Origin of the sequence: Halobacillus sp. HZG1 (genome assembly GCF_035818575.1) — a bacterium.
Lineage (GTDB): Bacteria > Bacillota > Bacilli > Bacillales > Halobacillaceae > Halobacillus > Halobacillus litoralis.
The window spans coordinates 56,657-106,812 of sequence record NZ_JAYLVQ010000058.1; the positions used below are offsets into that span (position 1 = coordinate 56,657).

Annotated in this window: 49 protein-coding genes; 38 read left to right on the forward strand and 11 right to left on the reverse strand. The window is 43.7% G+C overall.

The window, feature by feature from the left end:
- Window positions 1-290: 290 nt before the first annotated feature.
- On the reverse strand, window positions 291-842 hold the full coding sequence (locus VKA52_RS08515) for a DUF3267 domain-containing protein (RefSeq protein ID WP_160916950.1): 552 nt from the start codon (window positions 840-842) through the stop codon (window positions 291-293).
- 228 nt (window positions 843-1,070) lie between these two features.
- Here VKA52_RS08515 and VKA52_RS08520 point away from each other — a divergent pair, with 228 nt between their 5' ends.
- Window positions 1,071-1,403 carry a DUF1878 family protein gene (locus VKA52_RS08520; RefSeq protein ID WP_160916952.1) on the forward strand — a complete coding sequence of 111 codons (333 nt, stop codon included), beginning with the start codon at window positions 1,071-1,073 and terminating at the stop codon, window positions 1,401-1,403.
- A 57-nt stretch (window positions 1,404-1,460) separates the two neighbouring features.
- Here the strand turns inward: VKA52_RS08520 and VKA52_RS08525 are convergent, their stop codons facing one another.
- Both VKA52_RS08525 and VKA52_RS08530 read right to left on the reverse strand, forming a co-directional pair.
- A complete protein-coding gene (locus VKA52_RS08525; RefSeq protein WP_160916954.1) occupies window positions 1,461-2,033 on the reverse strand; it encodes an HTH-type transcriptional regulator Hpr in 573 nt (190 codons plus the stop codon).
- 181 nt (window positions 2,034-2,214) lie between these two features.
- Window positions 2,215-2,736, reverse strand: coding sequence for a GbsR/MarR family transcriptional regulator (locus VKA52_RS08530; protein ID WP_326315125.1), 522 nt, complete (start codon window positions 2,734-2,736; stop codon window positions 2,215-2,217).
- A 287-nt stretch (window positions 2,737-3,023) separates the two neighbouring features.
- On the opposite strand from VKA52_RS08530, the gene proV reads away from it, so the two are divergent.
- From proV to VKA52_RS08545, 3 genes are all read left to right on the forward strand, one after another.
- Window positions 3,024-4,226, forward strand: coding sequence for a glycine betaine/L-proline ABC transporter ATP-binding protein ProV (gene proV / locus VKA52_RS08535; protein WP_160916957.1), 1,203 nt, complete (start codon window positions 3,024-3,026; stop codon window positions 4,224-4,226).
- On the forward strand, window positions 4,210-5,055 hold the full coding sequence (locus VKA52_RS08540; RefSeq protein ID WP_160916959.1) for an ABC transporter permease: 846 nt from the start codon (window positions 4,210-4,212) through the stop codon (window positions 5,053-5,055). Before proV ends, VKA52_RS08540 begins: the two co-directional genes overlap by 17 nt.
- A 66-nt stretch (window positions 5,056-5,121) precedes the next feature.
- Window positions 5,122-6,057 (forward strand): glycine betaine ABC transporter substrate-binding protein, encoded by a 936-nt coding sequence (locus tag VKA52_RS08545; RefSeq protein ID WP_326315128.1) that lies wholly within the window; start codon window positions 5,122-5,124, stop codon window positions 6,055-6,057.
- 691 nt (window positions 6,058-6,748) lie between these two features.
- On the opposite strand, the gene VKA52_RS08550 is transcribed toward VKA52_RS08545, so the two are convergent.
- The 3 genes from VKA52_RS08550 to VKA52_RS08560 form a co-directional block, all read right to left on the reverse strand.
- Window positions 6,749-7,156 (reverse strand): YtxH domain-containing protein, encoded by a 408-nt coding sequence (locus VKA52_RS08550; protein WP_160916963.1) that lies wholly within the window; start codon window positions 7,154-7,156, stop codon window positions 6,749-6,751.
- Between the two features lie 169 nt (window positions 7,157-7,325).
- Window positions 7,326-7,859, reverse strand: a complete 534-nt coding sequence (locus VKA52_RS08555) for a tryptophan transporter (protein WP_326315130.1) — start codon at window positions 7,857-7,859, stop codon at window positions 7,326-7,328.
- A 121-nt stretch (window positions 7,860-7,980) separates the two neighbouring features.
- Entirely contained in the window at window positions 7,981-8,439 is a 459-nt protein-coding gene (locus VKA52_RS08560) for an HIT family protein (protein WP_326315132.1), read from the reverse strand.
- Between the two features lie 109 nt (window positions 8,440-8,548).
- Between VKA52_RS08560 and VKA52_RS08565 the strand changes: the two genes are divergently transcribed.
- The 3 genes from VKA52_RS08565 (at window position 8,549) to VKA52_RS08575 (ending at window position 11,289) form a co-directional block, all read left to right on the forward strand.
- The gene (locus tag VKA52_RS08565; RefSeq protein WP_206947990.1) at window positions 8,549-9,292 is read left to right on the forward strand and encodes an ABC transporter ATP-binding protein; all 744 of its coding nucleotides are present in this window, start codon (window positions 8,549-8,551) and stop codon (window positions 9,290-9,292) included.
- Window positions 9,285-10,499: an ABC transporter permease gene (locus VKA52_RS08570; RefSeq protein WP_160916970.1), complete on the forward strand. Its 1,215-nt coding sequence runs from the start codon at window positions 9,285-9,287 to the stop codon at window positions 10,497-10,499. Before VKA52_RS08565 ends, VKA52_RS08570 begins: the two co-directional genes overlap by 8 nt.
- A gap of 79 nt (window positions 10,500-10,578) precedes the next feature.
- On the forward strand, window positions 10,579-11,289 hold the full coding sequence (locus VKA52_RS08575; RefSeq protein ID WP_326315135.1) for an EcsC family protein: 711 nt from the start codon (window positions 10,579-10,581) through the stop codon (window positions 11,287-11,289).
- Here VKA52_RS08575 and VKA52_RS08580 read toward each other — a convergent pair.
- Together VKA52_RS08580 and VKA52_RS08585 are read right to left on the reverse strand one after the other, a co-directional pair.
- A complete protein-coding gene (locus VKA52_RS08580; protein ID WP_326315137.1) occupies window positions 11,286-12,455 on the reverse strand; it encodes a M20 metallopeptidase family protein in 1,170 nt (389 codons plus the stop codon). The genes VKA52_RS08575 and VKA52_RS08580 overlap by 4 nt on opposite strands.
- Before the next feature lie 136 nt (window positions 12,456-12,591).
- The gene (locus tag VKA52_RS08585; RefSeq protein ID WP_160916976.1) at window positions 12,592-13,029 is read right to left on the reverse strand and encodes a ferritin-like domain-containing protein; all 438 of its coding nucleotides are present in this window, start codon (window positions 13,027-13,029) and stop codon (window positions 12,592-12,594) included.
- Window positions 13,030-13,281: 252 nt separating this feature from the next.
- Between VKA52_RS08585 and liaF the strand changes: the two genes are divergently transcribed.
- From liaF to VKA52_RS08610, 5 genes are all read left to right on the forward strand, one after another.
- Complete coding sequence (gene liaF / locus VKA52_RS08590) at window positions 13,282-14,037, forward strand: cell wall-active antibiotics response protein LiaF (RefSeq protein WP_160916978.1); 756 nt, start codon at window positions 13,282-13,284, stop codon at window positions 14,035-14,037.
- Window positions 14,038-14,080: 43 nt separating this feature from the next.
- Entirely contained in the window at window positions 14,081-15,115 is a 1,035-nt protein-coding gene (locus VKA52_RS08595) for a sensor histidine kinase (protein WP_326315140.1), read from the forward strand.
- Window positions 15,112-15,738, forward strand: a complete 627-nt coding sequence (locus VKA52_RS08600; RefSeq protein ID WP_326315142.1) for a response regulator transcription factor — start codon at window positions 15,112-15,114, stop codon at window positions 15,736-15,738. The genes VKA52_RS08595 and VKA52_RS08600 overlap by 4 nt, the downstream gene beginning before the upstream one ends.
- 151 nt (window positions 15,739-15,889) lie before the next feature.
- Window positions 15,890-16,315: a disulfide oxidoreductase gene (locus tag VKA52_RS08605; RefSeq protein WP_206947984.1), complete on the forward strand. Its 426-nt coding sequence runs from the start codon at window positions 15,890-15,892 to the stop codon at window positions 16,313-16,315.
- Window positions 16,312-16,806, forward strand: coding sequence for a thioredoxin family protein (locus tag VKA52_RS08610; protein ID WP_326315144.1), 495 nt, complete (start codon window positions 16,312-16,314; stop codon window positions 16,804-16,806). The genes VKA52_RS08605 and VKA52_RS08610 overlap by 4 nt, the downstream gene beginning before the upstream one ends.
- 38 nt (window positions 16,807-16,844) lie before the next feature.
- Here the strand turns inward: VKA52_RS08610 and VKA52_RS08615 are convergent, their stop codons facing one another.
- Window positions 16,845-17,351, reverse strand: a complete 507-nt coding sequence (locus tag VKA52_RS08615) for an antibiotic biosynthesis monooxygenase family protein (RefSeq protein WP_326315145.1) — start codon at window positions 17,349-17,351, stop codon at window positions 16,845-16,847.
- Window positions 17,352-17,445: 94 nt separating this feature from the next.
- On the opposite strand from VKA52_RS08615, the gene VKA52_RS08620 reads away from it, so the two are divergent.
- The 4 genes from VKA52_RS08620 to hemY all read left to right on the forward strand — a co-directional run bounded on the left by VKA52_RS08620 (window position 17,446) and on the right by hemY (window position 23,119).
- Window positions 17,446-19,596 (forward strand): transglycosylase domain-containing protein, encoded by a 2,151-nt coding sequence (locus tag VKA52_RS08620; protein WP_326315147.1) that lies wholly within the window; start codon window positions 17,446-17,448, stop codon window positions 19,594-19,596.
- Between the two features lie 107 nt (window positions 19,597-19,703).
- Window positions 19,704-20,741 carry a uroporphyrinogen decarboxylase gene (hemE, locus tag VKA52_RS08625; RefSeq protein ID WP_160916990.1) on the forward strand — a complete coding sequence of 346 codons (1,038 nt, stop codon included), beginning with the start codon at window positions 19,704-19,706 and terminating at the stop codon, window positions 20,739-20,741.
- Window positions 20,742-20,775: 34 nt separating this feature from the next.
- On the forward strand, window positions 20,776-21,705 hold the full coding sequence (hemH, locus tag VKA52_RS08630) for a ferrochelatase (protein WP_326315149.1): 930 nt from the start codon (window positions 20,776-20,778) through the stop codon (window positions 21,703-21,705).
- A 7-nt stretch (window positions 21,706-21,712) separates the two neighbouring features.
- Complete coding sequence (hemY, locus tag VKA52_RS08635) at window positions 21,713-23,119, forward strand: protoporphyrinogen oxidase (RefSeq protein ID WP_326315151.1); 1,407 nt, start codon at window positions 21,713-21,715, stop codon at window positions 23,117-23,119.
- Window positions 23,120-23,197: 78 nt separating this feature from the next.
- Here hemY and VKA52_RS08640 read toward each other — a convergent pair whose 3' ends face one another.
- Window positions 23,198-24,166, reverse strand: coding sequence for a nucleoside hydrolase (locus VKA52_RS08640; RefSeq protein ID WP_326315153.1), 969 nt, complete (start codon window positions 24,164-24,166; stop codon window positions 23,198-23,200).
- 164 nt (window positions 24,167-24,330) lie between these two features.
- On the opposite strand from VKA52_RS08640, the gene VKA52_RS08645 reads away from it, so the two are divergent.
- The 3 genes from VKA52_RS08645 (at window position 24,331) to VKA52_RS08655 (ending at window position 27,272) form a co-directional block, all read left to right on the forward strand.
- On the forward strand, window positions 24,331-25,347 hold the full coding sequence (locus VKA52_RS08645; RefSeq protein ID WP_160916998.1) for a LacI family DNA-binding transcriptional regulator: 1,017 nt from the start codon (window positions 24,331-24,333) through the stop codon (window positions 25,345-25,347).
- 622 nt (window positions 25,348-25,969) lie between these two features.
- Window positions 25,970-26,725 (forward strand): enoyl-CoA hydratase/isomerase family protein, encoded by a 756-nt coding sequence (locus tag VKA52_RS08650; RefSeq protein WP_160913020.1) that lies wholly within the window; start codon window positions 25,970-25,972, stop codon window positions 26,723-26,725.
- Window positions 26,726-26,789: 64 nt separating this feature from the next.
- Window positions 26,790-27,272 carry an RsfA family transcriptional regulator gene (locus tag VKA52_RS08655; RefSeq protein WP_146818688.1) on the forward strand — a complete coding sequence of 161 codons (483 nt, stop codon included), beginning with the start codon at window positions 26,790-26,792 and terminating at the stop codon, window positions 27,270-27,272.
- A 91-nt stretch (window positions 27,273-27,363) separates the two neighbouring features.
- Here VKA52_RS08655 and VKA52_RS08660 read toward each other — a convergent pair whose 3' ends face one another.
- Complete coding sequence (locus VKA52_RS08660) at window positions 27,364-27,840, reverse strand: N-acetyltransferase (protein WP_442788832.1); 477 nt, start codon at window positions 27,838-27,840, stop codon at window positions 27,364-27,366.
- Between the two features lie 159 nt (window positions 27,841-27,999).
- Here VKA52_RS08660 and VKA52_RS08665 point away from each other — a divergent pair, with 159 nt between their 5' ends.
- The 19 genes from VKA52_RS08665 to ftsZ all read left to right on the forward strand — a co-directional run bounded on the left by VKA52_RS08665 (window position 28,000) and on the right by ftsZ (window position 49,916).
- Window positions 28,000-28,881, forward strand: coding sequence for a ketopantoate reductase family protein (locus tag VKA52_RS08665; protein WP_326315157.1), 882 nt, complete (start codon window positions 28,000-28,002; stop codon window positions 28,879-28,881).
- Window positions 28,878-29,261, forward strand: a complete 384-nt coding sequence (locus VKA52_RS08670; RefSeq protein WP_160913026.1) for a DUF3397 domain-containing protein — start codon at window positions 28,878-28,880, stop codon at window positions 29,259-29,261. Before VKA52_RS08665 ends, VKA52_RS08670 begins: the two co-directional genes overlap by 4 nt.
- A 793-nt stretch (window positions 29,262-30,054) precedes the next feature.
- The gene (gene bshC / locus VKA52_RS08675) at window positions 30,055-31,680 is read left to right on the forward strand and encodes a bacillithiol biosynthesis cysteine-adding enzyme BshC (RefSeq protein ID WP_326315160.1); all 1,626 of its coding nucleotides are present in this window, start codon (window positions 30,055-30,057) and stop codon (window positions 31,678-31,680) included.
- Between the two features lie 162 nt (window positions 31,681-31,842).
- Window positions 31,843-32,274 carry a division/cell wall cluster transcriptional repressor MraZ gene (gene mraZ / locus VKA52_RS08680; protein WP_089652804.1) on the forward strand — a complete coding sequence of 144 codons (432 nt, stop codon included), beginning with the start codon at window positions 31,843-31,845 and terminating at the stop codon, window positions 32,272-32,274.
- A 21-nt stretch (window positions 32,275-32,295) separates the two neighbouring features.
- Entirely contained in the window at window positions 32,296-33,276 is a 981-nt protein-coding gene (gene rsmH, locus VKA52_RS08685) for a 16S rRNA (cytosine(1402)-N(4))-methyltransferase RsmH (RefSeq protein ID WP_160913030.1), read from the forward strand.
- Complete coding sequence (ftsL, locus tag VKA52_RS08690) at window positions 33,273-33,644, forward strand: cell division protein FtsL (protein WP_146818696.1); 372 nt, start codon at window positions 33,273-33,275, stop codon at window positions 33,642-33,644. Before rsmH ends, ftsL begins: the two co-directional genes overlap by 4 nt.
- A 17-nt stretch (window positions 33,645-33,661) precedes the next feature.
- Window positions 33,662-35,800, forward strand: coding sequence for a penicillin-binding protein (locus VKA52_RS08695; RefSeq protein ID WP_160913032.1), 2,139 nt, complete (start codon window positions 33,662-33,664; stop codon window positions 35,798-35,800).
- An 87-nt stretch (window positions 35,801-35,887) separates the two neighbouring features.
- Window positions 35,888-37,810, forward strand: coding sequence for a stage V sporulation protein D (locus VKA52_RS08700; protein ID WP_160913034.1), 1,923 nt, complete (start codon window positions 35,888-35,890; stop codon window positions 37,808-37,810).
- Window positions 37,811-37,858: 48 nt separating this feature from the next.
- A complete protein-coding gene (locus VKA52_RS08705; protein WP_160913036.1) occupies window positions 37,859-39,334 on the forward strand; it encodes a UDP-N-acetylmuramoyl-L-alanyl-D-glutamate--2,6-diaminopimelate ligase in 1,476 nt (491 codons plus the stop codon).
- Window positions 39,331-40,689, forward strand: coding sequence for a UDP-N-acetylmuramoyl-tripeptide--D-alanyl-D-alanine ligase (locus tag VKA52_RS08710; protein ID WP_160913037.1), 1,359 nt, complete (start codon window positions 39,331-39,333; stop codon window positions 40,687-40,689). The genes VKA52_RS08705 and VKA52_RS08710 overlap by 4 nt, the downstream gene beginning before the upstream one ends.
- A gap of 39 nt (window positions 40,690-40,728) precedes the next feature.
- Window positions 40,729-41,715 (forward strand): phospho-N-acetylmuramoyl-pentapeptide-transferase, encoded by a 987-nt coding sequence (mraY, locus tag VKA52_RS08715; protein WP_160913039.1) that lies wholly within the window; start codon window positions 40,729-40,731, stop codon window positions 41,713-41,715.
- A complete protein-coding gene (gene murD / locus VKA52_RS08720) occupies window positions 41,712-43,055 on the forward strand; it encodes a UDP-N-acetylmuramoyl-L-alanine--D-glutamate ligase (protein ID WP_326315167.1) in 1,344 nt (447 codons plus the stop codon). The genes mraY and murD overlap by 4 nt, the downstream gene beginning before the upstream one ends.
- 64 nt (window positions 43,056-43,119) lie before the next feature.
- On the forward strand, window positions 43,120-44,214 hold the full coding sequence (gene spoVE, locus VKA52_RS08725; protein ID WP_326315169.1) for a stage V sporulation protein E: 1,095 nt from the start codon (window positions 43,120-43,122) through the stop codon (window positions 44,212-44,214).
- 402 nt (window positions 44,215-44,616) lie between these two features.
- Window positions 44,617-45,432: a cell division protein FtsQ/DivIB gene (locus tag VKA52_RS08730; RefSeq protein WP_326315171.1), complete on the forward strand. Its 816-nt coding sequence runs from the start codon at window positions 44,617-44,619 to the stop codon at window positions 45,430-45,432.
- Window positions 45,419-46,123, forward strand: coding sequence for a DUF881 domain-containing protein (locus VKA52_RS08735; protein ID WP_326315173.1), 705 nt, complete (start codon window positions 45,419-45,421; stop codon window positions 46,121-46,123). Before VKA52_RS08730 ends, VKA52_RS08735 begins: the two co-directional genes overlap by 14 nt.
- Window positions 46,124-46,128: 5 nt before the next feature.
- Window positions 46,129-46,833 (forward strand): DUF881 domain-containing protein, encoded by a 705-nt coding sequence (locus VKA52_RS08740; RefSeq protein WP_326315175.1) that lies wholly within the window; start codon window positions 46,129-46,131, stop codon window positions 46,831-46,833.
- A gap of 1 nt (window position 46,834) precedes the next feature.
- Window positions 46,835-47,191: a small basic family protein gene (locus tag VKA52_RS08745; RefSeq protein ID WP_089652818.1), complete on the forward strand. Its 357-nt coding sequence runs from the start codon at window positions 46,835-46,837 to the stop codon at window positions 47,189-47,191.
- Window positions 47,192-47,384: 193 nt separating this feature from the next.
- Window positions 47,385-48,680 carry a cell division protein FtsA gene (gene ftsA, locus VKA52_RS08750; protein WP_089652819.1) on the forward strand — a complete coding sequence of 432 codons (1,296 nt, stop codon included), beginning with the start codon at window positions 47,385-47,387 and terminating at the stop codon, window positions 48,678-48,680.
- Window positions 48,681-48,755: 75 nt separating this feature from the next.
- Entirely contained in the window at window positions 48,756-49,916 is a 1,161-nt protein-coding gene (gene ftsZ, locus VKA52_RS08755) for a cell division protein FtsZ (RefSeq protein WP_160913051.1), read from the forward strand.
- Window positions 49,917-50,156 lie beyond the last annotated feature (240 nt).

The following is a 50,156-nucleotide window of genomic DNA, read 5'->3' on the forward strand; positions in this document are numbered from 1 at the left end:
ATTATCCACTTCCCTCAACCATACAAGCTGGTTTTTTAAGTAGTAGTTTCGAGTATCTTCTTTGGGTAAGTGGGCGGAGGGGAATGGCGAGACTCCTGCGGGAAAAAAGTGCAGGGTGAGACCCCACAGGACGCAGTCCGAGGAGGCTCACCGCGCTCCCGCGGAAAGCGAGCTATTCCCCGCAGCCCCCATCCACTCAGCATAAGTCTCGAAACTGAGTCTTCAAGAAACCTGTCATATACTTTAAGAAGACATAAAAAAACAACGTTCAAAAGGTGAACGTTGTTTTTTTATGCTTTTGGCTGATGAATTAAAATATCATAGCCTTCTTTTGCATTTTCGATCAAACACTTTTTCGGTGCTTTAGCGAAATAATTTAAATAGAGAAAATCAGAAAAAGATAATCCGATATTCACAGATGCAAAGAGTACAAGATACGCAAAATAATGAGGGAATACATATCCCATGACGAGTGCAGGAACTGTAATCAAAAAAGTTGGTGCAAGAGCCATCATGATTGATGTCTTCTTTGATAGTCGAGTCTTACACTGATAGGTGAAAGTCGGTACAAATCGCTTTCTGAATTTGAACTTAACCCGTAACCGCTTATAGCTGAGCATTAAAGGCAGCATATGCATCAGGCGATGCATCGCTGGTAAGAAAAACAAAATAACCAACAACGGTAGAAAACCGTGATCATTCATCTCATGCGTACCGTGGATCATTGAATACGGCAAGTATAAAATCAGGAATGAAAGTAGTCCTGTAAGAAAAGACATCAGGTAAACACGGTTCAGACCGAATTCTTTATTGATGTTTACTGTTTTCCAGCAGTTCATCATAAGAATCCCTCCCTTACAACAAAAAATACTGTGAATTTATTATGAATATCGATATGATAGTAGTACGTTTTATGTTTCGTTTGTTTGGCACAAGACGAATAATAGTATGTTTGGAGAGAAAAAGCAATAGGTTTTATGTAAAAAAAATATTTGCTTTTTATTCATTTGATGTAATAACTTTTAAACCTTGACATGACAAGGGTAACAGCAGGTTGTGGAGGGAGTATTTTGGAGAAGGTAAATCGATGTGAAACCTTTGCATTCCACTTGAATTTATTATTAGAAGTTGAAGAGATGAAGAAGTATCCATTTACGAAATTAGTCATTGAAAAAAGCTTAACAAAAATAGAATATATGGAAACGCTGCAGTTGTTAAGAACTCTGGAGGAGCGTTACGAAGAGGATATTGCTAACGGTTTAATACATCACAATGATTTGATGGTTCACTTTGCCGGGATGCTTTGTTACAAACTACCCATAGAAGAAACCTTGGAAGCGCTGGATCAACAGGGAATTCACACGGAGTTGACGAAACAACTCATTCTTCTGCACTATAAATAGAACCCATTCCAATATAGATTTATTGGAATGGGTTCTATTTGTTTGAACTCCTATTTGTTACGAGGACCTTGATTTCTTCTTATAATCTTCAATATCCGTGGGCTGTTGAACTAACGCTTCCTCTTCAATGTTTTCCAGTGAGCGTTCCAGGATTTCTATATATTCGTCTCCATAGATCTCCTTGATCAAAGCAGATAAATCTAAGAACTCAGGAAGCTTTCCATACATTTCTGTCATTGGCATAACGCCTCTCAGTACAGAATTATCTTCTGGATTATACTCATTAAGCGTTGCTTCAAGAAGTTCAATCCCTGCATCTGTTAATTCTACATAGGTGTTTCGTTTGTCGTTTTCACGCTTAGAAAACTGAAGGAGTCCGCGCTCTTCCATCTTTTTTGAGAAATTGAAGGCGGTTGAAACATGCATGACACCATACTTGGAAATCTCGGAAATGCTTGCCCCTTTCAAATGGTAAGCAATCCACAAAATGTGATGTTCGTTGATGTTTAATTGGAATGGCTTAATCCATTCCTGCCAGTCCTTTTCAATGGCTTTCCAAAGTGCTTTAGAAAGTTGAGCCATTTTATGACTATAGAATATGGCTTCTCTTTTTGAGATTTTTTCCTTCATTTTACCTCACCCTCTTAAGGTATTTTTTGAAACTATTCTATCTGCAAAAAGCTTTTAGGTTTAAAGAGTTTCCCACTTATAATCATATAAAATTTTTGTAAATTATCAAGATATAATGTGCTGAAAAAATAATTAACATGCGGAGATGGAATAAATATCTCCGCATGTTTGGGTAGGAGGGTTATTCAGAAGGGTTTTCGTTAGGGTCTATCACTTTAAATGCTTCAGCAATCTTTTCGTGAAAACGGACCATATCTTCCATACGTCGGTAGAGCTGATCTGCCTGTTCCATTTCTTCTTGATTGACATACTCCTGAATTCTTTCTTTTAACTCAACTTCCATACTTTCAAACGTATTTATTTGTCCATTTGCAGCTGTCTGCCACTTCTTAATATAGGAAGACATGAAGTTGCGATATAGGTTTTCATTCGCTTGATAGAGGTCCTTACGGAAGCCTTTTTTCCACACTCGTTCGACGAGCCCTTGATCCAATAAACCTCTAACCCCTGTACTCATAGAAGTTTTACTTTTACCCAAAGCCTCGCTCATTTCATCTAATGTCATTGGACCCTGTTCCAGGTAGAGAGCTACGAACAATCTAGCATCAGCAGGGGTGAGTCCAAACATTTCCAGTGTTTTAGAAAATTCATGTGTGACTTTCGTATGCATGTCTTCAAAGAAATGGTGGTCTTTTACTACCATAAGATCCTCCTTCGCAAAAAATCTATGTACCACATTACTATAATTGCCATTTTTATAAAAATTCCTGAAAGGGCTTAAATATAAAGCATTTAAAAGAAAAAATGCGTAAATGTCTCCTTAAACTCTGTACAGTTTTAACTGTACATAATTTTTGTACTTGATTAAAAGTATTTATCGTTTGAACTTTCTATTACAAATAGGTTACATTATGTAAGGTGCCTGATTGAGTACGGAAATAATAACGACAAAACGTACCATAATAAATAAAAACAGAAGAGGTGAGAGACGTGCCGATCATTCAAGTAGAAAATTTATCGAAAATCTTCGGTAAGAATGCCAAAAAGGCGACCAAGTACTTAGATGAGGGTTTATCAAAAGACGAAATCCTCGAAAAAACCGGCAATACTGTCGGTGTTAACCGCGCGTCCTTTGATGTAGAAGAAGGAGAAATCTTCGTCATCATGGGGTTGTCGGGGAGTGGTAAATCCACACTTGTCCGGTTGATCAACCGTTTGATCGAACCAACGGAAGGTAGTGTTTATATTGATGGCCAGGATCTGGCGAAGATGGACAGCAAAGATTTGCGAGAAGTCCGACGGGAGAAGTTGAGTATGGTCTTTCAACGCTTTGGCCTTTTCCCACATCGTACAGTACTGGAAAACGCGGAGTTCGGCCTTGAAGTCCAAGGGATTGATAAGAATGAGCGGAAGGAAAAAGCTAAGAAATCTCTGGAAATGGTAGGGTTGGGCGGATACATTCACCAATTTCCTGGCCAACTTTCCGGCGGGATGCAGCAGCGTGTTGGACTTGCGCGTGCCCTTGCCAACGATCCAGAAGTTCTATTAATGGATGAAGCCTTTTCTGCCTTGGACCCATTGATTCGTAAAGAAATGCAGGACGAGTTATTAGAGCTGCAGGAATCCATGAAAAAAACGATCTTGTTCATTACCCATGATCTCGATGAAGCGTTGAGAATTGGTGACAGAATCGCTCTCATGAAGGATGGACGCATTGTTCAAATTGGTACACCGGAAGAGATCCTGGTCAACCCAGCCAATGATTATGTTGAGAAGTTCGTTGAGGATGTGGATCGTTCCAAAGTGTTGACGGCTGAAAACATTATGAAACGACCAGAAACGGTGGATATTCAAAAACATGGTCCGCGTACGGCTCTTGAACGGATGCGTAAAGAAGGGCTTTCCAGCATCTATGTAACGGATGCCAAGAGAAACCTTCATGGATATGTAACCGCTGATGATGTTTCTGCTGCTGTAAAACAGGAGGCAGATAACTTGAAGGGCATTCTCCGCACTGATGTGCCGAAAGTGGAGCCTCAAACACCAATGCAGGAGATTTTCGATATTATTCATGATTCCCCGGTACCTGTAGCTGTTATTGAAGAAGGAAAATTAAAAGGGGTAATTGTAAGAGGAGCCGTACTGGCGGCCTTAGCGGGAAGTGAGGTGAATTTAAATGGAATTGATTCCTAAACTGCCTGTAGCTGAATGGATTGATACAGCAACAGAGTGGACGACAGATACATTTGAATTCTTGTTTGATTTTATAAAAGAAGATTTTGGTGACTTCATTGAAATTGTTGCTGAAGATTGGTTAATGGGTATTCCCATTTGGCTGTTCATTATTGTTGTAGGTGTTCTAGCCTTCTTCGCTTCTGGGAAAAAGTTGGGCTTAACGGCTTTTTCAGTCATTGGCCTGTGGTTTATAGCTAACCAGGAGCTGTGGGAAGAGTTGATGAACACATTTACGCTTGTTATTTTCGCCAGTTTAATTTCCGTTATTATAGGAGTTCCATTTGGAATTTGGATGGCCAAAAGCAAAGTGGCAGAGAAAATTCTTACACCTGTCCTTGACTTCATGCAGACAATGCCTGCCTTCGTCTATCTGATTCCGGCGGTTGCTTTCTTTAGTATCGGTATGGTGCCAGGGGTGTTTGCCTCTGTTATTTTCGCCACACCACCGACCGTTCGTTTTACGAACCTTGGAATTCGACAGGTCTCCCATGAGTTGATTGAGGCTTCCGATGCATTCGGTACAACAGGAACTCAAAAACTCTTTAAAGTTCAATTGCCAATGGCTAAAAAGACGATTATGGCTGGGATTAACCAAACGGTCATGCTTGCATTATCCATGGTGGTCATTGCATCCATGATTGGTGCAAAGGGACTTGGACAGACCGTTATTACCGGACTACAGCGTGCTGAAGTAGGAACTGGGTTCGTAGCAGGTCTCGGAATCGTTATCCTTGCGATCATCATTGATCGTTTCACACAAAACTTGAACACCCAGCGTGGTGACTAATTACTGTTAGAAAAGGGTCCTTAGACCTTTTATCTATATAAAATTATTAAAAGGGGAGAATTTTACATGTTTAATTGGAAACGTTTCGGCATGGTTGCTGGACTATCTTTAACACTCGTAGCTGCAGGTTGTGGATCATCAGATGAGGAAGGTACAGACACATCAGGAGATTCTAATGGTGATGAAGCCTCTTCTGAAATGAATTACGGAGAAGAAATGGACTATGAAATCACCGGAATTGAAGCAGGCGCAGGTGTTGTAAGTTCTGCAGAAAAAGCGACAGAAGAATATGAAAACCTGAATGGTTGGGAAGTTGCTACATCTTCTTCCGGTGCAATGGCAACAGCTCTAGGTGAAGCCATTGAGAATGAAGAGCCAATTGTTGTGACTGGTTGGACGCCACACTGGAAATTCGCTAAGTATGATTTGAAATACCTTGAAGATCCAAAAGAAGTTTTTGGTGGGGAAGAACAGATTAAAACAATGGTTCGTAAAGGACTTAAAGATGAAAAACCAAACGCTTATAAAATCTTAGACCAGTTCAATTGGGAAGCTGCGGACATGGAAGAAGTCATGCTTGAAATTACTGACGGAGCAAGCCCGGAAGAAGCAGCAAAGAACTGGATTTCCAATAATCAAGACAAAGTAGACGCGTGGACAGAAGGTACAGAAGAAGTGGACGGTACTGAAGTCGAACTTGTTCTTGTAAACTGGGATTCTGAGATCGCTTCAACAAACGTCGTTGCAGAAGTTATGAAGGAACAAGGCTTTGATGTTACGATTACACCGCTGGATAATGGCCCTATGTGGGAATCTGTTGCCGCTGGTGAAGCAGATGGTATGGTGGCTGCTTGGTTGCCAGGAACACACGGTGATCAGTATGAGCAAAACAAAGACAATCTAGAAGACCTTGGAGCGAACCTTGAAGGTGCCAAAATCGGCCTAGTTGTTCCTGAATATATGGATGTCGATTCTATTGAAGATTTGGAAGCAGCTGAATAATCAACTCGTGAAAACGTGTAGAGGATAAGCCTCTACACGTTTTTATTTTGCCCTCGGATAAATTATATATATGCTACCTTTAGTTGAAGACTCAGTTTCGAGACTTTTGTTGGGTAGATAGGGGCTGCGGGCAATAGCTCGCTTTCCGCGGGAGCGCGGTGAGCCTCCTCGGACTGCGTCCTGTGGGGTCTCACCATGCACTTTTTTCCCGCAGGAGTCTCACCATTCCCCTCCGCTCCCTTGCCATATAAGTATTTCAAAACCACTTTCAGGAAAGGGAAGCAACATGGATTCTCCAACTGCATTTTGAATGATAATGACTGTTATAGAGCGCTTTATCACTATAGATTTAGGATTTGTGAAAGACACGCATACCAGGCAAAGGGGGGGCGTTTCTCACCTTTATTGTATGGGGGGGTTGGGAAGCTGCGAGACTCCCGTGGAGAAAGGAGTTCGGCGAGATCCCGCAGGGCGTAGCCCGAGGAAGCTCGCCACTCCCCCACAGGAAAGTGAGTAGCTTCCCAACCACCCCTGACTCCAAAAATGGCAAACGGAGCCTCCAAACATCTCGAAATTGAGTCTTCAAGAAACCTGCCATATACTTTAATAACGGAATAGAACGACATGGGGTTGAATATAGATAGGGAAAAGGACAAACATAAAAAATCCCGCTCGAGGCGGGAGGGGTTGGTTATTGATGGTTAATAACATCATGACTGGGTTGAGTCGTGTGGTCTGCTTGCTCAGCTTTTGCTTTTTCTTCCAGTTCTTTCAAGCTTGCTTCAATTTGTTCTAAATACTTCTGAATATTTTTTTGGTGTGGTTCAACCGTTCGCTTCCAGCTTTCAATGGATGTTTTCACATCTTCAGAAAGCTCTTTGATCAGCTCCGCCCCTTCTTTAGAAGTCTGAGCGATCTGATCTTTCAATTGCATTCCTTCCTCTTTTAAGCTGAGAACCGTATTTTTCAAATTCTCACTTTTCAGTTTGGCATTTTCTCTAAAATCACGACCGGAAGAAGGGGTGTTTAGTAACGTATAAGCTGCTCCCACGACGCCCCCGACTAAGAAACCCAGCGCTAATGATTTTCCATTCGGCATATCTGTCAGTCTCCTTTCAATCACTCTCTATTTTATATTTTCTCTTAATATGTATGAATGAAACCTTAAAAACATAAAAAAATATTCTTAGGATGAGAAGGTAAAGCAAAGGCACTACATTTGATGTAGTGCCTTTGGTGTAAGTCAAGGTTCATTCTGTATACCCTCTTTAAGAGGCTGGTTGAGCGGCTTTAGCAAGGTTTGATCTTTTTAAAATCTTTTGAGCGATCGGGTACATGATGGCTACGAACAGCACGTTGAATGCTGCTGCGGGTAGAACAACTGTAGCAAACATAAGACCGAAGCTCGCTTCCATAAGGCCTATGATATATAAGACAACACCTAAGAAGATGGAGCCACTGATCATCGTACCAATGGCTGCTAAAGCAGGCTGTACGAATTTTTGATGTGATATTTTTTTAGTCAATAGGACAAGCCCGAAGAAAGTAAATGCTGTGAAAGGCTTATCGATGATATTGGCCAGTTGGCCGCCTGGAACGGTGGTTGTCATGGCTGAGATGAAGCCTGTCGCTAAAGATAATAATAGGACGTAAGATGGTTTCGGGAACAATAAAATTCCAAGAAACATCATGGCAAGCATCATATCCGGCCGCATCCCGAAAAAGAATGGGGGTGCGACAGCATGCAGAACAGCACCAATTCCTACAAATAAAGATAACATGACTAAAACACGAATATTCATTTAAACATCTCTCCTCAACTATTCTAAACTCATCTAAATTTACACTCCAACCGTGTCCTCATGACCGTTTGCGAATGTATGGTAGTATTATAGCAGTTTTCTCTTAAGGAAATCAATCCATTTAACCAGAGATATGATGGTTGATCTCACCAGCGATGGTCTGTAGTTCTTCTTTGGAATAATCATCGGAGTGGACTTCCCACTTTGCACCGAATCCATCGCCTTCACCATATCTCGGGATCAGGTGGATATGTAGGTGGAAAACGGATTGGCCAGCTGCTTCCTCATTGTTGTTTAAGACGTTTAAACCAATAGGAGCATAGGTTTCTTTAATTGCATTTGCGATTTTCGGAACTCTTGCGAAGAGTTTCTCAGCTGTTTCTGGGTGTGTGTTGTAAATGTCCTGGCAATGCTGTTTAGGAATAACCAGCGTGTGACCTTTGGTTACTTGACTGATATCAAGAAAAGCGTACACCTCATCGTCTTCATACACTTTCGCTGAAGGAATTTCCCCATCAATGATTTTGCAGAAGATGCATTCATCTGCCATATGCAAACACTCCTTTCTATTTGATAGCATTGTACCATATCAAAGAGAGAAAACTCGATGAAGACGGTGAGTGAAAAGTGTAACGGATGGTAAAGTATGATAAAATTTGTGCAGGAAAATTAATGAAGTGAGGGATAAGATGGAACCTTTATTACATATTAAAGACCTCCATGGAGGATACACCCATAAAAATGTACTGCATGGCATATCTTTCGATGTCCACCCGAATGAAATCGTCGGCCTCATCGGTTTGAATGGTGCGGGGAAAAGTACGACTATCAAACACATCATTGGAATGATGCAGGCGAAAAGAGGAAAAGTATCAATCAATGGAACATCATTCGAAGAAAACCCTGAAGAGTATAGGCAGCAGCTCGGTTATATCCCTGAGATGCCGATCTTATATGATGAATTGACACTGTATGAACACTTGCATTTGACGGCTATGGCCTACAATGTACCAGAAGATGTATTCAAACAAAGGCTGCAGCCGCTTCTCAAAGAATTTCGTATGGAGAAAAAGCTTAAATGGTTCCCTGTGCACTTCTCTAAAGGGATGCGTCAGAAGGTCATGATCATGTGTGCCTTTCTAATTGAACCTGACCTCTATATCGTCGATGAACCTTTTGTTGGCTTGGATCCTCTCGGCATACAATCCTACCTGCAGTTGATGGAGGAGATGAAAGAAAAAGGTGCAGGAATTCTGATGTCCACTCATATTCTCGCTACAGCAGAGAGGTATTGTGATCGTTTTATCATCCTCCATGAAGGCGAGATTAGAGCTAAAGGGACACTAGAAGAGCTGCGCACGTCATTCAATCAGCCTGGAGCCTCTCTTGATGATATCTACGTGCAGCTGACAAAGGAAGAACAATATGATTAATGCAAAAGAGTTCTGGAAAAAGCGTTTCTCTGAACACACAAAAGAGACCGGCCGTTACTTAAGGTATATTTTTAATGAACACATTGGTTTTGCCTTGTTGTTCTTTATTTCAGCTCTCGCTTATTACTATCGGCAATGGCTGCAAGACCTGCCGGCGGATTTTCCTACCGTATGGATTGTGGCGCTCGCATTTGGATTCATCACAGGCTACAGCCCGGTTCGTACCCTTCTCAAAGAGCCGGACTTGGTTTTCCTGCTTCCAGGTGAGTATCAATTGGGTGATTACTTCAGACGCTGTTTATATTACAGTTACGTTGTTCAGCTTTATCTCATTTTGCTTGTATCGGCAGCCCTGGGTCCTTTGTATTTTGCCTCCTATCCAGACCTCGGTACCCGGCATTATTTAATGATGATCGGTGTAGTTCTTGTCATTAAAGTTTGGAACATGATGTCAAACTGGTGGATGTTGAAAGAGAGAAGCCCCAGGATACGATTCATGGACCAGGTCATAAAAGTATTATTGAACATTACCATTTTTTATTTTCTCGCTCAGGGAGAGTGGATTTATGCGAGTATCGTGACGGTACTGCTTGTAGGTGTCGTCCTTTACACCTATTCTCTCTCCAGACAAAAAGCTGGACTCGCCTGGGATTTACTTGTAGAAAAAGATCAGCAGAGAATGAGGACCTTTTACAGAATTGCCAATATGTTTGTGGATGTTCCTCACTTAAAAAATACAGTGAAAAAGCGCAACACTCTTGTACGAGCGATTGTGGATCGGGTTCCTTACCGGCAAAACCAGACCTTTTCCTATTTGTATAAAATCACTTTTATACGAAGCAGTGATTATTTAGGCATGTACATCCGCTTAATAGTGATTGGTGCACTCGCCATTTGGTTTGTATCCAATCTATGGGTTAAGGTCGCGTTTGCCATTCTATTTCTCTACTTGAGTGCTTTTCAAATGATGACATTGTGGAATCACCACCGTACGATTGCCTGGCTGGATCTATATCCAGTTAAGAAAGAATGGAAAGAAAGAGCAATTCTGCAGTGGTTACAGCAGATCATGTTGTTTCAAACGTTCTTATTCGGTCTATTGTTTATCATTCAATGGAACCTTATAGGTCTTGTACTCGTATGGGTAGGTGGAAGTATCTTCAGTTATCTGTTTATACAAAACTATGTGAAAAAGAAATTGACGTAACAGGGAAGACTACTTAAGCAGTCTTCCCTGTTTCATATCTAATTTCATCCATACTTCATTGTGATTGAAATATTCGGAGGTGCTCAATTTGAATTATGAAGAGAAAGCTAAACAGGAAGCCTTGCGTTGGAGTAAATCCTTGGATAAGCGATCGTCTATTATCCAGAGGAGCTCTAAACAAGTGCAGTCCAGGATTAATGAAAAGATTCCTGATCGTGTACACGGTGTGGTGACAGATAGTGTGCGCGCTATGATTGAGGCTGCTTTAACAACATCGGAGTACATCCGCCCAGTAAAAGTCCATCCGGATTGGAGCTTTGAAGAACGTGAGAGGCAAGTCCGTGAATTAGTTAAAACATATAAGAAAACAGCATCCGTGGAAGGTGCTGGGACGGGTTTTGGAGGTTTTTGGCTGGGAGTAGCTGATTTCCCACTATTATTAAGCATAAAGATGAAGTTTTTATTTGATGCAGCTCAGGTTTATGGATGGAATGTCCATTCGTATGAAGAGAGGGTCTACTTGCTTCATGTATTTATGCTCGCTTTTTCCAGTGACAAGGCCCGCGGGGAAGTGAAACGTAAAGTTTTAGAATGGAACGATTTAGAAATGAAAGAGAAGAACGTGGACTGGAAGGCGTTACAAATCGAGTATAGGGATACCCTGGATCTTGTGAAGCTTCTGCAACTTCTTCCGGGATTCGGTGCTATCGTAGGGTATGTGGCTAATGGGAGACTTCTTGAACAATTAGGGGAGACGACCATTCAAACCAGCCGCCTCCGCTTACTTTAACGGTCTTGATAACTAATAAATGATTGGAATAATGTTTTAGCTGCGTGGGGCAGTGCTTTTTCATCGAAATCAAATTTCGGGTGGTGATGTGGATAGTAATGATCTGGAATTTGAGCGCCTGTAAAATAAAAGGTGCCAGGCTTATCTAATAAGTAATAAGCGAAATCTTCTCCAGCCATGACCGGTTCGATTTCTTCTGTACGTAAAGATGGGTCAGCCTTGTGGGCGTGTTGTAAAACTAAGTCCGCTTCTTCGGGGTGATTGACAACGGGAGGGTACCCTTTTTCATAAATAAACTCGTAGGTGGCGCCGTTTGCATCACATGTTCCTTTTATAACTTTTTCCATTTCTTCAATGATCAAGTTTTGAACTTCAGGATCGAAAGTTCTCACTGTACCGGTTAAGGTTGCTGAATCCGCAATGACATTGAATGTAGTCCCTGATTCAAACGTTCCCACTGTTAGGACAGCTGTTCTCAATGGATCTATCCGACGGCTGACGATTTGCTGCAAGGAAGAAACCATTTGAGAGGCGATGACGATCGCGTCTTTTGTTTGATGCGGCTGGGCCCCATGTCCACCTTTGCCTTGAACTTTGATTTCGAATCGATCTGCTCCGGCCATAAAAGGTCCTTTAGACGTTTGGATGACTCCTGTTGGAGCATTCACCCATAAATGAGTGCCGAACACAGCATCTACATCCGTAAGAACTCCTGATTCGACAATTGGTTTTGCTCCCCCAGGCGCATACTCTTCAGCGTGCTGATGAAGGAAAACGATTGTTCCTGGAAGTTCTTCTTTAAAGGGTAGAAGGGCTTCGGCAAGCCCTAAGAGAGCTGCGGTATGTCCATCATGACCACACGCATGCATGGCCCCATCATTTTTGGATTTATAAGGTACGTCATTTTCCTCCTGAATAGGAAGGGCATCAAAATCTGCTCTTAGCGCGACCGTCTTCCCCGGTAGCCCACCTTCAAGCCTGGCTAGAACTCCATTTCCTCCAATGTTACTTTCATACGGAATTCCCAACTCCTCATATGTATCGGCAATAAACTGTGCCGTCTTCTCTTCCTTGAATGATACTTCTGGATATTGGTGCAAATGACGGCGGGTTTCAACCATTTTCCCGTATTTTTCATCAATCGCTTGAAAGATGTTCTCCCACATTATCTTTTCCTCCTTGCCATCTTAGTGAAGTTTGGCAACTATTTTTATAAATTGTAATATACATTCAGAATATTCTCAAATGTGTGCCATTCAGCGGAAAAGAAAAACCCCCTGCTTTGGACAGGGGGTGAAAAAGTTAATCTTGTAAACGGGAATCTTGTAATAAACGACCGATTTCTTCCATATGACCGGTTTCATCTGCAATCATATCATCAAGTTTTACGGATAATTCGGTTAGTCCGAGTTCCTCTGCTTGTGCTTTACGCTCTTCATACCGCTTAATCGTCTGACGCTCCGCTTCTCGTGCTTCTTCTAACATTGGTCTCACTTCAGTCATCTGTTTGACTTCCGCAGGTGTTGTCGTCGGAGTACCGCCCAGCGTGCTGATTTTTTCAGCTAAATAAAGAGCGTGTCCTTGTTCATCAGTCACTTCACTCTCGAAAAATGGCTTGAGGACAGAACGGTAGAGCCCTGTAACCACAGCTGCATTATTCGTGTACATAATAGAAGCTGCATACTCATGAGCCAAGTCTTCATTGAGTCCATCGATTAAATTTTGCAATTTTTGATCCATACAACAACATCCTTTCTTATTTGCTCTACTTTAGATATTCCCATCACTCTTCGGTTTAAACATTCCTCCGACCAGAGGCGGAGAAAACTCCATTCTCAGGGTTGTTTTACAGGACCGCGGTTACATGTAAGGTTAGATTATACATTCGATTAAGAAGTTTTAGGTATTTACTTTGAACCATTTATGAAAGAAAAGGGAATTCTGAACTTCTGTCGAATGTAATTTACGGAAGGTTAAAAAAGGGTGAGCATTATGAATAATAAAATTTCTCAAATTATCATCGCACTATTATTAGTTGCATTTGGCTTTGTTCTTCTCTTGTCGAATTTGAATATTATTTCCCTGGAAATGAGATGGACGTGGGCCAATATTTATCCGATCATTTTATTAGTGATTGGTCTGAAAACTTGGCTGGACGCGATATTGAAAAAAGGCGGGAGTTGGATCATCGGTTCATTCCTCACCATCTTCAGTACACTCTTATTATTGGATCGACTGGGGATCTTTGAATTCTCTTTTGGTGATGTATGGCAGCTTTGGCCTCTTCTTTTCATATACTTTGGATTCAGTATCTTTTTAGGTAAAAACAAATCTAAAGTGAGAATTGAATATGATTCTAATGGTTCTTCTTCAAACAAACTGAAATCCAAGCATATGATGATTGGAGACCATTCTTTCAATGAGGAGAACTGGAAGGTGGAACCCATGGATTTATGGAACGGAGTTGGTGACTACCGGTTCGATTTCACACGTGCTTTCATTCCGGATGGGGATACGCCGATCGTTGTCCGTGGCTGGGTGGGAGACGTTAAAATGTTGATTCCGAAGCATGTTCCTTATCGAGTAGAAGCGAAGGTGAAGACGGGGGATATCCGTGTCGGGGGCCAGAAAGCTGATGGAATGCATAGAAGTGTGGAATATGAAACCGATGATTATTCGATGGCTACTCGCCGGTTAACCATTGGTGTCGATCTTAAGGTCGGTTCGATTCGAATCGATCAGGTGTGAAAGGCGGGAGAGCATGTTAAAGCACTTGAATAGTATACGTTACATGTATATCCGATCACATCTTTATGGACTTATTTTAAATACGTTTATCCTGCTCAGTATCTTATTATCAATGTATGTGTGGTTTCAGCCGGATTGGTTGAGTGCAGGTGCGATTTTAATGTTTATCCTGCTTTATGTGGTGCTTGGGTTTATTATGTCTCTTTATGCAGGCTTTCGGTCCAGCGGGGATGTTAAACACCGACTGGATTACATATCGATGATGATTACACAGCTTTCGCGAGGGAACTTCAGTAAAAGGATTTATTTTAATGAAAATGATGAGATTGCCGCTGTAGGGGATGAATTGAATGTTCTTGGCGAGAAATTGGAGCAGCAGAAGGATTCGCTTGTAAAGCTTGCCGATGAGAAAAGTGAGCTGGCACGCACGGCTCATAAAGCAGCAACGATTGAAGAGCGGCAGCGACTGGCCCGTGATTTACATGATGCTGTGAGTCAGCAGTTATTTGCCTTGACAATGATGGCACAGGCGACAGAAAAGATTTTCGATCGCCGCCCGGACAAAGCAAAAGAACAGCTTCAGGAAATCACTCAAATGGCTCTTCAGGCGCAAACAGAGATGAGGGCGCTGCTTCTTCACTTAAGGCCCGTTCATTTATCAGGGGAACCACTCGCGGAGGGGATTAAAACTTTAATTGAGGAACTGCGGCAAAAATGTCAGATCGACTTTGATGTCGATATGGAAGATTTAGGAGATCTCCCGACAACCGTAGAAGAGCAGTTGTTCAGGGTCGTACAAGAAGCGCTCTCCAATATATTAAGACATGCCAATGCCTCTGAGGTGAAGGTGGAAGCCACTCATGATCAAAAGGAGATCTTCCTACATATCGCCGATAACGGTGTAGGTTTTGATACAGAGGATAAGAAAGCCAACAAGGCCTCCTATGGATTGAAAACGATGCGGGAACGGTGTGAAGAAATTGGGGGTACTTACTCCTTACGTTCCAGAAAAGGGGAAGGGACACATATTGATGTTCGTGTTCCAGTAAAAGTAAATCAAAAGGGGGAGAAGGAATGATTCGTGTCGTAGTCATAGATGATCACGATGTCGTGCGTAAAGGTGTGATTGCTTATTTAAGTACGGAAGAGGATTTGGACATTGTGGGAGAAGCAAGCAGTGGGTATGAAGGAGCAGCGCTGGTTAAAGATAAAAAACCGGATGTTGTTCTCATGGATTTAATTATGGAAAACGGGACGGGAATTGAAGCGACAGAAGAAATCATGAAAACGGAAACCTGTAAAATTATCATTTTGACGAGTTATTACGATGATGAGAAGGTTTTTCCTGCGCTTGAAGCAGGTGCGTTCAGTTATATGCTGAAAACATCTTCAGCTGATGAAATAGCTGATGCCATCCGCAAAGCTGCTCTCGGTCAAAATGTGATTGAGCCGAAAGTCGCTACAAAAATGATGACCCGTTTCCGTCAAGACCGAAAACTGCATGAAGAGCTTACAAAACGTGAACTTGAAGTGTTGAAATGCGTGGGGGAAGGGATGACGAACCAGGAAATCAGTGATGCGCTCTATATCGGAATTAAAACTGTGAAAACCCATGTCAGTAACATTCTAAGTAAACTTGAGGTTCAGGACCGCACCCAGGCTGCTGTTTATGCCCACCGGAATGGATTGCTTAAAGGGTGAAGGAAGACCGCTTAAAGGCGGTTTTTTTCTTTTTAAACCATCTTTTTTTCATATGAAAATGACAATGGTATGGCGGACTATGAAACTACTTTGTTTTCGAGAGAATACCTAGTATAATGGCATGAGAGAGAGGTAGAAAGGATATAAAATCATGAAAAAAAGTATGGAAACAGCGCTGTTCCTGCTATGGGCAACATCACTTGTTGCTACTGTCGGGAGTCTGTTTTTCTCAGAGGTACTTGGCTATGCGCCCTGCGAGTTGTGCTGGTATCAGAGAATACTGATGTACCCGCTGGTGTTCATTTATGGTACAGCTTTATGGAAAAAGAAATGGGATGTAGCTTTTCCGGGGATCATTATGAGCGGAGTGGGGATCTTCGTTTCTATCTACCATTACATGCTGCAGAAGATTCCGTCGCTTTCAGCAGCAGATACATGTGGCCTCGTTCCTTGTAATGGTCAATACATTAATGTCTTCGGATTTGTGACGATTCCATTTTTAGCAGGCACCGCTTTTATCATCATTTTTATTGTTCATTTATTTGTTGTTGTAAAGAAAGGAAGGAATGACGCATGAAAAAAGGTATGATCATTTTTGCAAGTGCTCTTGTAGTGCTTGTTGTAGTTCTCGTATTTGTTGTGAATTATCAAAACTCAGAAAAAACCGCAGATAACCCGTACGGAAAAGAAAACTTGGATCAGGCAACCATTGATCAGTTGGATGACCCAAACTATCAAAACCAGATCCAGCCGGATGAACTTGAAGAAGAAATTGAGTCAGGGGAAGCGACAACGGTTTACTTTTACAGCCCTACTTGTGTGTATTGTCAACGTACAACCCCAAGAATGATGCCGATTGTGAATGAATATGACCTCGATGTGAAAAAAATGAACTTGAAGGAATTCGAAGATGAATGGGATAAGTACGGGATTGAAGGAACGCCAACACTTATCCATTTTGAAAACGGTGAAGAACAGGCAAGAATTACAGGTGAACAATCGGTTCGCGGATTGGATGATTTCTTCCAGCAGGAAGTCATGGACAGCGAACCCGAACAAAAAGAGTAATAAAAAAGTGAGCGGTTTTTCCGCTCACTTTTCCTATGCTACTTTTCAAGTTCAATCATTTGATATTTTGTAATGTAGGCATCGCCATCAATAAACGATGGCTTCTTCTGGTGCTGAGGACCCGACTTTTTGTGAGCATCATCAAAAGACTTGGAGTTCTTCCAGTCTTCGAAATCTTGTTCACTGCGCCATTGAGTAAGGACAACGTACGTATTGCCTTTTAAAGGGCGAAGGATTCGGATGGCTTGAAAGCCTTCACGATTTTCTACATTTCCCGCTCTTTTTTTGAAGCGGTCCTCAAAAACGGGACGGCCTTCGTCACTGACAGGGATGTTGTTCATCACAACATAGCCCGTGGATTGCATCGTACCGACATGATCGACGGTTTCATAATTGCGTCCTTCTTCAAAAATGGACGTATCTTCCCCTTCATAGTAGGCAACCGTTTTGTCTTGATCCTGCATGTAAAACAAAGATGTTTCAGGGTGTTGTTGACTCAGTTTGGATAAGTAATTCAATGTACCATTGGTCATCGATACTTTCATAGCCGATGTCTCCTTTCCTGCGGTATCTTCAGTTTAGCAAGCAGGGTTCCTTGGTGGCAAGTTTGAAGGATAGAACAGAAAGGATGCACGTAATTTGAACATCAAAGATTTGAAAAAACGCTTACCTTCCTGGTCCGGGCGATTGAAGTGGCCGGCCCTTTTCGTCCTTGCTTTTATAATGATCATAGGAATTGGTTATCTGATCATATTATTCGGAGGTCGTTTTGTCGTAAACGAAAAGGATTTAATTCTTGATGAGATGACCACGGTGGAGACAGCCGAAGGCGAAGTCATTGAACGGATCTATACGAAAAACCGGAAGAACGTATCCATTCAACAAGTTCCCGAACACGTCAAGGATGCGTTCATAAGCATAGAAGACAGCCGCTTCAGAGAACACTCCGGTGTTGATTTCAAAGGGATTATGAGAGCGGTCTATAAAGATATCATCGCCATGGAAAAGGTGGAAGGTGCAAGTACAATTACTCAGCAGCTGGCCAAAAACATTTTCCTCTCGAATGAAAAGACGTGGATGAGAAAAACGAAAGAAGTCATGGCGGCTCTTTACTTGGAGCGCAATTTTTCAAAAGATGAAATTTTAGAGTTGTATTTGAATCGCATTTATTTCGGGGAAGGGACGTATGGCATCGAAGCGGCTTCCCAGCACTATTTTCAAAAAACGGTTTTAGAATTGACGGTTGCTCAAGGTGCTTTACTTGCTGGATTACCTAAGGCACCGAATACTTACTCTCCGTTCGAGAACCCGGATGACGCCAAGCAGAGAAGGAATGTTGTGCTGTCGAGGATGTACGACACAGGAAAAATTGATGCAGCAGTCATGAAGCAAATGCAAGGTTCGACGCTTGCTGTGGAGCAGGGAGAGGAAACGAGTGAAACCTGGTCCAACAGTTATGTGGATCTCGTCATCCATGAAGCAGCGGATAAGTACCATATCTCCCGTGATGAGTTGAAACGTGGTGGGTACCGACTAGTGGTGGAAATGGACCCCAGCATCCAGAAAATAGCTGCAGAAGAGATGAAAAACGGTGAGTTTGTCCCAGGTTCCTCGGAATCAATCGAAGGAGCTCTCACTCTCATGGATCACTCGACAGGTGCGCTTATTGCGGTTGTGGGCGGTCGTGATTTTAAACACGGTGACTTCAACCGTGTCCGGGCGAAGCAGGCTCCTGCCTCCATCATTAAACCATTTGCCGTCTATGGTCCTGCTATGATGACAGGAGATTATGATCCATACAGTCTGTTATCTGATGAAAAGCAGACGTTTGGCACCAATGATTATGCCCCGAATAATTATGATGACCAATATGAAGGCGAAGTCTCCTTGTATCAGGCTTTGATCGATTCGAAGAATGTATCAGCCGTATGGCTACTTGATCAAATTGGTATCTCATATGCCAAAGAATATTTAGAGAAAGCCGGGCTGCCGACAAAAGATGATGGGTTATCCATTGCTCTCGGTGGATTGTCTGATGGTTACACACCTCTGCAAATAACAGAAGCTTATGGTGCACTGGCACAAAACGGAAAAAGACAAGAAAGCTATACCATTTCAAAAATTCTGGATCGAAACGATAACGTGATCCACGAACATGATTCTGAGGAGACAGAAGTATTTAACGCGCAGACGGCTTGGTATTTAACAGAAATCCTTCAGACGACTGTACAGGAAGGGACAGCGAAGGCAGGTGAATACCCTAAGGCATTAGCAGGGAAGACGGGGACTCACCAGGATCAGCACGTGTGGTTTGCCGGATACACACCGGAATACGCGGGATCGCTTTGGATGGGCTACGATCAATCAGGAGAGATTGATGGAAGCAGTGCTTATCCGACTCGCCTCATGAAGCAAATATTGAGAAGGATCGATCAGGAAAAAAATCTAGCTGCAAGTTTTGAACAGCCGGAAGGGGTGAAAAGCCTGCCTGAACCCGTAGACCTTCCCATTTTAACGGATGTAACCGGAAGGCTGAATTTGTCCGGACTTGCTTCATTAAGAGGAACGATTCGTTGGTCCGCCCCTGACGATGAGCGTATCGTTTACCGTATTTTCAGAGAAGAAAACGGAGAAGATGTTAAGGTTGGAGAAGTGACGGGAAAAAGTGAGTTTAAGGTCAGTGCTTTTGGTATCTTCGATCAGACGAGTTACTACGTCGTTCCCGTGGATCCTTTGACAGGGAAGAAGGGGCAGCCTTCCAATACGGTAACCCTTAGCTGGGACCTGTGAAAAATAGCACAAAATCATGACAAATGTTTCATTTTTCTATACAGAAGAACAATAAATCGTTATAGTTGTAAGCGGATAAATGTTGAACGTGAAAAGGAGTTCTGAAGATGAACAAAATTGAAAATGACACGATTTTAAAAGCTTTCCGGGGGGAAGAGACTGACCATACCCCTGTCTGGTTCATGCGTCAGGCTGGGCGGTCGCAGCCGGAATATCGCAAACTGAAAGAAAAGTACTCATTATTTGAAATCACCCATGATCCTGAGCTTTGCGCTTATGTGACACGTCTTCCCGTTGAGCAATATGGCGTCGATGCAGCGATTCTTTACAAAGACATTATGTCTCCACTTCCGGCTATTGGCGTGGACGTAGAAATTAAAAAAGGCATCGGACCGGTCATCCACAATCCAATAAAAACAAAAGCGGATATTGAAAAGCTTGGAACCATCGACCCTGAAGATGATGTGCCTTATGTTATGGATACGATTCGTCTATTAACGAAAGAACAGCTCACGGTTCCATTGATTGGTTTCAGTGGGGCACCTTTCACCCTGGCGAGCTATATGATTGAAGGTGGACCATCAAAAAATTACAATAAAACCAAGTCGCTTATGTACAGGGAACCGATGACATGGTTCGCACTTATGGACAAACTGGCAGACATGGTGGTTGCGTATGTTAAAGCACAAGTCGCAGCAGGGGCCAGTGCCATTCAGATTTTCGACTCTTGGGTTGGTTCTTTGAATGTCGAAGATTATCGTACGTTTATTAAACCAGTGATGCAGCGGATTTTCTCTGAACTGAAAGAGGAAGGTGTACCGCTGATTACTTTCGGTGTAGGAGCGAGACACCTCATTCATGAATGGGACGACCTTCCTGTTGATGTGCTTGGTCTGGATTGGCGTATGTCGATCACAGAAGCAAGAAATGAAGGGATCACAAAGCCACTTCAAGGAAACCTGGATCCATCGATGCTCTTAGCGGACTGGGATACCATTGAGGAAAGAACAAAGAAAATTATTGATGAGGGAAGACAACACCCTGCCCACATTTTCAACCTCGGCCATGGTGTAACACCGGATATCAAACCGGAAACATTGAAGCGGCTGACTCAACTCATCCATGATTATTCCAGGAAATCTTAATGGCGTTTTAAAAAAGATGAAGAGGTGAAGGAACATGGCAAAAAAACAAATGGGTTTATTAGTAATGGCCTATGGGACTCCTTACAAAGAAGAAGATTTAGAGAGATATTACACTCATATCCGACGCGGACGCAAACCATCGGATGAGATGCTGCAGGATCTCCGTGATCGTTATGATGCCATTGGTGGTATTTCTCCACTTGCCCGTATTACAGATGATCAGGCGGAAGCTTTGAAGGATGCATTGAATGAAAAGCAGGACGAGATTGAGTTTAAAGTCTATCTTGGCTTGAAGCATATTGAACCGTTTGTAGAGGATGCGGTTGCACAAATGGCTGAAGACGGGATCGAAGAAGCTGTTTCTATCGTGCTTGCTCCTCATTACTCCACGTACAGCGTGAAATCTTACAATGGTCGTGCCAAAGAGGAAGCCGATAAGCACGGTATTTCTATTCGTTCGGTAGAAAGCTGGTATGATGCGCCCGGCTTTATTGACTATTGGAAAGATGTCATCGAAGCGGAATACGCTAAGATGACGGAAGACGAAAAAGAGAAAGCCTGCCTGGTTGTCTCTGCGCACAGCCTACCGATGAAGATTTTGGAAGGGGGAGACCCTTATCCGGATCAATTGAAAAGAACAGCGGAATTGATTTCAGAAGCTACTGGAATTACACAATATGAAATCGGCTGGCAGAGTGAAGGCAACACACCAGACCCGTGGATCGGCCCGGACGTCCAGGACTTAACGGAAGAGCTTTATCATGAAAAGGGATACCGCAGTTTTGTGTACGCCCCTGTTGGATTTGTATCCGATCACTTGGAAGTCCTCTATGATAATGACTACGAGTGTAAAGTGGTTTGTGATAAAGTTGGAGCTAATTATTATCGCCCGGAAATGCCAAACACTCACCCGAAGTTTATCCACGCACTTGCTGATGTTGTCGTGGATAAAGTGAAAGAGTAGGTCTTTTATGGAAGAGAAAAAGCGTGTCGTGGTCGTAGGTGGAGGAATTTCAGGGTTAACCTCCGCCTACTACTTACAAAAAGAAGCACGGGAAAAAGGCTATTCATTGGATGTTGAATTATTGGAATCCAGCGACCATCTAGGTGGTAAAATCCATACAATACAAAAAGACGGCTTCACGATTGAACGAGGACCGGACTCTTTTCTCGCCCGTAAAGAAAGTGCCGGGCGTCTTGCGGGGGAAGTTGGCCTTGGGGATGAACTCGTCCCGAACGGTACAGGTCAGTCCTACATTTTGGTGAACGGTAAACTTCATAAAATGCCTAGTGGTTCTTTTATGGGGATTCCTACTAGAGTCCGTCCATTCCTTTTCTCAGGGTTATTCACTCCTGTAGGAAAAGCGAGAGCTGCTTTAGACTTGGTTAAGTCCAAAAAAACGGTAGATGGTGATCAGTCACTCGGCTTGTTTTTCCGTCGAAGGCTGGGGAATCAAGTGGTTGAAAACTTGATTGAACCGCTATTGTCTGGTATTTATGCAGGAGATATTGATCGTCTAAGTCTGCAATCCACGTTTCCGAATTTCTATGATCTGGAACAGAAGTACGGAAGTCTCATTAAAGGATTGCGTCAGACGTATCCGATGAAGACGCCGAAAAAAGGGGAAAAGAAACCGAGCATGTTCCGTACATTAAGAAACGGACTTGGTTCTCTTGTTGAAGCGGTCGAAGGAAAGTTGGAACCTGGAACGGTTCAAAAAGGCGTGAAGGTGGACCATATTGAGAAGAAAGCCAATGGCTATCATCTTTTATTAAGTGATGGAACTGTAAAAGAAGCAGAGGTGGTTATATTAGCCGCTCCTCATTTTGCGGTACAGCGCATGCTGTCTCAGTATGACTTCTTAGAGCCATTCAAAGAAACCAATGCTACATCTGTAGCAAACGTCGCCATGGCCTTCGATGCCTCAGCCATTAAAAAGGACATCGACGGGACCGGTTTTGTTGTCTCAAGAAACAGTGATTTCCGGATTACCGCTTGTACATGGACCCATAAAAAATGGCCCCATTCCACACCTGAAGGGAAAGTTCTCCTGAGATGCTATGTTGGGAAACCTTCTGATCAGGAAGTGGTTGATAAAACGGATGAAGAGATTGAAGAAATCGTCTTAAACGATTTGAACAAAACGATGAATATTACGGCCAAACCTGAATTCTCTATTGTCACCCGATGGTATGACGCGATGCCTCAATATACGGTCGGTCATAAACAGAGAGTTGATGAGATTACGGAACGAATGGAGAAAGACCTTCCAGGCGTATACCTTGCAGGTGGTTCCTACAGAGGAATCGGTCTGCCTGATTGCATCGACCAGGGAGAAGCAGCCGTTCAACATGTCATAGATTTTCTCTATCATTAGAAAGGAAGCATTCCCAGGAATGCTTCCTTTTTTCTATCCATTCCTTCTTCAGCAATCGGCCCTATAGTTGGAAAAAACTTATCTGTTGGTCATGATTTTGACAAAGTCCTGGGTGAAAGCTTCTTTATCGAAATCAATAATGATGCTGTGCATAGGGTAGCCCTCAATATAATCTGGAGCAGGTCGGAAGTCAGCTAAAGTTAGCCCTTTAGAAGGGCCTGTCGTATTCACTTTCACCTGTCGTTCTACGACCTTATAATATTCAGGATTCATTAAATAGGAGAAGAGTGTAACGTCATGAAGGGGAGCCCCATCAATTCCTGGAATGATTGATTCATATTGGGTACTGTAGTAATCCATAATAGGAAAAATGATTCTTGAGAAGGGCGTTTCGTTTTGTATCGATACTTTCTTTATTGTATCCAAAGGGATGACAGCCCGATTACTTATATTCAAAGGGACAAAGGTAATATTTTTTCCATGAGCGGCAACGATTTTAGCGGCTTGTGGGTCGCCATACACATTTGCTTCTGCTACCGGGGTGCGATTACCGGGTACAAAGAATGCTCCTCCCATTACGTAGACATTTCCTGTTTTATGAATGTTACTTTCAGCCTGGATAAATGTAAGAGCAAGGGAAGTGAAGCGAGATAGATTGATAATGTTCAAATCCCTCCCATATGTATGCATCAGTTCGTACACCTTATGAAAAGGGTCATGGGCAGGTGTCTGAACGGGTGGGATGATTTCTCCTAGACCGTGGGTTCCATGTATGTCAAAGAAAAACTCTGGATCTGTACCTGTCAGAGGTTTATCCGCTCCTTTGATAATGGGTATATTCGTACGACCAGCCAATTGAAGTAGGTATGCGGTGTTTCTTAAGGCAATTTCCTGACTGACGTTCCCATACTCTGCAACGATGCCAACAACCTCAATTTCCGGATGTAGTAGGGCATACATAATGGCAAAAGCATCATCCACACCAGGATCTGCGATGATCAGAACTTTTCTCAGGTGGATCATCTCCCTATTTTTTCCTATTTTCATTTTATTAAAGGTGCAAGGTCAATATGTATCTTTGATTATCGATTCCAATGTGGGGGTTGGGAGTAAAATCTATCCCAATATATGAAAGGGCTTGCAAGAAAACCGAATGATTAGTATGATTAAAATTGGAAACGTTTTCAAGAAAGCATCAAGGGGGAGTAAGTATGGCTACGATTGAAGATGTAGCGAAACTGGCTGGATTATCGAGGACAACGGTCTCCCGGGTCATCAATGATCAGCCTTACGTGACAGATGAAAAAAGACAGCGAATCATTCAAGCCATGAACGACCTTGGGTATGTCCCGAATTCTTCCGCCCGTCGTCTTCGAAGTCAAAAGACGGAGACCATTGCCGTTCTTTTGCCACGCCTGACGAACCCTTTTTTCGGAAATTTGATAGAGGCGATGGAAGAAAAGGCTTCTGAGTGGGGATATCAAGTAATCGTCTGTCAAACACATGATTCCAAGAAAAAAGAAATGGATTATTTACAATTATTAAAGACGAAGCAAGTAGATGGTGTGATTATGGCTTCTCTTGTAAATGAATGGGAAGATGTTAAGTCCTTTTTAGATTGTGGACCCATTGTCTTTTGCAATGAATATATGGACGATTCCAGCATTCCAATGATTCATATGGATCACAGGCAAGCGTCATACGAAGCGACTCTTCACCTCTTGGAACAGGGATGTAAAAACATATCCTATGTAAGTGGTGGTCCAGAAAGTCACTTGGCCAAAAAACGAAAAGAAGGTTTTACTGAAGCTTTGTGTGAATATGGCCTTACTTTTCAGGAGGAATTAGCGATTGATTGGGCTATCGATGTAAGTGATGGTCAAAAAGTCTTTCATATGATTAAGGACGAGCTGCCACATGTAGACGGTGTGTTTACGGGGAGCGACGAGGTTGCGGCTGGTTTGATTTATGAAGCGACTTCCACATCCGATTGGGTAATTCCGGAGGACTTGGCCGTGGTGGGCTTTGATAATCAGATGATATCTTTATTAATGGTCCCTTCCGTTACAACGGTTGAACAACCCGTAAAGCAAATGGCTGATAAAACGGTGGAGGTTTTAATTCAACAACTTCTGCATCCCGGAGCTCTTGCCCCGCACAGATATGTTTACCCTCATCAGCTGCTTGTAAGAAATTCCACAAAACGAAAAAAACTATCCATCCAGTAGCACGGTCTGCCGGATGGATAGTTTTTTTGTGGGGTTATTTCACTATATGGCAGGATTGTTGAAGACTCAGTTTCGAGACTTTTGTGAGAGTTTAGGGCTCCGGGAAATGGTTAGCTTTCCATGGGGCGGGCGGTGAGCCTCCTCAGGCTACGCCTTCCGGGGTCTCACCTGTCCCACACGTCCCATAGGAGTCTCACCGTTTCCCTCCGCCCTTGACCTTATAAGTGTCTCGAAACCACTTCTGAAAGGGTCAGCTTGAATGGTTGAGGGAAGTCGATGATTAGAACACTTGTATTCATAAGTAATGTTCCAATTCTTCTCTCCTAGGCGGGCATATAGTGCGTAGTATCAAGCATTTGCGTATGCTCAAAGTTAATGTGGTAGAGATTATATCATTCACTTCTCTTAACCATACAAGCTGATTTTTTAGGTAGTAATTTCGAGAAACTTCCTTGGTTAAGGGGCGGAGGGGAATGGCGAGACTCCCGCGGAAAGCGAGTCATTCCCCGCAGCCCCCATCCACTTAACAAAAGTCTCGAAACTGAGTCTTCAACAATCCTGCCATATAGCTGAACAAATTCTATAAATTTTTGGTACATTAGTATTGGAAGGGGTGGAGAAAGTGTCACAATTGATTTTGGTAGAGAAAAAAGAGGGGTATGCGGTTTTAACTTTGAACCGACCGGACAAGATGAATGCCATTTCGAAACAAATGACGAAAGAGTTTTATCAGGCAATTAAAGAGTTGAAAGAAGAAAAGCTGAAATTTTTGGTCGTAACAGGTGCCGGGGATCGCGCTTTTTGTGCAGGGGGAGACTTGCGTGAACTTCATGGCGAAATGAATGCTGAACAAGCATACGCAACGCTGCATCCGATGAAAGAAGTTCTGTATGAACTGGCTACCTTTCCTGTCCCTACGATTGCCGTATTAAACGGACAAGCTAGAGGAGGAGGGTGTGAGATTGCGACGGCATGTGATTTCAGATATGGAACAGAGGGTGCTTCCTTTGGCTTTGTCCAAGCTAATTTAGGCATCATCCCTGGCTGGGGAGGAGGAACACTTTTATATCAGCGGGTAAACAATGACGTAGCGGCCCATTGGCTAATGGATGCTGACATGTACACAGCAAAGCAAGTCTATCGAATCGGATGGTTACATAAGATGATTACGGTAAACTGGAGCGAAGAGATTTTCGCCTCATTTATCAACAAAACCCCGGAACAAATGAAAATTTTTAAAAGGCAGTACATGGATCACATGGATTTCCAAACACTGTCTGAACGTATGGATGGGGAGGTCAGGCAATGCTCCTTGTTATGGGAATCCGATGAGCATAAAGAAGCAGTTCGGAACTTTGAAGCTAAGAGAAAAAGATGAGAAATGCGATTCTATCAATCATTCCTCCTGCATAACTATAAGCAAACGATAGAGGAGGGATGCTATGGATGCCCCAAGACAAGATGCCTGGAAGGACGAGGAAGATCTATTACTGGCAACGACGGTACTGAAACACATTCGTGAAGGGAAGACCCAGTTGGAAGCCTTCCAGGAAGTGGCTGAACAATTGCACAGGACGCCTGCTGCATGTGGGTTCAGATGGAATGCGACTGTAAGGAAAGAATATCAAAAAGAGATCCAGGAAGCGAAAAACAGCCGGAAAGCCACACGAACGATTTATTCATCCTCTAAGTCTTCGGACGACGCACCCATGTCTTTGGATGCCGCCATCTCATTTTTGAAAGAAATGAGATCAAAGCAGTTTGAAGATTATGGGAAAGAAAATTTAGAAACCCAGCTGAAAAAACTCAACGAAGATAATGAGAAGCTTAGAGAAGAATTAAAACAGTGGGAAGCGGCGTGGAATGAAATGGATAAACTTGTTCATTGGGTAAGAGAAAAACGAAAAAGTGAGAGTGGTGTTTGAACGATCTTTTCACCAGCCATTCATATCATTTCCCATCATAAACAAAGGCCCCTACAATATTATGTAGCGGCCTCATTCATATTTTATGCGTTTATGTCTTTTCTTCCACGCCTGAAGGCATCCAAATCAGAGGGTTTTCACCAAGGTCACGTTCTACATCATAATTCGCTTTTTGAAAGCCCATCTTCTCCCAAAATCCATGAGAATTGATTCTTGGATTCGTTTTAATCGGCAAATCAAAGCTTTTAGCAAATTCCACGAGCGCTTTTCCGTAGCCCAGCCCGCGATAGTCTGGAAGAACCTCAAGCTTCCACAGTTCCAGGTAGTCCTGGGAAGGATCAAAATAATGGTCATACTTCGCTTTGACTCTGTACAAACTCATACGGGCAACTAAAGCGCTTCCATAATATACTCCATAAAACGGCGACTCACTGTCGTTTTCCACAATATTGCTCTCTAGATCCTCGAGCATCGCAAGTTCCTGGTTCCCATATTCTTTGAACCGCTTAAATTCCTCAAGTGTCTTATAATTGACCAATAAAGGTTGAACTCTTGTTTTTGTCATCATGAAAGAATCCCCTTTCAAATATCTGTCTATACCCATATTATAATATAAAAATTTTCAGAATGAAATGAATAATAATACATTGGACAAGAATCGACTGCAATATCGTTTCTGAATCTGCTACAATAGTGAAGCAGATTAGTACGAAATGAGGAGAGAAACATGAAAATAGGCATTATAGGGGCAGGGTCTATAGGCTTATTGGCAGGGGCCTATTTAGGTGAGCATCACGAAGTCCATATGTTTGTAAAAAGTGAAGAACAAAGATCAGCCCTTGAAGCGGAAGGAATTACCTGCGGGGAATTCCCCTGCCCTGTACCCGTTTATGCGCATCTTGTTACAGAAATGATAGAAGGATACGACTTATGGTTGGTAACTATTAAACAACATGCGATGGATGGTTTTCTTGCACAAGACCTTCCTGCTGACGCGCCCTATGTATTTCTTCAGAACGGGATGGGACATTTGGAGAAACTAGCACAATCCGGTTTGAGAAGTTGTGTTGGTGTCGTGGAACACGGCGCACTGGCCAAAGGGCCGAACGAAGTTGTTCATAAAGGAAAGGGAAATATACAAATAGCTGTCTATAGGAGAATGGATCACGATCATGGACAAGCCCTTTCAAAAGAATTACATACTGCACATTTTCCAGTCTTTTTTAAAGCCGATTATGAGCCTATGTTAAAGAGTAAATTAATCATAAATACGGTGATTAATCCACTCACTGCATTATTCTCTCAACCGAATCACTCCATCCTCACGAATCCATCCATACATGAACTGGCCGGTTTGTTGTGTGAAGAAGCTTGCTCCGTCCTAGGCCTGTCCTTTTTTGATGAATGGGAAAGAGTGAAGACCATCGCTGAAACAACAGGAGAAAATCATTCATCGATGCTGAGGGACATCACCGAACGCAGGTTAACAGAAGTGGACAGCATCAGTGGCTACATCCTCGATCATGGAAAAAAACCACTTCCTTACCATCACTTCGTCGTGCATGCGATCCATGCACTCGAATATGAAAGGGGGGTTCGAAAACGATGAGTGATCTGATTGTGTACACGATTGCGTTTCTGCTTACCCTGCCTCTTCCTTTCCTAGTGGTTTTCTATCTATGCGCCAGAAAATGGAGCAAGCATAAGTTAAAGGCTCTGCACCGCACGGCGAACTATACCGCCCCTATTTTTATCATGTCGGTCCATGTCCTACTTGTCGTCTTGTTTGATCGCAGCTTTCTACCCTTCATCATTGTCTTCCTTTTGATCCTCTTGGGCATTTCAATGGTCGCGCAATACAAAATGAACGAAGAAGTCCGTCTCTTCCGAGCACTCAAAGGGTTCTGGCGCGTAAGTTTTCTATTATTCATGCTATTCTACATGGGATTAAGTACGTTTGGTCTTGTAACAAGAGTCTTTTTCAGCTAGAGCAAGAGGAAAGGCTTTTACATGAATTTTTCAGTCCGACATAAAATAATAAAAGAAAAAAAGCACAGCCCAAATTAAAAGGCTGTGCTTACCCATGAGAAAGTCACCTATCAATAAATGAATGTTATCACTAGTGATTAAAGTATATAGCAGTTTTCTTTAAAATCCATTTTCAATACTTTTGTTGAGTGGAAGGGGGGGGCTGCGGGGAATAGCTCGACTTTCCACGTGGTCACAATCCTCTACGGACTTCATTCTATCGGGCTTACCAAGCACTTTTTCCCCGCCCGCTGTAGGCTCGCCCTTCCACTCTGCCGCATTGCTTTGGCGTTTTCTCGAGACCAATTCAAAAATCAGCTTGAATGTTCGAGGGAAGTGGATATTATAGACTTCTCCAGAGAGCTTAAAAGCTTGATTCAGAGCTTTTTGTATCTCTAACAGTTGAAAAGGGGGAAATTTTCCACTTTGATTTAGGGACTCATTGCCTTGGTGGAGTGTCAGGAGTTTCTGGAAAGCTTGTAGGACTCAAATACATGGCTTGAGAGTTTAACCCTCACCCTTCCATCAAGCTGGAAGGGGTGTCTATTACAGAAGTGGTTTCGAGAACCTTTTCCCGGAGCCCCTAGAATCACTTAATTGTCTCGAAACTGACTGAGTCTTCAACTAAAGGGAGCTATTGCGGAATTAAGAGGTTTCAAACAGATAATGTGAAGTCTGTGGTGGTTTTTTGTACAATACAATAGGATACATAATTTTATCATGTAACTATTGCCTATAAAGGAGTCGTATAAAGATGCGTATCGAACCGATTGAACTTGCACCGAAACAAACGCTGTTTCGTGACTATAAAAATGATTATGAAAGAATAGCTGATCGGTTTAACCACCACCCCTTTGAAGAATCTACCTGGGAGCGTCGGTTATCTGAACTAAGGAATCAAACGTATCAAAGGACTGAGCTTTCAAATGTGCTGAATCGTATGAATAAACGGTGGGAGGCTCCTGAAGAAACCTTTGATAATATTGAAAAGTTAAAAGATGAAGAGAGTGTCGTCGTCATTGCCGGTCAACAGGCCGGCTTGCTGACTGGACCGCTCTATTCTGTGCATAAAATCATTTCAGTTCTGCAACTTGCGAAAGAAAAGGAAAGAGACCTGGGTAAACCAGTAATCCCTGTCTTTTGGATTGCTGGAGAAGATCATGATTTTGATGAGATTCACCATATCATGATGAAACAGGGAAACGGAATGGAAAAGGTAACCATCGACCATACTCCAGAGACTAAAGCTTCCGTTTCGGAGATAACCATTGATCAACAAAAAGCTTCCACTTGGTTGAAGGATGTTTTTGCAATGGTTAAGGAAACAGAACACACGCAGGACTTCTACAAAGAAATGGAAAGGCTGTTGAAAGAATCGGACACCTACAGCGACTTTTTTGCTAAAGTTGTTTATCAGCTTTTCCCTGATGAAGGACTCGTCTTAATTGATGCACATGCCCCTGAAGTGCGCCGTATGGAGACTACTTATTTTACAACAATGATTGAAAAGAATAGAGAAATAGCCAATGGTGTGTATGCAGTATTGCAGAAGAACCGTCAGGAAGGATATGAGACCCTTCTGGATAGTGAGATGGGTGATGCCCACTTGTTCTACAGTTTTGAAGGGGAAAGGGTGCTCCTGGTACGTGATGAGGAAGGCTATTATAGAGGGAAAAACAATGAAGTCGTCCTATCAGAAGAAGAACTCTTGAAGATCGCAGAAGAAACGCCTGAGCTTCTCAGTAATAATGTAGTCACAAGGCCGTTGATGCAGGAGGCTCTTTTTCCAGTCCTCGCGTTTATCGGAGGCCCGGGAGAAATCAATTACTGGTCAGTTCTAAAGCCAGCTTTTGAAGCGGCAGGGTTGTGTATGCCGCCTGTTCTTCCACGTTTATCTTTTACAATGATTGACAGGAAGACAGGTCAGCAGTTGGAGAAATTTCAGATCCCTGCGGACGAAGCTATCCGCTCTGGAGTGAGAGAGAAGAAGATGAATTGGATTGCTTCTCAAAGCACCCCTCAGATTCATCATCTAACTGAACAGGTGAAGAAGGAAATCGACACCGTCCATGCGCCCCTTCGGGAAAAATCTGCGTCACTTGGTGCAGATCTCGGTCAACTGGCAGAGAAGAATCTGGAATACATTTTGGAAAACATCGACTTCCTGGAAAAACGTCTCCACCAATCGATGGAATCACAGCATCAACATGAAATGGATCAATTTGAGAACATGGAATGGACACTTCATCCTGGTGGTGGCCTGCAGGAGAGGATGTGGAGCATCGTCCCATGGGTGAACAAGTACGGAGAGACGGTGTTTCAGCAGATGAACAGACACCATCTGAGCTTTAGAAACGATCATTATGTCGTATATTTGTAGGGAAGGTCCTCCACCATCCCCCACCACAAAAAAATGTGATGAAACCCTTTAAAATCTTGCCTTCACGGGCAGGATTTTTTTCATGTGAAGAGAATGATAAAAAAGTAAGTGGAGAAAAGTGGGGCGATGTGGTAAGGTGAAATTAGAAGGTGGGGAAACTCTATGTTCATGGGTGAATTTCAACACAACATTGATACAAAAGGACGGATCATCGTACCCTCGAAATTCCGCCCGGACCTTGGTGACAGCTTTGTCCTCACAAGAGGTTTAGATCAGTGTCTGTTTGCTTATCCTATGAACGAGTGGAAGCTGCTTGAAGAGAAGCTGAAAAAACTCCCCTTAACAAAAAAAGATGCCCGCGCTTTTACCCGGTTTTTCTTTTCTGGAGCTGTTGAATGTGAAGTGGACAAGCAAGGAAGAATCAACATTCCACAACCTCTCAGGAAGTACGCATCACTGGAAAAAGAATGTGTCGTCATTGGCGTATCCAATCGGATTGAGTTTTGGAGTCATGATGAATGGGAAAGTTATTTCGAGGCATCAGAAGAGTCCTTCTCAGAAATAGCAGAAAATATGTTGGATTTTGATATCTGATCGATAGAAACGAGTGAAACCATGTTTGAACATTACAGTGTACTAAAAAGTGAAACTATACAACATTTAGATTTGGACCCAGAAGGTACTTATGTCGACTGTACCTTAGGAGGTGGCGGGCATTCCGAAGCGATTGCTAAAGCCTTGAAAGGGAAAGGTCGATTAATATCTTTCGATCAGGATGAGATTGCCTTGAAAGCTGCAAAAGATCGACTGAAAGATTACGAGGACCGTATTATTTTCGTCCATGCGAACTTCCGTCAATTGGAAGAGAAATTAGCAGAGCTTGAGGTAACGGATGTCGATGGTATTATTTATGACCTTGGTGTTTCCAGTCCCCAATTGGATGTCGAAGAGCGAGGGTTCAGCTACCATCAGGATGCTCCGCTTGATATGCGGATGAACCAGGAAGCAGAACTCAGTGCGAAAGAAGTGGTCAATGAGTGGCCCTATGAGGATCTTGTCCGCATTTTCTTCAAATACGGGGAAGAGAAATTTTCGAAACAAATCGCAAGAAAGATCGAAGCAGCAAGAGAAGAGAAAACCATTGAAACGACAGGAGAACTGGTTGAACTCATCAAGGAAGGGATTCCTGCTCCTGCACGAAGGAAAGGCGGCCACCCTGGTAAAAGAGTGTTCCAGGCGATCCGTATTGCCGTCAACGATGAGCTTGGAGCTTTTCAGGACAGCCTTCATCAGGCGGCTAGAGTGGTTGGGGTCGGTGGACGCATTGCTGTTATCACTTTCCACTCCCTCGAGGATCGATTGTGCAAGCAGGCGTTCAAAAAGTGGAGTACAAACCCTCCCTTGCCGAAAAACATCCCGATGATCCCGGAAGATAAACAGCCACCTTTTCAATTGGTCAGCCGAAAGCCTATTGTAGCCGATGAGTCAGAGCTTGAGGAGAATCGTCGTTCACGTTCTGCGAAACTGAGGATTGTCGAGAAAGTCAAACCTTGGAATAAGGAATTTGAATTTAACGAAGGGTGGAAACAAACATGAGTGCTGAACAGATTAGAAAACAGCAGCCTTTACAGCAGCCTGAGAGACAAAAACAGGCCAAAGTAAAGGTACATAAAAAGAAGAAGTGGATTAGTACAGGGGAGAAGTTCCTCTATTCGTTTGCCACGACTGCCGTGCTTGCAGCATCGGTGTTTTTAGTCCAGACATCTGCACAAACAGATACCATCAACCGTGATATTCGCGGTTTAGAACAAGAGATCCAGCAACAGGAGTCTCTCAATGAAAATCTTGCTTATCAGGTGAAAGAACTTAGTAACCCGGATCGGATTTTGAGCATTGCTAAGGAAAATGGGCTGAATATTCAGAATGCCCAAGTAAAGCAAGCCGGTAAAATCAATAACGAGTAACGGCTGGTGATTTCCTCATGAAAAAACAGAACAGTAATAAAAGCTCCGCATTATTGATGATTGCCTTTGCGATTGTATTTTTCATCATTGCGGGGCGTTTCATTTATATTGAGACAGCAGAGACGGTGGAAGGTGTCGACTTGCAAAAATGGGCGGAAGACATTCGGACAAGCTCTTATGAAATCGATGCTGACAGAGGTAAAATCTTTGATAAAAACGGTATGGTGCTGGCATATGACCGTCCCACTTATAGAATTTATGCCATCGTAGACCCGGAATATTCCGTTAACCTCGATCCACCGAGACACGTTACGGATGCAGGTGAGACAGCGGAGAAACTGGCTCCACTGCTTGATATGGAAGCCAGTGAAATTAGAAACACGATCGAGGAAGGGCAGGATAATGAACGTTTCCAAGTCGAATTCGGCTCCAGTGGACGTTCTATCTCCCAAGAGACGAAAGATGAAATTGAAGAGCTTGAGTTGAACGGTATTGCCTTCAAGCAAGAGTCGAAGCGGTATTACCCTAATGGTAAATTCGCGTCGCATGTCATCGGCTTCGCCCGCAGCCAGGATGGAAACATCAACGGGGTGACAGGGGTGGAGAAGCAGATGGAGAAGCATCTGCAGGAAGAAAAGGGTAAGATCAGTTATGAACGGGACAAGTACGGAACGAAACTGTTAGATCCGAATGAAGTAATGACAGAACCTAAAAACGGAAACGATGTGCATTTGACCATCGATCAAAAAATACAAACGTTTTTAGAAGATGCTTTGTCACAGGTGGATGAGCAGTATAGTCCGGAAAAAATCATGGCTGCGGTCATGGATCCGGATACAGGTGAGATCTTAGCGATGAGTAACCGTCCGAGTTATAATCCGAACGATATTGGTGAGGTTGATAACTGGTATAACGACCTTGTTTCCTACACCTTTGAGCCCGGGTCAACAATGAAAATATTCACATGGGCTGCTGCTATGGAAGAAGGCGTTTATAAGGGGAGCGATATGTACGAGTCAGGTACGTATAAAGTTCCCGGTCATACCATCGGTGATCATAACAATGATCAAGGCTGGGGTTCTATTACTTTTGATGAAGGATTTCAACGATCTTCTAATGTCGCTTCCTCAAAAATCGCCCTGGAGGTTCTTGGTCCTACGAAACTACGAAAATACTTGAGCGATTTTAATTTTGATGAAAAGACAGGCATCGATCTTCCGAATGAGAAGAACGGACGTTTTGTTTACAACAAGGCTTCTGAACAGGCAACGACTTCGTTTGGACAAGGGTCTACTTTCACAGCGATCCAATTGATGACGGCTGCGACATCTGTTGCGAATGATGGCCAGATGATGCGCCCGTATATGTTGTCGAAGATTACTTCAAGTGAGACAGGAGAAGTATTGAAGGAAAACAAGCCGGAAGAAATCGGACAACCTATTTCAGAAAGCACAGCGAAACAAATGCGTGAGCTTATGGGTACCGTCGTCACGTCTGAACAAGGAACCGCTCAGTCGTTCAAACTGGATGACTACACCCTTGCAGGGAAAACGGGTACGGCTCAGATGATTGAGAACGGAAGTTATTTGACTGGCCGGAACAACTATATCTTTTCCTTCATGGGCATGGCCCCGAAAGAGGATCCGGAACTACTTATGTACGTTGCTGTTCAGCAACCGGACCTGGAAGTTACGGAGTTAGGTTCTGAACCTGTTTCTTACATTACGAGGACTGTGCTTGAAAACAGTCTCCATTACATGGATATCCAACCAGATAAAGAGGTGGATGAATCGGTATCCCCATTGACCATTCCGGATGTAGTCGGGAAAGGCACGTCTAAGGCAAAGGATGAACTGGAAAAAATGTTCTCCCATGTAGAAGTGATTGGAAACGGTGGTGAGGTAACCGCCGTCCTTCCAGAAACGGGCTCTAAAGCAGTGGAAAATCAAAGAGTGATGGTCATTACAGATAAACCGACCATGCCTGATTTGACAGGATATTCAGCTCGTGATGTACACAGAATTGTGAAGCATTTCAACCTGAATATCGAGACGATGGGGAACGGTTTTGTTGAAAAGCAAAGCATCCCTGAAGGATCCAGCATAAAAGAAGGCGGCTATTTAGTCGTAGAATTAGCTCCTCCAAGAGAGGAGTAACACCATTCCAGGCAGTGTTCTAATCGTTTCTAGATTGCATATAGTGATACAAGCTGACTCTATTGACTTCAAAAAGGAGTTATTAAGATGAGACGAGTATCACAAGTGGTCGTAAAGAAACGATTAGTCGCTGTCTTTCTTGTTGGAATGGTTATTTTTTTTGTCATCGCAGGGAGGCTTGGATACGTCCAGTTCTTCTTAAGTGACTTCCTCATTTCAAAGGCGGAGGAATCATGGAGCCGGGATATTACTTTCGAACCGGAGCGGGGGAAGATTCTCGATTCGAATGGTGAAGTGCTCGTCGGTAATCAATCAGCTCCGACCGTTATGGTGGTCCCGAGACAAATCAAAAATGCAGAGCAGACAGCAAAAAGCCTCGCTCAGATTTTGGACATGAGTGAAGAGAAGGCTTATTCGCACGTGACGAAAGTGACCTCGATTGAAAGAATCCACCCAGAGGGACGTAAAATAAGTGAGGAACAGGCGGAGGCCATCCAATCATTGCAGATGCCTGGTGTGTACATTGCCGAAGACTCGAAGAGATATTATCCTCACGGCTCTTTCCTTTCGCATGTGCTTGGTTTCAGTGGCATAGATAATCAGGGGCTGCTTGGCTTAGAAGCGTACTATGATGATGAATTGAGGGGTGAAAAAGGGGCGTTGTCTTTTTTCTCTGATGCCAAAGGAAAGAGGATGCCGGATATGGCAGATATTTATAAGCCGCCCGAAGATGGAAAAGACCTGCAATTGACAATTGATTACAAGGTTCAATCGATTATGGAACGCGAGCTTGATATCGCTCAGGCTAGATACAACCCTGATGGAGCAGTGGCGTTAGCGGTGGATCCTGATACAGGGAAAGTGGTGGGGATGGCGACTCGTCCTAATTTCGACCCAGCCAACTATCAGGAAGTGAAGCCGGAGGTCTACAATAGGAACCTACCCGTATGGAGTACGTATGAGCCTGGTTCCACTTTTAAAATTATCACGCTTGCCGCTGCGTTGGAAGAAGACCTCGTTGATCTTGATGATGAACATTTCCATGACTCCGGTTCGATCAAAGTGGATGGAGCCACTCTCCGATGCTGGAAGCGAGGCGGGCACGGCGATCAAACGTACTTGGAAGTCGTTCAAAACTCCTGTAACCCTGGTTTTGTCACCCTCGGGCAGCGGCTGGGCACAGAGAAGCTTTTTGAATACATTGATCGCTTCGGATTCGGTAAAAAGACCGGCATTGACCTTGAAGGGGAAGGAAAGGGGATTTTGTTCAAGCCGGAGAATGTTGGTCCTGTAGAGCAGGCGACAACAGCTTTCGGACAAGGGGTATCCGTCACACCGATCCAACAGGTCATGGCTGTCGCAGCAGCAGTGAATGGGGGTTATTATTACGAGCCTTATATCCAGGAAGCGTGGCTCGATCCAACCACTGGTGAAACGTTAGAAAAAAATGAACCTGAACTGAAAGAGAGAATCATTTCTGAAGAAACGTCCGCTGAAATCCGCCGTGCTCTCGAAAGTGTTGTCGCTAAAGGGACAGGGAGAGGTGCCTATGTGGAAGGATATCGTGTCGGCGGAAAAACCGGTACCGCTCAGAAAGTCGGGCCAGACGGCAGATACATGGAAAATAACCACATTGTATCCTTCATCGGTTTCGCTCCAGCGGATGACCCTGAACTGGTGGTTTATCTAGCGATCGACAACCCGAAGAATACCGTTCAGTTCGGCGGTGTCGTCGCTGCTCCGATCGTAGGGAACATCATGGGCGACAGTTTACGCGCCTTAGGGGTTGAACCTAGGAAAGATGGGTTGGAAAAAGAATATTCCTGGCCGGATGAGCCGTTAGTGGAAATTCCTGATGTTACAGGGATGGATAAAAAAGAGTTAAATCAAATGCTTTTGAACTTAGAAGTGGAAGTCAGTGGAAGCGGGTCCAAAGTGATTACACAGGCGCCTGAAGCGGGTGTCAAAGTGCCAAGTGGTTCGACCATTCGTGTGTATCTGGGGAATTAAACCTACGTTTGGTATAATAAAACTTGTGAGCAGGTAAGGGTGACACATATGAAAATGAAGAAACTCTTGCGGTACATTCCTTTTTATAAAGTGACGAAATCAGTGGCAGACCTCCACATCAAAGGCCTCTCTATGGATTCAAGGACGACAGAGCAGGGAGATGTGTTTGTCTGTCTCCGCGGGGTGGATGTGGATGGACACCGGTTTGCGAAAGGTGCAGTGCAACGCGGGGCCGTGGCTGTCATTGCTGAAGAAGAGGTGGATGTCCCTGTTCCGATTGTGCTTGTAAACGATACGTCAAGAGCCCTTGCTATGGCGTCCGCTGCTTTTTACGGCTGCCCTTCAGAGTCTCTCCATGTCATCGGAGTGACCGGCACGAATGGCAAGACGACCATTACTTATTTACTTGAAGAAATCTTTCAGCAGCATAAAAAGAAAACGGGGATCATCGGAACGATTCAGGTGAATATTGCTGGAGAAACGTTCCCGGTGAAAAACACGACACCGGACGCACTTACCTTGCAGCGTTATTTTCATAAAATGCATGTGGCAGACGTTGATCATGCAATCATGGAAGTGTCTTCCCACGCCCTTGATCAAGGGAGGGTGTACGGCTGTGATTTTGATATTGCCGTGTTTACGAATTTAACGCAGGATCATCTGGATTATCATGAAAATTTCGATGATTATCTTCGTGCAAAGTCCCTATTGTTCGCGCAATTAGGGAATGGGTATAATAAGGAACGTGAGAAATTTGCTGTCATCAATAACGACTCTCCTCAGGCAAGGAAATTTATCCGCTCTACCTCACAAGGATTGTTAACTTATGGTATCTACGAACAGGCGGATGTAAAAGCAGAGGAGTACACGATGACAGAAACGGGTACTGCCTTCATTATGACCACTCCCATCGGATCGGTCTCCATTAAGAGTCCACTGATGGGGCTGTTCAGTATTTATAATATGTTAGCTGCAGCGAGTGCCGCGATTCTATCAGGGGTCCCCCTAGAAACCATTCAGCATTCCTTTCAAGAGACCAAAGGTGTCAGAGGGAGGTTCGAACCTGTTAGAGAAGGGCAGGGGTTCGGTGTTGTCGTAGACTATGCCCATACTCCAGATTCCTTGAAGAACGTGTTGCAGACGCTTAGGGACCTATGTAAAGGAACCATCACCGTTGTTGTTGGGTGTGGAGGGGACCGTGACCGCAGCAAGCGTCCTGAGATGGCAAAAGTAAGTGTCGATTATGCGGATCGGGTTATTTTCACCAACGATAATCCCCGTACAGAGGATCCTAAACAGATCTTCCGTGATATGACCGCCCATGTGAAAGGGCGTTATAAACAGATCGATGATCGAAAAGAGGCCATAAAATATGCGCTGCATCATGCGAAAACGGGAGATGTTGTTTTAATTGCAGGTAAAGGCCATGAAACGTACCAGGAAATCAAAGGCATCCGTCATCATTTCGATGATTGCGAGGTAGCCCGTATAATATTAAGAGAAATGAAGGAGCATCCATCATGATTTTACAAGTCAATGAACTCGCAAAACTTTTTCCAAAAAAACAAGGAGCAGCATCGGATCAGATTCAGCTTGCATCTGTAATGACAGACAGCCGCAAAACGGCGAAACAAAGCTTGTTCGTACCGATTGTGGGAGAGAATTTCGATGCGCACCATTTTCTTGGAGATGCCATCAAACAAGGAGCAGTTGCCACACTTTGGCAGGAGGATCAACCTTTGCCGAAGCTGACACCTACAGACTTCCCGGTCTTTTTCGTGGAAGACACAACGAAGGCTCTCCAGCAACTGGCCTCTTATTATTTGAAAAAGATAGATCCTGTTGTGGTAGGTGTTACCGGTTCGAATGGAAAGACTACAACGAAAGATCTGGCTGCATCTGTCCTTCAAGTCAAATACAAAACACATAAGACCGCTGGTAACTTCAATAATCATATCGGTCTTCCTCTCACGATCCTTGCCATGGATCCAGAAACAGAAGCTGTCGTTCTGGAAATGGGAATGGATCGTGCAGGGGAAATTTCCGTTTTATCCAAACTTGCTGAACCTGGATATGCCATCATAACGAACATCGGTGAGTCTCATATTGAGAATCTTGGTTCCAGAGAAGGAATTGCAGGGGCGAAGCTCGAGATTACAGAAGGTCTTTCCAAAGAAGGTGCCTTAATTCTCGATGGAGATGAGCCTTTACTGCAGGAACAAAGATCTGAAAAATGGACGGTTACCTGCGGTTTTGATGCCCAGCTTGACTATCAGGCTGAGGTTCTTCAATTGACAGATGAAAACAGTACGTTTAAAGTCGGTGGGCAGTCTTATGAATTGCCTATGGCTGGGAAACATAATGTGAAAAATGCTACATATGTCATCGCTCTTGCGGAACGCTTAGGGTTATCTCCGGAAGAGATCCAGCAGGGGTTCCGGCAGTTGCAAATGTCTGCCATGCGTTTTGAAAAACATGAGGGACATAAAGGATCCTTGATCATCAATGATGCGTACAATGCTTCTCCGACTTCCATGAAAGCTATTATTGAAGTTGTCAGTCAATTGACATCTAAAAGCAGGAAAGTGTTAATATTAGGTGATATGTTCGAGTTAGGGGAACAATCAGAAACGCTTCATAGAAGCGTAGCCGATGCCATCGATGAGAAGATCCATGCGGTCTATACGATTGGTCAGGATTCCAAGGCTATAACCGATGCCGTCAATAGAAACCACCCTTCCATTCAAACGCAACATTTTACAAACAAACAAACGTTAAGTCATCACGTCCGTCAAGAGTTAACCGCGGACACAGTCGTACTCATCAAAGCTTCCAGAGGAATGAAGCTGGAAGAATTACTAGAGAATCTCGTGGATTGATCGATAGGCGATGATGATGGAAAAGGAGGAGAACTAAACATGAACGAATACATACTACTAATCACTATGGCTATTTCATTCGCAATCACTGTTGTGATCTCGCCGATGATCATCCCTTTTTTGAGAAGGTTGAAGTTCGGTCAGGCTATTAGGGATGAGGGTCCAGAGTCCCACCAGAAAAAATCGGGAACCCCCACGATGGGAGGGGTGATGATCATATTAGCTGTGGTCATCACTACCATTCTTGCATCCTTTTGGTTTACCCCGGACACGGGGAACACACAAATGTTCCTTGTGTTATTTGTTTTAGTCGGGTATGGGCTGCTTGGGTTCCTGGATGATTATATAAAAGTGGCGATGAAAAGGAACCTGGGTCTTACATCGAAGCAGAAAATGCTCGGACAGATCGTCATTGCTCTGGTTGTTTATTTCATTCTTAGAAACTCGGACTTCCCGACGTATATTAGTATTCCCGGCACAACTTTTGAAGTAGATCTTGGCTGGGGTTACGCTTTACTGATCCTGTTTATGCTCGTAGGTGCTTCGAATGCTGTGAACCTGACAGATGGTCTTGATGGACTGCTCGCTGGGACGGCGGCGATCGCCTTTGGTGCTTTCGCAATTTTGGCGTGGGCAGGTCAGATGAATGTTGAAATCACCATCTTCTCACTTGCTATAGTCGGAGCATTGCTTGGTTTCCTTGTCTTTAATGCTCATCCTGCAAAAGTATTTATGGGAGATACTGGATCGCTTGCTTTAGGAGGAGCGATTGCGATCATCGCCATCTTAACGAAACTTGAACTCATTCTTGTCATTATCGGCGGTGTGTTCGTTCTTGAGACCCTGTCTGTCATCATTCAGGTCATCTCTTTTAAAACGACAGGGAAACGTGTGTTCAAAATGAGTCCGCTTCATCACCATTATGAATTGAAGGGCTGGTCAGAATGGCGTGTTGTGACGACGTTCTGGGCGGTTGGACTTGTCTTTGCAGTAATCGGCATTTATATAGAGGTGATGTTCGGATGAAAATATTAAAAAACTTTCCCTATCAGCAGGTCCTGGTTCTCGGGCTTGCGAAAAGTGGTACAGCAGCAGCTGAGTTATTCCTGGATAGCAGCATCAAAGTGCGAATCAATGATTTAAAGGCTGACGAAAATGACCCGGCCGTGCGTACGCTAATCGAAAAAGGAGCCGAAGTCATCACAGGGGGGCACCCGCTGTCCGTATTGGACGACGTGGATTACCTCGTCAAGAATCCTGGTATCCCTTATGAGAATCCGATCATCGCGGAAGCGGAGAAGCGGAAGATCCCGGTGGTTACCGAAGTTGAGTTGGCAAGCTTCCTCCATGAGGGTCCTTTTGTAGCCGTTACCGGTTCCAATGGGAAGACGACGACCACAACATTGATCTACGAAATGATTCAGGCAGATCAACAAAAGGTTTCGCTTGCAGGCAATATCGGTCATGTTTCTTGTGAAGTGGCCAGAAGTACAGAGACGGATGAAACGATGGTCACCGAACTTTCATCGTTCCAATTACTTGGGACTGAAAAATTTCATCCTGAAATTGCTGTGTGGCTCAACCTTTATGAAGCACATCTGGATTATCACCATACGTTAGAAAATTATCATCAGGCAAAGGCGAAGATAACTGCGAATCAAACGGCTGAAGACACGTTGGTTTACAATGCGGATGATGAACGTATCGCTGGTTTCTTACCCGATGTGAAAGCGAAACGTGTACCTTTCTCTATTAGAAATGAAGGGGAAGGTGCCTGGGCTGATGATATTTTCATTTACTTTGAAGATGAACCGATAATGAAAAAACAGGATATCGTTTTAGTAGGGGAACAAAACCTGCAGAACATCCTCGCTGCCGTGGCAGCAGTCAAAGTGAATGGAATACGCAACGAAGCGATTGTCAAGGTATTGACAACCTTTGCGGGTGTGGAACACCGCCTGCAGTTTGTAACGAAAAAAAATGATCGTTTGTTTTACAATGATTCTAAAGCGACGAATATTCTAGCGACCTCTTATGCCTTAAAATCATTTGAGAATCCTGTCATCCTGCTTGCGGGCGGCCTTGACAGGGGGACAAGCTTCGAATCTTTGATTCCACACATGAAAGGGATCAAAGCCATGGTCGTGTTTGGAGAAACGGCTGACCAATTAATCGAAACGGCTAAGAAAGCTGGTATTGAGGAATTTACGAAAGTTGAAACGATGCAGGAAGCTGTCGAGCAGGCGTACCAATACTCAGTAGAGGACGATGTCATCCTGCTTTCACCTGCTTGTGCGAGCTGGGATCAGTATCGTACTTTTGAAGAAAGAGGCAACATGTTTATCCAAGCTGTGCATAAGCTCTAATAAGGGCTTTGTGCGACAAGCTTAAGCCCTGTTTTCCACTTAGATGGGAGGTAGGGCTTTTTTTATGGAAGAAAAAAAGCCGGATTTATGGTTGGTGGCCGCCATACTCGGAATTTTGATCATCGGGGTGGTGATGGTTTACAGCTCATCGAGCATCTGGTCCGAATATAAATTTGACGATCCTTGGTTTTACGCAAAGAGGCAGATTCTTTTTGCTGCTGCCGGTTTGATTGCCATGGTTGTATTATCAAGAATTCCTTACTATGTATGGCATGGACATTCAAAGATCATTATGATCGTGTGTCTTGTATTTCTCATACTCGTACTCATTCCAGGAGTGGGTATGGTCCGCGGCGGGGCGCGAAGTTGGATCGGGGTGGGGATGTTCAGCATCCAGCCATCAGAATTCATGAAACTTGGTTTGATCCTTTTCCTTGCGCGCTTTTTATCCGAACGCCAAAAGCTCATGAATTCTTTCCAACAAGGTTTCCTTCCAGCTCTCGCCTTGATTTTGGTCCCGTTCGCACTCATCATGCTTCAGCCTGACTTAGGGACAGGTGTTGTCATGGTCGGGACATGCCTTGTCATGTTGTTTACAGCAGGGGCAAGGATCAGTCATTTCATGTGGATAGCCGGCGCAGGAGCAGCAGGAATGGTCGGGTTGATCGCTTCTGCTCCTTACCGTATTAAAAGGATCACCGCATTCCTGCATCCATGGGAAGACCCTTTAGGGGCAGGGTTTCAGATCATACAGTCTTTATATGCCATCGGTCCCGGCGGTCTAATGGGGTTAGGACTCGGGAACAGTATGCAGAAATTTTTCTACCTGCCTGAACCTCAGACGGACTTTATTTTTGCAGTTCTTGCTGAAGAACTGGGGTTCCTTGGAGGATTACTAGTCCTTGGTCTTTTCTTTATCCTTTTATGGCGGGGGATCAGGGCAAGCCTTCTTGCTCCGGACCTTTTTGGTTCTTTACTTGCCCTCGGTATTGTAGGGATGATCAGCATCCAAGTTATGATCAATATCAGTGTAGTGACAGGCCTGATTCCCGTCACAGGGATCACACTTCCCCTAATCAGCTATGGCGGATCGTCCCTGACACTGACTTTAGCATCTCTGGGATTACTCCTGAGCGTCAGCCGTTTCTCGACAAAATAAAGAAGTCATGGAGTCCAGTCCATGGCTTCTTTTTATTAATCGTAATGGGTTTTATTACCATTAAAACAGGATTATGGAAGGCTGAAAGTGAGTTTAATTAAAAGAGAAGTGATTGAATATGGAGAAATATAGATAATTTTATGGTTGTAAGTTTAGCTTAGGTGGATAATGGGTAAACCATTTTAGCGAAATCACTTGAGCCCCATCGAAATGCGGGTTTTCCTGTAATAAAATTGATAGGAAACTAGTAAAACTCTATCAATATTTCACTCTATTTTTGTGATATAATGGGAAACGTATAGATGTAGAGTAAGCTCGGCATCTTTTAGAGGAACATCATTCTTTCAAACAGCTAGGACAAACAGCGCAAAGGGTGTCTAGCAATAAGGAGAAATGCCCGTTATGGAAGAGAGAAAAGTGGTTTCCATAGAAGATCGCATACCAAAATTGAAACAGACGAGGCGGAAAAAAGCCAATCGTCGCTTGATTCTGTATTTGACTATTCTATTTTTGCTGATAGCGACGGTCATCTATCTCCAGTCGCCACTCAGTAATGTTCGTCATATAGTTGTGGAAGGTGAGTATCACGTATCTGAGGAAGAAATTATCGAGCTTGCCGGAGTCACAACATCCACGAATTATTGGAGAGTCGATGAAGAAGAGATGAAACAGCAGATTGAGGCACATCAAGAAATCACCTTTGCTTCCATCGACCGTTCCTTTCCGAACAATGTGCTAATTGAAGTGAAGGAAGCGGAACGAATCGGTTACATCAAACAGGATGGTTCCTATCATGCCATTCTTGAAGATGGGTCCCGTTTGGAAGGACAAACAGCTCTCCCGGGAGGAGATGCTCCCATCCTTGCCGGGTTCAATAAGGAAACATATCTTAAAGAAATTTCTCAAGAATTAAAAGAACTTCCATCAAGTGTAAGCAGTCTCATTTCAGAAATCCATTGGGATCCTCGTGACGGGAATCCGTATCAAATTCTTCTTTACATGAATGATGGATATCAGGTGCAAGCCTCGATCCGCAGTTTTTCCGAGAAAATGCCGGCCTACCCTTCCATCGTTGCACAGCTTGATGAAGGAGCTGAGGGGATCATACATATCGATGTAGGGGCCTATTTCGAGGAGTATCCTCAATTGGAAGAAGAAGAGGCGCAAAGTGAATCAGATGCAGTTGAAGAAGAGGAGAACACGGATGAAGAGACTTAAAGGGAAACCGATCATCTTATCTCTTGTTCTACTCATCTCAGGTTTCCTTGTCAGCTACAGCTATCAACTGACAAAGAGTTCACCTCAAATGGTTCAACTGAACGATTCCCAATGGGAAAAAGAATACTTCTATCAACAACAGCTGCTGGACATGGAAAAACGGAACAAACAGCTGCGTGAGGAGTTAAAAGAGAAGCGGCATACCATTCAGGACTTTGAAAATGAGATGGCCGAAAGTGAACAGGTGGTAGCTGATTTCGTTGAACGTAAAAAGAAGCTCCAGATGCTGAATGGTGAGGTTCCGGTCGAAGGCCAAGGGGTGGAAGTCGTTTTGAGCGATGCTGAATATATACCGGATGATGATCAGGTTAATCAGTATATCGTTCACGAAAGCCATGTTCACAGTGTGATTAACGAACTTCTCAGTGCAGGAGCAAAGGCTATTGCCATCAATGGACAAAGGTATATGAGAGATAGTTATATTGCGTGTACAGGACCGGTCATTACTGTGGACGGGATCCAACACCCGGCTCCGTTCGTCATTTCTGCAATCGGCGACCCAGAGGTTCTTTATTCAAGCTTAAGCCTGACCAGAGGTGTCGTCGATCAGCTGCTCAGCGAAAATGTTGATGTGCAATTATCGAAAGAAAACCAATTGGAAATGAAGGCGAGGCTATCCTCTGAAGGGTGATCAACATGAAGCGTAGAACACAATGGCTCCTATCCATCATTTTTCTATTGATTGGATTTATGGTAGCTGTGCAGTTTCAAACCACGTCCCATGAAACAGAGATGAGAGATACCAGAGATGTGTGGGAAGTACGGGAAGATTTGAAAATACAGCAGAAACACCAACAGGACCTCTTAGAGAAAATTGCTGGAGCTGATCAGACCATTGAAAATTATGAAAAACAATCATCACGCGAGCAAGTGGAGACATTGAAGGGATCCATTGAGACCTTGGAGAACAAGATAGGCCTTCAGAAAAAAACGGGGCCAGGTGTAGAACTTACCATTCGTCCTATTTTTGATGAGGGGGCTTCAGGGCAGGAATATCCTAGTGTATCTCCTCATCTCCTCAGTCGGCTCTTAAATGAACTGAATACTTATGGCGCTGAGGATATCAGCATCGGGAATGAACGATTGACAAACCTTACTCCGGTGAGGGATGTAAATGGATCGACCTATGTAAATAATCGGCCGATTGGTTCGCTCCCTCTGACCATTAAGGTGCTGGCTGAAGATCCTGAAAAATTGCTGGACCATATGAAAGCAAGTCCATCACAGGACATATTCAACATCGACAATATGGAAATCGTATTTGAAGTGAGAGACCAATTGGTACTTCCCAAGTACGATGACCCCCTCCATTTAGAAATTTTAGAAGAAGCTGGTGGTTAATTTGTGGTTACCCCTTTTATTTCTCATTATCGGTGTGACCCTTGGCATCTTAACGGATATCCGTATACCTGATGCCTATTCCGATTATTTATCCATTGCTGTATTGGCCGCTTTTGACACGCTTCTTGGCGGGATCAGGGCACAGTTGGAGAAGACGTTCGATGACACCGTGTTTCTGACCGGTTTCTTTTTCAACATCACACTCGCTGCATTACTTGCCTTTCTTGGAGTTCAATTAGGCGTGGATCTTTATCTTGCAGCTGTCTTTGCCTTTGGCGTCCGACTGTTCAGGAACCTTGCGATCGTCAGAAGAATTGTCATCGACCAGAAATTGCTAACGAAATTTAGAAAAAAATAAACGTAATTAAGAGGAAATTCACGAAACACTGTGGAAAACAACATAGGAACGTGTTTTTTCTATCATATTCAAGGGAAATACCCCGCGGAATATATCAATTCATTTACGTTTGTATTTCAAAGATTGTATTTTAAGCGTGAATTCGATATGCTTTGAACTACTTATATGGCTTGCTACAGGAGGTGCGTCACTGGTGAATCAAAATGAAATTTTAGTAAGTTTAGATATAGGCACAAGTCGAATCAAAGTGATTATAGGAGAAATTATGAATGATAACCTCAATATTATTGGGGTAGGAACAGCTAAATCGAACGGAATGAAGAAAGGCGCAATTGTAGATATCGATCAAACGGTCCATTCTATACGTTCAGCGGTTGAACAAGCTGAGCGCATGGTGGATATGAAAATTGATCGTGTCGTTGTTGGTGTGAATGGCAATCACATTCAATTACAGCCATGCCATGGTGTCGTTGCCGTTTCCAGCGAGAGCAGGGAAATTGGGAACGAAGACATCACACGAGTGATTGATGCTGCTCAAGTGGTTTCCGTACCCCCTGAAAGAGAGATCATCGATGTGATCCCTCGTCAGTTCATTGTGGATGGGCAGGATGAAATCACAGACCCAAGAGGGATGATCGGAGTACGTCTTGAGATGGAAGGTATGATTATTACCTGTGCTAAAACCGTTTTACATAATACTCTGAAGTGTGTAGAACGAGCAGGTTTGGAAGTACTAGATGTTTGTTTGCAGCCGCTAGCTTCTGGAACTGTCTCGTTATCCGGTGATGAAACGAATCTGGGCGTAGCACTTATCGATGTCGGAGGTGGATCAACCACGATTTCGGTATTTGAAGAAGGACACTTAAAAGGGACAAGCATGATTCCTTTTGGTGGGGACAATTTAACGAAAGATTTGTCCATCGGCCTTCGTACTTCTACAGAAGAGGCTGAGCAGGTGAAAATGGAACATGGACACGCATTTTTTGACGATGCGAATGAAGAGGAAAATTTTTCTGTCACGATTATTGGAAGTAATCGTCAACAGGCATTCAATCAATTGCAAATCTCTGATATGATTGAAGCTAGACTAGAAGAAATTTTTGTCTTTGCTGCACAGGAAATTCAGCGCATGGGAGTACGTGAACTTCCGGGAGGTTTTGTACTGACCGGCGGTACGATGAACATGCCTGGTGTTCTGGAGTTAGCGCAGGATGTTTTCCACGCAAACGTAAGGCTTGCGATTCCGGATTACATCGGAGTAAGAGAACCGCAATTTACGAGTGGGGTAGGAATCTTGCAATTCGCCTATCGTAATGCGAAAATACAAGGCAAAGAGATCTTTCCATCTGTAACTGAAGAATTTCAGGAAAAACCTCAACCTAAAAAGCAAAAGCGTGCGACAAAGCAACAACCAAAAGAAGAAACCGAGAAACCAGAGAAGAAAAAAGAATCAGGTTTCAGTAATCTCTTGAAGTATTTCTTTGATTAATGAACAAGTTTGAGTCGGTCAAGGGACGGACGAACCAATAAATCTTGTAATCTCGTGTATTAGGAGGAACGTAAGATGTTAGATTTTGATACAAGCATGGACCAGCTAGCAACGATTAAAGTAATCGGAGTAGGTGGCGGCGGAAGTAACGCCGTTAACCGTATGATTGAACATGGTGTCCAAGGCGTCGAATTCATCGCCGTCAATACGGATGCACAAGCGCTTAACCTTTCAAAAGCAGAAGTTAAAATGCAAATTGGTGGAAAATTGACTCGAGGACTTGGTGCAGGTGCGAATCCGGAAGTCGGTCGTAAAGCCGCTGAAGAAAGCAAAGAACAAATCGAAGAAGCTCTTCAAGGGGCAGACATGGTCTTCGTAACTGCGGGAATGGGAGGCGGAACAGGTACAGGTGCTGCTCCGGTCATCGCCCAAGTTGCTAAAGAACTAGGCGCTCTTACGGTAGGTGTTGTCACCCGCCCATTCACGTTTGAAGGACGTAAGCGTTCTACCCAAGCGAGCGGTGGTACAGAAAGCCTTAAAGGTGCGGTTGATACACTGATTGTCATCCCGAACGACCGTTTGCTTGAAATTGTAGATAAGAACACACCGATGCTTGAAGCGTTCCGTGAAGCGGATAACGTTCTTCGTCAAGGTGTACAGGGTATTTCCGATTTGATTGCCGTACCAGGATTAATCAACGTAGACTTTGCCGACGTAAAAACAATCATGGTCGACAAAGGATCCGCGCTTATGGGAATCGGTATAGCGACAGGGGAAAATCGTGCGGCTGAAGCAGCCAAAAAGGCGATCTCCTCTCCACTACTTGAAACTTCCATTGACGGTGCACACGGCGTCCTGATGAACATCAGCGGTGGTGCCAACTTGAGCCTTTATGAAGTTCAGGAAGCAGCGGATATCGTAACCTCTGCAGCAGATCAGGAAGTAAACGTTATCTTCGGTTCTGTAATCAATGAAAACTTGAAAGACGAAATCGTCGTTACTGTTATTGCAACTGGTTTCGATGAAGCACAAATTGCTCAAGGTCAGCAGAAGAAGCGTCCAACCGTGAACCCTGTGAACCAGCAAAAGCAAGTAGAACAACAGCCAGAGCGCAACGTACGAGAGGAACAACCTCCTCGTCGCCAAGCTCCGCCACAACCACAAAACAAACCAAATCAAGAGGAAGACACTCTTGATATCCCGACGTTCCTGCGTAACCGCAACCGTCGCCGATAATACTCATATAAACCCGTCACACATTCCAGTGTGACGGTTTTTTTTATTTCCTTTCATCATCAACCACTTATTAAACATAATGGCAGGATTGTGTAAGACTCAGTTTCGAGACGTTTGTTGAGTGGATGGGGGCTGCGGGGAATGACTCGCTTTCCGCGGGAGCGCGGTGAGCCTCCTCGGACTGCGTCCTGTGGGGTCTCACCAAGCACTTTTTTCCCGCAGGAGTCTCGCCATTCCCCT

Excerpts from the sequence above, each read along its gene's own strand:
- VKA52_RS08695 (WP_160913032.1), top strand. The coding sequence starts at position 33,662 with ATGAAAAAACAGAACAGTAATAAAAGCTCCGCATTATTGATGATTGCC.
- VKA52_RS08645 (WP_160916998.1), top strand. The coding sequence starts at position 24,331 with ATGGCTACGATTGAAGATGTAGCGAAACTGGCTGGATTATCGAGGACA.
- VKA52_RS08710 (WP_160913037.1), top strand. The coding sequence starts at position 39,331 with ATGATTTTACAAGTCAATGAACTCGCAAAACTTTTTCCAAAAAAACAA.
- VKA52_RS08515 (WP_160916950.1), bottom strand. The coding sequence starts at position 842 with ATGATGAACTGCTGGAAAACAGTAAACATCAATAAAGAATTCGGTCTG.
- mraY (WP_160913039.1), top strand. The coding sequence starts at position 40,729 with ATGAACGAATACATACTACTAATCACTATGGCTATTTCATTCGCAATC.
- VKA52_RS08660 (WP_442788832.1), bottom strand. The coding sequence starts at position 27,840 with ATGATGACAAAAACAAGAGTTCAACCTTTATTGGTCAATTATAAGACA.
- VKA52_RS08565 (WP_206947990.1), top strand. The coding sequence starts at position 8,549 with ATGGAACCTTTATTACATATTAAAGACCTCCATGGAGGATACACCCAT.
- VKA52_RS08595 (WP_326315140.1), top strand. The coding sequence starts at position 14,081 with ATGTATATCCGATCACATCTTTATGGACTTATTTTAAATACGTTTATC.
- VKA52_RS08525 (WP_160916954.1), bottom strand. The coding sequence starts at position 2,033 with ATGAAGGAAAAAATCTCAAAAAGAGAAGCCATATTCTATAGTCATAAA.
- VKA52_RS08610 (WP_326315144.1), top strand. The coding sequence starts at position 16,312 with ATGAAAAAAGGTATGATCATTTTTGCAAGTGCTCTTGTAGTGCTTGTT.
- VKA52_RS08600 (WP_326315142.1), top strand. The coding sequence starts at position 15,112 with ATGATTCGTGTCGTAGTCATAGATGATCACGATGTCGTGCGTAAAGGT.
- VKA52_RS08735 (WP_326315173.1), top strand. The coding sequence starts at position 45,419 with ATGAAGAGACTTAAAGGGAAACCGATCATCTTATCTCTTGTTCTACTC.
- VKA52_RS08585 (WP_160916976.1), bottom strand. The coding sequence starts at position 13,029 with ATGGATCAAAAATTGCAAAATTTAATCGATGGACTCAATGAAGACTTG.
- VKA52_RS08740 (WP_326315175.1), top strand. The coding sequence starts at position 46,129 with ATGAAGCGTAGAACACAATGGCTCCTATCCATCATTTTTCTATTGATT.
- VKA52_RS08665 (WP_326315157.1), top strand. The coding sequence starts at position 28,000 with ATGAAAATAGGCATTATAGGGGCAGGGTCTATAGGCTTATTGGCAGGG.
- ftsL (WP_146818696.1), top strand. The coding sequence starts at position 33,273 with ATGAGTGCTGAACAGATTAGAAAACAGCAGCCTTTACAGCAGCCTGAG.
- VKA52_RS08550 (WP_160916963.1), bottom strand. The coding sequence starts at position 7,156 with ATGCCGAATGGAAAATCATTAGCGCTGGGTTTCTTAGTCGGGGGCGTC.
- liaF (WP_160916978.1), top strand. The coding sequence starts at position 13,282 with ATGAATAATAAAATTTCTCAAATTATCATCGCACTATTATTAGTTGCA.
- VKA52_RS08705 (WP_160913036.1), top strand. The coding sequence starts at position 37,859 with ATGAAAATGAAGAAACTCTTGCGGTACATTCCTTTTTATAAAGTGACG.
- VKA52_RS08655 (WP_146818688.1), top strand. The coding sequence starts at position 26,790 with ATGGATGCCCCAAGACAAGATGCCTGGAAGGACGAGGAAGATCTATTA.
- hemH (WP_326315149.1), top strand. The coding sequence starts at position 20,776 with ATGGCAAAAAAACAAATGGGTTTATTAGTAATGGCCTATGGGACTCCT.
- VKA52_RS08580 (WP_326315137.1), bottom strand. The coding sequence starts at position 12,455 with ATGTGGGAGAACATCTTTCAAGCGATTGATGAAAAATACGGGAAAATG.
- mraZ (WP_089652804.1), top strand. The coding sequence starts at position 31,843 with ATGTTCATGGGTGAATTTCAACACAACATTGATACAAAAGGACGGATC.
- VKA52_RS08560 (WP_326315132.1), bottom strand. The coding sequence starts at position 8,439 with ATGCTATCAAATAGAAAGGAGTGTTTGCATATGGCAGATGAATGCATC.
- hemE (WP_160916990.1), top strand. The coding sequence starts at position 19,704 with ATGAACAAAATTGAAAATGACACGATTTTAAAAGCTTTCCGGGGGGAA.
- VKA52_RS08545 (WP_326315128.1), top strand. The coding sequence starts at position 5,122 with ATGTTTAATTGGAAACGTTTCGGCATGGTTGCTGGACTATCTTTAACA.
- VKA52_RS08570 (WP_160916970.1), top strand. The coding sequence starts at position 9,285 with ATGATTAATGCAAAAGAGTTCTGGAAAAAGCGTTTCTCTGAACACACA.
- VKA52_RS08640 (WP_326315153.1), bottom strand. The coding sequence starts at position 24,166 with ATGAAAATAGGAAAAAATAGGGAGATGATCCACCTGAGAAAAGTTCTG.
- VKA52_RS08530 (WP_326315125.1), bottom strand. The coding sequence starts at position 2,736 with ATGGTAGTAAAAGACCACCATTTCTTTGAAGACATGCATACGAAAGTC.
- VKA52_RS08730 (WP_326315171.1), top strand. The coding sequence starts at position 44,617 with ATGGAAGAGAGAAAAGTGGTTTCCATAGAAGATCGCATACCAAAATTG.
- VKA52_RS08605 (WP_206947984.1), top strand. The coding sequence starts at position 15,890 with ATGAAAAAAAGTATGGAAACAGCGCTGTTCCTGCTATGGGCAACATCA.
- spoVE (WP_326315169.1), top strand. The coding sequence starts at position 43,120 with ATGGAAGAAAAAAAGCCGGATTTATGGTTGGTGGCCGCCATACTCGGA.
- VKA52_RS08540 (WP_160916959.1), top strand. The coding sequence starts at position 4,210 with ATGGAATTGATTCCTAAACTGCCTGTAGCTGAATGGATTGATACAGCA.
- VKA52_RS08670 (WP_160913026.1), top strand. The coding sequence starts at position 28,878 with ATGAGTGATCTGATTGTGTACACGATTGCGTTTCTGCTTACCCTGCCT.
- hemY (WP_326315151.1), top strand. The coding sequence starts at position 21,713 with ATGGAAGAGAAAAAGCGTGTCGTGGTCGTAGGTGGAGGAATTTCAGGG.
- bshC (WP_326315160.1), top strand. The coding sequence starts at position 30,055 with ATGCGTATCGAACCGATTGAACTTGCACCGAAACAAACGCTGTTTCGT.
- VKA52_RS08555 (WP_326315130.1), bottom strand. The coding sequence starts at position 7,859 with ATGAATATTCGTGTTTTAGTCATGTTATCTTTATTTGTAGGAATTGGT.
- VKA52_RS08615 (WP_326315145.1), bottom strand. The coding sequence starts at position 17,351 with ATGAAAGTATCGATGACCAATGGTACATTGAATTACTTATCCAAACTG.
- ftsZ (WP_160913051.1), top strand. The coding sequence starts at position 48,756 with ATGTTAGATTTTGATACAAGCATGGACCAGCTAGCAACGATTAAAGTA.
- rsmH (WP_160913030.1), top strand. The coding sequence starts at position 32,296 with ATGTTTGAACATTACAGTGTACTAAAAAGTGAAACTATACAACATTTA.
- VKA52_RS08700 (WP_160913034.1), top strand. The coding sequence starts at position 35,888 with ATGAGACGAGTATCACAAGTGGTCGTAAAGAAACGATTAGTCGCTGTC.
- murD (WP_326315167.1), top strand. The coding sequence starts at position 41,712 with ATGAAAATATTAAAAAACTTTCCCTATCAGCAGGTCCTGGTTCTCGGG.